We start from the raw sequence: 49,223 nt of genomic DNA on the forward strand, positions 1-49,223 counted from the left end.
ATATCTATGAATACACAAAAACACATTCAAGTGTTCTTGGCTTTTTGTTTTCACTTTTTATAAAAAAGTAAAATAAAAAGATATTTGAGTCCGGCAAAATCGAGTCTGCATCATGTTTAAATAATTGCAGACAACTTTGGTTGCTTAGTTTGTTTTCAACTTTTCAAAGTGAAAGTAAATGAGCCAATAAGACCCTTTGGGGTTGTATGGTTAAGTGACTAAGCGTACACGGTGGATGCCTTGGCAGTCAGAGGCGATGAAGGACGTATTAACTTGCGATAAGCCCAGATTAGGTAGTAAAAACCACTTGAGTCTGGGATTTCCGAATGGGGAAACCCACCTGCATAAGCAGGTATCGTTATGTGAATACATAGCATAACGAGGCGAACCGGGGGAACTGAAACATCTAAGTACCCCGAGGAAAAGAAATCAACCGAGATTCCGAAAGTAGCGGCGAGCGAAATTGGACTAGCCCTTAAGCTTTATATGCGTTAGACGAACGGTCTGGAAAGTCCGGCAATAAAGGGTGATAGCCCCGTAGTTGACAACGCACATTCAGTGAAATCGAGTAGGGCGGGACACGTGATATCCTGTCTGAATATGGGGGGACCATCCTCCAAGGCTAAATACTACTGACTGACCGATAGTGAACCAGTACCGTGAGGGAAAGGCGAAAAGAACCCCTGTGAGGGGAGTGAAATAGAACCTGAAACCGTGTACGTACAAGCAGTAGGAGCAGGCTTCGTCCTGTGACTGCGTACCTTTTGTATAATGGGTCAGCGACTTATATTCAGTGGCAAGGTTAACCATCTAGGGGAGCCGTAGGGAAACCGAGTCTTAACTGGGCGCTCAGTCTCTGGATATAGACCCGAAACCAGGTGATCTAGCCATGGGCAGGTTGAAGGTTGAGTAACATCAACTGGAGGACCGAACCGACTAATGTTGAAAAATTAGCGGATGACTTGTGGCTAGGGGTGAAAGGCCAATCAAACCTGGAGATAGCTGGTTCTCCCCGAAAGCTATTTAGGTAGCGCCTCGGACGAATACTACTGGGGGTAGAGCACTGTTAAGGCTAGGGGGTCATCCCGACTTACCAACCCTTTGCAAACTCCGAATACCAGTAAGTACTATCCGGGAGACACACGGCGGGTGCTAACGTCCGTCGTGGAGAGGGAAACAACCCAGACCGCCAGCTAAGGTCCCAAATTATAGCTAAGTGGGAAACGATGTGGGAAGGCTTAGACAGCTAGGATGTTGGCTTAGAAGCAGCCATCATTTAAAGAAAGCGTAATAGCTCACTAGTCGAGTCGGCCTGCGCGGAAGATGTAACGGGGCTAAGCTATAAACCGAAGCTGCGGCAATAACTTTTAGTTATTGGGTAGGGGAGCGTTCTGTAAGCCGTTGAAGGTGTGTTGTAAAGCATGCTGGAGGTATCAGAAGTGCGAATGCTGACATGAGTAACGATAAAGGGGGTGAAAAACCTCCTCGCCGGAAGACCAAGGGTTCCTGTCCAACGTTAATCGGGGCAGGGTAAGTCGACCCCTAAGGCGAGGCCGAAAGGCGTAGTCGATGGGAAACGGGTTAATATTCCCGTACTTCAACTTATTGCGATGGGGGGACGGAGAAGGCTAGGTGGGCCTGGCGACGGTTGTCCAGGTTCAAGTGCGTAGGCTTGAGAGTTAGGTAAATCCGGCTCTCTTTAAGGCTGAGACACGACGTCGAGCGCCCAAGGGCGTGAAGTCATTGATGCCATGCTTCCAGGAAAAGCCTCTAAGCTTCAGATAAGTTGGAATCGTACCCCAAACCGACACAGGTGGTCGGGTAGAGAATACCAAGGCGCTTGAGAGAACTCGGGTGAAGGAACTAGGCAAAATGGTACCGTAACTTCGGGAGAAGGTACGCTCTTGACGGTAAAGTCCCTCGCGGATGGAGCTATTGAGAGTCGCAGATACCAGGTGGCTGCAACTGTTTATTAAAAACACAGCACTGTGCAAAATCGTAAGATGACGTATACGGTGTGACGCCTGCCCGGTGCCGGAAGGTTAATTGATGGGGTTAGACTTCGGTCGAAGCTCTTGATCGAAGCCCCGGTAAACGGCGGCCGTAACTATAACGGTCCTAAGGTAGCGAAATTCCTTGTCGGGTAAGTTCCGACCTGCACGAATGGCGTAATGATGGCCACGCTGTCTCCACCCGAGACTCAGTGAAATTGAAATCGCTGTGAAGATGCAGTGTACCCGCGGCTAGACGGAAAGACCCCGTGAACCTTTACTACAGCTTGGCACTGAACATTGAGCCTACATGTGTAGGATAGGTGGGAGGCTTTGAAGCAGGTACGCCAGTATCTGTGGAGCCGACCTTGAAATACCACCCTTGTATGTTTGATGTTCTAACTTAGCCCCGTTATCCGGGGTGAGGACAGTGCCTGGTGGGTAGTTTGACTGGGGCGGTCTCCTCCCAAAGAGTAACGGAGGAGCACGAAGGTGGGCTAATCACGGTTGGACATCGTGAGGTTAGTGCAATGGCATAAGCCCGCTTGACTGCGAGAATGACAATTCGAGCAGGTGCGAAAGCAGGTCATAGTGATCCGGTGGTTCTGAATGGAAGGGCCATCGCTCAACGGATAAAAGGTACTCCGGGGATAACAGGCTGATACCGCCCAAGAGTTCATATCGACGGCGGTGTTTGGCACCTCGATGTCGGCTCATCACATCCTGGGGCTGAAGTCGGTCCCAAGGGTATGGCTGTTCGCCATTTAAAGTGGTACGCGAGCTGGGTTTAGAACGTCGTGAGACAGTTCGGTCCCTATCTGCCGTGGGCGTTGGAAGATTGAAGGGGGCTGCTCCTAGTACGAGAGGACCGGAGTGGACGAACCTCTGGTGTTCGGGTTGTGATGCCAATCGCATTGCCCGGTAGCTAAGTTCGGAATCGATAACCGCTGAAAGCATCTAAGCGGGAAGCGAGCCCTGAGATGAGTCTTCCCTGATACTTTAAGTATCCTTAAGGGTTGTTCGAGACTAGAACGTTGATAGGCAGGGTGTGTAAGCGCTGTGAGGCGTTGAGCTAACCTGTACTAATTGCCCGTGAGGCTTAACCATACAACACCCAAAGGGTTTTGATGGACTCAATAAAAGAACATTGAATGTGTAAGAACGTAAACAGCTTTCCGAATTAAAGAATTTGCTTGGCGACCATAGCGATTTGGACCCACCTGATTCCATGCCGAACTCAGAAGTGAAACGAATTAGCGCCGATGGTAGTGTGGGGCTTCCCCATGTGAGAGTAGGACATCGCCAGGCTTTGAACATTATCTGTTTAAAGCACGTTTTAGATAAGACTTTAAATAGACCACTGCGGAGTGGTAGTTCAGTTGGTTAGAATACCGGCCTGTCACGCCGGGGGTCGCGGGTTCGAGTCCCGTCCACTCCGCCACTTATACTAAGCCCAGTTGAAAGACTGGGCTTTTTTACGTTTAACGCTCCCGAAAGTGCTGTGCACTTTTTCGAGGGCCGGAATGCCGGACCATCGAGTTCCGTTCACTCCGCCACTTATACTAAGCCTTAGTCGAAAGACTGAGGCTTTTTTACGTTTAACGCTCCTGAAAGTGCTGGGTTCGTCTGCTCGACGGTTTTATACAGACAAGAAAAAGCCAGCACGTTGGCTGGCTTCGAAGAGAGAGCTGGCGAGATTAAAGAATAATGTCTCGCACTTCAGGATCTTTGCGTTCTAGGTAGTGTGTCGATTTAATGCGACGAATGGTGCGGCAGCGTCCACGGATCAGTAAGGTTTCTGTGGTGGCGATGTTACCTTGGCGCGTAATGCCCTCAAGCAGGTCACCTTTAGTGATGCCAGTGGCAGAAAAGACGACGTTATCGCTGCGAGCCATCTCTTCCATAGTCAGCACAACATTGGCTGTCACGCCCATTTCTTCGCAACGTTTTAGCTCAGCAGCGCCGTAGATGCGGTTTTCTTCGCTATCACCTTTAACTTCATGTCTTGGTAGCAAACGGCCATGCATATCACCATCGAGTGCACGGATCACAGCGGCAGACACCACACCTTCTGGTGCGCCGCCAATGCAGTACATCATGTCGACCTCACTGTCAGGCAGGCAGGTAAGAATGGAGGCGGCCACGTCACCATCAGGTACGGCAAAAACGCGTACACCCATTGCTTGCATCTCAGCAATCACCTTATCGTGACGCGGTTTTGCTAAGGTGATCACCACAAGTCGATCGAGCGGCTTGTTGAGCGCTTCAGCGACGTTAATAAGGTTCTCGTTGAGTGGCTTATTGAGGTCGATACAGCCTTTTGCGCCAGGCCCCACAACCAGTTTTTCCATGTACATATCTGGGGCTTTTAAGAAGCTGCCTTTTTCACCTGCGGCCAGAACAGCAAGCGCATTGGACTGACCCATAGCTGTCATGCGGGTCCCTTCAATTGGGTCAACCGCGATATCGACACAATCACCACCTGTCCCTACTTTTTCACCGATATACAGCATAGGCGCATCATCGATCTCGCCTTCACCAATGACAATCTCACCTTCGATTTCTGTTTTATTGAGCAGGGTACGCATCACTTCGACAGCGGCACCGTCGGCGGCGTTCTTATCGCCACGGCCAAGCCATTTATAACCCGCTAGGGCTGCGCCTTCGGTAACTCTTGAGAATGCCATTGCTAAATCGCGTTTCATGATGACTCCAACTGGTAGGAAAAACTGAACAAAAATAAATCGCCGCGATTTTAGCACATCACTAGGGAAACGTTTGCCTTTTTGGTTCAACTGGCTTGAACTGGATCAAACCAGGGGCAGGAAAACGGACGGAACTATTCATTCGTCTGGTCTTGTAAACTCTGAGTCAAATTGCGTTGTTTTTTTAATCGAATGACGCAGATTTGCAAATATAGGGCGTGTTTAAAGCGGCGTGGCTGAGTAGAATGGAAGGTAAATGGGTTTGTCATGTCGTATGACCCAACCATCCAGAGAATGATTAAAAAGGTAGGCAACGATGTCTTTTGAAGTACTAGAAAAACTAGAAGCAAAAATCCAAACCGCGGTTGATACTATCACTCTGCTTCAAATGGAAGTGGAAGAGCTTAAAGAAGAAAAGCAGAAGCTAGCAAACGAAGCGAACGAACTGCGTACAAGCCGTGAAGAGTTGGTCGCGCAAAATCAGCAGATGCAACAAGAACACACAGCATGGCAAGAGCGCATCCGCAGCTTGCTAGGTAAGATGGAAGACGTTGAGTAATCACCGTTTCTGTAGACTAAAAAGGGTTGGCACTGCGCCAACCCTTTTGCTTTGATGTCTGTCAGATTAGACCTGAGGACGCACGCCTAAAGTGTGGCAAAGTGCGTAGGTCATTTCGGCGCGGTTGAGAGTGTAGAAGTGGAAATCTTTCACACCTTCACGACTTAGGATACGCACCATGTCGATGGCTTGGCTCGCACCCACCAATTGGCGAGTGGTTGGGTCGTCATCCAGCCCTTCAAATTGTTTCGCCATCCAGCCAGGGACTTTGACGTTATTCTGCGCGGCAAAACGTGAAGCTTGTTTAAAGTTGGAAACAGGAAGGATGCCCGGAACAATTTCGACATCAATGCCAGCCGCAACACTGCGATCACGAAAGCGTAGGTAGCTCTCTACATCAAAAAAGAACTGAGTAATGGCGCGGTTTGCGCCTGCATCGACTTTACGCTTGAGGTTCAGCAGATCCGACTGCGCACTTTTTGCTTCAGGGTGTACCTCGGGAAAGGCTGCAACAGAGATATCAAAGTCGTGACGTGATTTAAGCAGTTCCACGAGATCGGAGGCGTACATATCCGGTTTGCCACCACCAGGAGGAATATCACCGCGCAGTGCGACGATGCTTTCAATACCATTGTTCCAGTAATCGTCAGCAATCTGAATGAGCTCGTCACGGCTGGCATCGATACAAGTTAGATGAGGTGCCGCAATTAGGCCGGTCTCGGCTTTGATCTCTTTAATGATGGAGTGAGTGCGATCACGCTCGCCGGAGTTGGCGCCGTAGGTAACAGAGACAAATTTAGGCTTAAGGGTTTTGAGGCGATGAACCGAGTTCCACAGCGTCTCTTCCATTTTTCCGCTGCTCGGAGGAAAGAACTCGAATGACACATTGATGTTGTTCGATAGCTCGGCAATATTTTGGTTTAAAGCGTCAATATGACTCGCGTGTGTGTATCCCATCTTTCTCTCTCCGTGTGGCGACCCTATCCGTAGGTAACTGCAGCCCCAACATTCAATTTGATTAAATCGACGTTTAGACGTCTATATGTCCACAGGATGTATTGAATACGTTTTAATGTCAACACTCCCACCATGAATTTTTTTCAAGTTCATAATGAGAGAATTTGAAGTGCGCGCAGAACGACGCCCGAATAAGAAAACAGGTTGCCGAAGCAACCTGTGAAACTAGAGAAAACTGGACAGTAAGTTAAGGTCTGATTGAATCGCCCCTGAGGTCACTTCTCGACCCGCCCCCGGTCCACGAATGACCAGTGGGTTGTCCTTATACCATTTGCTCTCAATCGCAAAGATGTTGTCGCATGGTAACAGGTTGGCCAAGGCGTGCTCTTTGCTGAGTGCTTCGACACCCACTCGAGCTTTTCCGTTCTTTTCCAGTCTCGCGACGTAGCGCAGCACTTTGTCTTCACGTTGCGCTTTCTCGAGCCTTTCTGCCAACTGTTCGCTGAGCTGCTGACTGTTATCGAGAAAATCATCCAGTGAGAGTTCGGCCAGTTCATCGGGCACTAAGCTCTCGACTTTGACCGATTCAGGTTCAATCTCGAGACCGGCTTCTCTGGCTAAGATGACCAGCTTGCGCATTACGTCAGAGCCATCGAGATCCTGCCTAGGGTCTGGCTCGGTTAAGCCTTGCTGCCACGCTAAATCGACTAACTCGGCAAACGGTACGCTGCCATCATATTGTTGGAACAACCAAGAGAGGGTGCCAGAGAAAATCCCTGAGACCGCATAGACGACATCGCCACTTTCACGCAAATCGCGCACAGTGTGGTTGATCGGCAAGCCTGCTCCAACGGTGGCATTGTAGAGCCAATGGCGGTTTATTTTGGCAAACGCATCTTGGACTTGGTGGTAGTAAGCACTTGAGGCAGAGCCGGCAACCTTATTGGCAGAGATAAGATGCATGCCTTGCTCGGCGATATCGAGGTAGCGCTCAGCCAACTCTTTACTCGCCGTCACGTCGAGTACGACCACATCGTCATAGCCCTGAATCGCACCGAGGCGCTGGATCCACTCGCCTTGCTGATAAGGGATAGACTCTTCATCGAAATGCTCACTGACCGCACTAGGATCGATGCCTTGGTCATTAAACCAATAGGTTTGGCTGTCGATCACCGCCACGAGCTCAAAACTCATTCCACGACGCTTTTCTAGCTCTGCTTTTTGTTCTGCAAACAGGGTTAACCAACTGGAGCCAATGTTGCCTTTGCCGCATAGGGCGATGCCGACTCGTTTTTGTGCTTGGAAAAGTTGGTTGTGAATCGCCTTAACGAGTGGTTCGGTTTCGGTGCGGCGTAAGACAGCCACCAAACTGAGACCGGAACGAGATTCAGAGATGAACTCGACAGGCGATGACTTGAGCTTCTGGTAAAAGCCGTAACAGTGGTTGGCGTTGTTGGTGACACCAGCGCCCACCGCAGCGACAAGGGCGTAGCCCTCCTTGAGTTTAATTTCTGCTGCGATGGCGGAATCTTGTAAGAAGCCTAAAGCGCCCCCTGCAATTTCCGAGGTATAAGCAAGGCGTAATGAGTGCTTATCCGCTTGGACTTCATAAGTCAAAGGTTCAAGTTGGGCGCGTTTCAAACTGCTCAGCACTTCTTTTTCCATGCGATTGAAATCATGGCCAGAGGCGAAGTTTAACTGAATCAACAAGACGTCATTGAGTGAGGAGATGATCTTGGCACCACGCCCAGACGCGAGGACGCGCTCAATGCGGCTAGAGCCAGATTCGGGGTCGTAGCTGCAGCGCAGGTGCAAGTCCATCGTACTTTGAGCGACAGGCTGCAAGGTACGGCTATGCAGCACGGGGGCGGCAAGGCGTGCCAGTTCACTTGCTTCATCAAGTCGCAATAGGGGCAGAAGACAAGCATCACTGACAAGGCGAGGGTCTGCGCTGTATACGCCAGCAACGTCGCTCCAAATCGTCACGCGACTGACCTCTGCGAGCGCGCCAATCACGGTGGCAGAGTAATCGGATCCGTTTCGGCCAAGCAGCACGGTTTGGCCTGCTTGGTTTTGCGCCATAAAGCCGGTAAACACCAGACGACGCTGTGAGTGTTGCGCCAAAATTTCCTTCAGTAGTGGGTAGGACTGACCACGATCCACTTCAGGTTGCGTGCCGGTTTCTGCCCGTAAGAAAGTGCGAGAGTCTTGCGCGATGGCTGGTAAACCCGCTTGATTCAATAGCGCGGCGAGCAGTCTTGAGGACCACATTTCACCGTGGCCAAGTACCGCAGCTTGCTCCGCCTCGCTTAACGGGGCGCTTAATTCGCCGAGGGTGGTGAACTCGTCTTTGAGCGTCGCTAGCATGTGCGCTTGTTCGTCGTCACTGTCAATCAAGGCTTCGATAAGCCCTGTTTGGAATTGTCGTACCGACTGCAACGCTTCATGGGCAAGGCGGCCATCTTTATAGAGCGCCTCGGTAAACTCAATCAAATGATTGGTGGTTTTACCGGCCGCTGAGACAACGATCAGATCATCGCTGCCAGAGTATTCCTTGAGTATGGTGACTACCCGGCGGTAGCACTCCGGATCCGCTAAGCTGCTACCACCAAATTTATGCAGTTGACGCGATGTCGTCATTACGCGGACTCCTTCACACAGTTAAAGGCTTGCTTGAGATCGTCAATCAGGTCATCGGCATCTTCAAGACCGACAGACAGACGCAGCAGTTGCTGAGAGACACCTGCCTCGGCCAACGCCTCTTCGCCCATCGCACGGTGGGTCATTGACGCTGGGTGACAAATGAGGCTTTCTACGCCGCCTAGCGATTCTGCAAGCGAGAAGAGTTTCAACTCACCGACAAACTGTTTCAGTTCTTCAAAGCTGCCAGCGAACTCGAAGCTGAGCATAGAACCAAAGCCTGATTGTTGTTTCTTGGCGATGTCATGACCAGGGTGATCCGGCAAGCTTGGGTGATAGATGCGGCCAACTAGTGACTCTGTTTTCAGAAAGTCGAGAATGTTTGCCGAGCTTTGTTCGTGCACCTTCATTCGTGCGCCCAACGTGCGGATGCCACGCAGCGTCATGTAGCTATCAAACGGCGTGCCGGTGGCCCCAATGCAGTTGCCCCACCAAGCCAGTTCTTCAGCGTGCGCTTTGGTTTTGGTGATCACCACGCCGCCAATCACATCGGAGTGACCGTTGATGTATTTGGTGGTTGAGTGAATAACGAAATCCGCACCCAGTTCGAGTGGCTTCTGGAAAATCGGGGTTAAGAAGGTATTGTCAACCGCGACCAGTGCGCCGACTTGTTTCGCTTGCTGGCAGGCTTTCTCGATATCCACCACACGCACCAAAGGATTTGATGGCGTTTCCAACAGGATAAGCTTGGGTTTCTGGTTGATGGCGGCGGTCAAGGCTGCGTCATCGGATTGGTCGACGAACAACACGTTGAAGTCGCCCTTTTGCGCGCGGGTATTGAAGAGTCGATAGGTGCCACCGTAGCAATCGTGTGGCGCGACAATCAAATCATCTGGACCGACAAACGCAGAGACCCAAAGGTTGAGCGCTGAGGTGCCACAATTGGTCACTACAGCGCCTTCTCCACCTTCTAACTCATACAGCGCCGTTTCAAGCAGGCCACGGTTCGGGTTACCAGAACGCGTGTAATCGTATTTCGGCACTTCACCAAACGCCGGAAAGCCATAATTGGTCGAGAGATAAATAGGGGGAACGACAGCGTGATGTTGGGTGTCTGACTCGATACCAGTACGTACCGCGATGGTGGCGGGTTTGCGCGTGCTCATAGCGTTTTCCTTGCGAACAGTAGTGACTTGTTTTAGGGAATGCGATATACCTGTTGCTTATCAGGTGTATCCGGCACCCAATGTGGTGTAGTGCTGCGACACACTCACAGTTTGGGCCGATTCACTCCTATCGCCAACCACTTTACTTCTCATTTTTTAAGACGTCAACACTTCTAGACGTCTATATGTCTTTGCTTGTAGCCATAAATACCGTTAAAATTGTGGTTTAAACACTCATACGCAAATATAAAGGTGCGCAATGGCAGACTGGAATGGCGAATACATTAGCCCATACGCAGAACACGGTAAGAAAAGTGAGCAAGTGAAAAAAATCACGGTCTCCATCCCACTTAAAGTCCTTAAGGTATTAACAGACGAGCGTACGCGCCGCCAGATCAACAACCTGCGTCATGCCACCAACAGTGAGTTGTTGTGTGAAGCGTTCTTGCACGCTTACACAGGTCAACCATTACCGACGGATGAAGATTTGCGTAAAGACCGTCCAGATGATATTCCCGCTGAAGTGAAAAAGCTGATGACGGAGATGGGGATTGAGTTTGAGGCGTTTGACGACTAACGCTGGCCCTGTTTTGCACCGAATTTGAATGCAAAAGCCGCTGACATCGTCAGCGGCTTTGTTGTTTTTGCTCAGCCAGAGACAAAGGTCGTGGCTGGTAGTGGGCGTCAAGGTTACTCGATATCCATGTAATGGTCAGGCAGCTCAATGCGTGCCACCCCGGATTCTACCGCGGCTAACGCGACCGCTTTGGCGACGCGGGGGAGCAGTCTTGGGTCCATCGGTTTTGGAATAATGTAGTCTGGGCCAAACGAGAGTGAATCCACACCCGCGGCGGTCAGAACATTGGCAGGGACCTCTTCCTTCGCCAGTTGACGGATCGCTGCTACGGCAGCGAGCTTCATCTCATCGTTGATCTCGCTAGCACGTACATCCAGTGCGCCACGGAAAATAAACGGGAAGCAAAGTACGTTGTTGACTTGGTTCGGGTAGTCACTGCGACCTGTACCCATAATAAGGTCATTGCGTACATCATGAGCGAGCTCAGGTTTGATCTCAGGATCTGGGTTAGAACAGGCAAACACGATGGGTTTGTCGGCCATCAATTTAAGATCATCTGGCGATAACAGGTTAGGACCAGAAACGCCAAGGAACAGATCGGCGCCTTCGATGACATCTTGCAGCGTACGTTTGTCGGTGTTGTTGGCAAACAGTTGTTTGTATTCGTTGAGATCATCACGTCGAGTGTGGATCACACCTTTGCGATCCAGCATGTAAATTTTCTCGCGCATCGCGCCGCACTTGATCAGCAGCTCCATACAAGCGATGGCAGCCGCACCGGCGCCCAGACAGACAATCACGGCGTCTTCCAGTTTTTTACCTTGCAGCTCAATGGCGTTTAGCATGCCAGCAGCCGTCACAATGGCGGTACCGTGTTGGTCATCATGGAAGACTGGCACATCACAGCGCTCAATTAATTGTTTTTCGATTTCAAAGCAGTCTGGCGCTTTGATGTCTTCTAAGTTGATGCCGCCAAAGGTATCCGCGATGTTGGCGACCGTGTCGACAAACTCATCGATGGTGCGATGTTTGACTTCGATGTCGATGGAGTCCAAACCTGCAAAGCGCTTAAACAGCAGGGCTTTGCCTTCCATCACGGGCTTTGATGCCAGTGGGCCAAGATTACCTAGGCCAAGAATCGCTGTGCCGTTGGAGATCACTGCCACCATATTGCCTTTTGCAGTGTACTTATAGACATTATCGGGGTTTTGAGCGATCTCTCGTACCGGCTCGGCCACGCCTGGGCTGTAGGCGAGCGCGAGATCTTGCGCGGTTTCTGCTTGGGTGGTCAGCTCGACAGAGATCTTGCCTGGTTTTGGAAAGGCATGGTAGTCGAGCGCTTTTTGGCGAAATTGTTCTTCAGGGGTCAGGTCTTGACGGTGGTCATCAGGCATAGAAATAGGTACTCGTTAAAATGATTCAGCACAAAGGGGGTTAATCATTTTAGAGGAACTGAGTCAAGCTGCCTAGGTCAGAATGCGAGCGAGTAGGGTAATATGTGGGAAACGACTGGAGATTAGACCAGATAGAAAGAGATATGACTGCGGGTTTTGCTGTGAATAGGTTAATTGCTCTAAATCTCTGGCAACAAAAAAGGACGCCGCAGCGTCCTTTTTCCTATCCGCGAGAAGGAATTACTTCTTACCGCTTGATAGAGCACCGAAACGCTTGTTAAAGCGATCTACACGGCCGCCTGTATCAACGATACGTTGCTTACCAGTGTAGAATGGGTGACATTTGTCACATACGTCTAGGTGGATTGATTCTTTGTCTAGAGTAGATTTGAACTCAAATGTGTTGCCACAAGAACAAGTTGCTGCTACTGCTTTGTATTCTGGGTGGATTCCAGCTTTCATGGGGTAACCTCAATATAGGCCGTGTCGCTATCCGATTCAGAGCCGGACACCACACGTAGTTAATGTAAAATGGATTTAGGACACCGCTGCCAGAGCAGCCATATCTCTAAGGCGCGATATAGTAATGAATAGTACGCCTAGGATCAACCGATTTGGGGTAGAAATCGCTACTTTTTTAGCCGCTGCAGGAGAGGGAGACACATGGATGTTATCGCGAAGTGGTGTTACCCGCGTCTCCTCATACAGACACTGAGATGCGCTGGCTTTTCTCACTCTGTCTTTTCCCTTAGACTAAACGCGTCATCGACCTGCAGTGAAAGACTGAATGAGACCCACCATCGCCCGAGTCGCGTTACCCGTACCACTAGATAAACAGTTTGACTATCAAATCCCTGGACACCTTTTTCCAGTGATTGGTGGGCGCGTGTCTGTGCCTTTTGGCCGTCAAACCTTAGTTGGTATCGTGACGGCCTTGGTGCAGCAGTCATCGCTGCCGATGGACAAAATCAAGCCGATTAAGCAGGTGCTCGACAGTCAACCTGTTTGGCCCGACTCGTTATATACCTTGTTGCACTGGTGCAGCCACTTTTACCAATATCCACTTGGCGACACCTTAGCCAATGCGATGCCCAGCGCCCTGCGTAAGGGAAAACCGGCCGACTTTACCGCCGTGGTGGAATGGCAACTGACGCCAACCGGACGCGATCAATTGATGCATGGGTTTGGCCGAGCGGTTAAGCAAGCCAAAGTGATGCAGATGCTGCAACACGGACCGACGTCACACCAACGTTTTATTGATGAAGAGGTCAGCACTAGTGTGCTGCGCGCGTTGACAGACAAAGGTTGGATTGAGTCGATTGAGCGCAAGCCTCATTTTGCTAAGTGGGGTGCTGACATTGAAGCCGATGTCGAGAAACCAAAGCTGAATGAAGAGCAAGCGATCGCCATCGCGACGGTCAACAGTTTCAGCGGTTTTGGCTGCTTTTTGCTCGAAGGGGTGACCGGTTCAGGTAAAACCGAGGTGTACCTCAACATGATTAAGCCAGTCCTCGAACGGGGTCAGCAGGCTTTGGTGTTGGTGCCGGAAATCGGCCTGACGCCGCAAACCATTAATCGCTTTCGAAAGCGTTTTAACGTGCCGATTGAGGTAGTCCATTCTGGATTGAATGACACCGAGCGCCTCAATGCCTGGTTGTGCGCGCGCGATAAAGTGGCCGGCATTGTGATTGGGACGCGATCTGCATTGCTGACGCCTTTTGCTGATCTGGGCATTATTATTGTCGATGAAGAGCACGATAGCTCTTACAAGCAGCAAGATAGCTTGCGCTACCATGCGCGCGATGTGGCGGTCATGCGCGCCAACAAAGAGCAGATCCCGATTGTGCTTGGTTCAGCAACGCCCGCGTTAGAAACGCTGCACAATGCGCTGTCTGGCAAATATCATCATCTGCATTTGTCTCGCCGAGCAGGCAGTGCGGTGCCCACCACCAATCAAGTGATTGACGTCAAAGGGCTCTATTTAGAGGGGGGCCTCTCTGCGCCACTGATCGCTCAAATGCGCAAGCACCTCAACGCAGGCAATCAGGTGATGCTGTTTTTAAATCGACGCGGCTTTTCCCCGGCTCTGATGTGTCACGAATGTGGCTGGATCGCGGAATGCAAGCGCTGCGACGCCTACTACACCTACCATCAGCACAGCAGCGAAATTCGCTGTCACCACTGTGGCTCTCAGCAGCCGACGATCCACCAGTGCCAAGGGTGTGGTTCCACTCAACTGGTCACTGTTGGGGTGGGAACCGAGCAGCTAGAGAAACAACTGCATACGCTCTTTCCAGAGCAGAAAACCATTCGTATTGACCGCGACAGCACGCGGCGCAAAGGCAGCCTAGAAGAGGCGTTAAGCGCCATTCGACGCGGTGAATATCAGATTCTGATCGGCACGCAAATGCTCGCCAAAGGGCACCATTTCCCGGATGTGACGCTGGTGGCGCTGTTGGATGTCGATGGCTCACTCTACAGCAGCGACTTTCGAGCCTCTGAGCGTTTAGCCCAGCTATTCATTCAGGTGGCAGGCCGAGCGGGGCGTGCCAGTAAACCCGGTGAAGTGTTGTTGCAAACCCACCACCCAGAGCACAGCCTATTGCAAGCACTGTTGAAAAAGAGTTATCGGGACTTCGCCGAGGTGGCCTTAGCAGAGCGAAAACTGGCGGCGTTGCCCCCGTATTCGTTTTTAACGCTGTTTCGTGCGGAGGCGAACCAATCTGAGCTGGTGGAAGAGTTCCTACGCCAAGTCCGCTTTACTTTAGAATCCCACCCTCTGTTTGATTCCGGCTGCATGGTGCTGGGCCCGACACCCGCCCCGCTTGCCAAACGTGCGGGTAAGTTCCGTTGGCAATTACTGCTGCAAACCGAGCAGCGCTCGTTAATGCAAAAGCTGCTAGCCAGTGCTAAGCCGGCTATCGAGTTGCTGCCGAGCGCGAAAAAGGTCCGTTGGTCGGTCGATATCGAGCCTCAAGACTTGAGCTAACACGCCGATTAGTTTAAATAGGGGCAGGGACGATAGGCGCTGTGAGCTGATTTCGTTCTTTTTCATTTATTTGTGATCTGGCTCTCTTTTATAGTTCGGGTTTTGTTAAATATCCCGTAACTTTCTGTTTCGAAATGAATAAACTAGTTGTTTGGAAAGGGATAGGCGAAGCGAACCTTGGCAAGAGCCAAACGATTGCTTTTCGCTGCCAATAAGAGTGGGCATCAGCCTACCATCATCATAAGCGGTGCAGGATTGACCCCGTCATCACCACACCAGACGCTATGATCAAGGCAACAAGGTTTAGGTGGCTAAAGCGCTACATCTTTAATTAAGAGGGTTAATAACTTATGGCGACAATGAAGGATGTTGCCCAGCTTGCGGGAGTGTCGACGGCGACGGTATCACGGGCGTTGATGAATCCCGAGAAAGTCTCTTCTGCGACGAGAAAACGCGTCGAAGAGGCGGTGCTTGAAGCTGGCTACTCACCCAACTCGCTGGCGCGCAATCTGCGTAGAAACGAATCAAAGACCATCATCGCGATCATCCCAGACATTTGCGATCCCTATTACACCGAAATCATTCGTGGCATTGAAGATGCGGCTATGGAGCACGGTTACATCGTATTGCTTGGGGACAGCGGCCAACAAAGAAAGCGTGAAAGCTCTTTTGTGAACTTGGTATTCACTAAGCAGGCCGATGGCATGCTGCTGCTCGGTACGGATTTACCGTTTGATGTTAGCAAGGCAGAACAAAAGAATCTGCCGCCGATGGTCATGGCGTGCGAATTTGCGCCTGAGTTAGAGTTGCCCACCGTGCATATTGATAACCTCACTTCCGCATTTGAAGCGGTCAACTACCTGACTCAGATGGGGCATCGCCGTGTCGCGCAGATTTCGGGGCCAGAGAGTGCTCTACTGTGTCAGTTCCGTCACCAGGGTTATCAACAAGCGTTGCGCCGCGCAGGCCTAACGATGAACGAACACTATTGCGCAGAAGGCAACTTCACATTTGAAGATGGTGCGAAGGCGATTCGTCAGTTGTTGGCCTTATCTGAGCCGCCGACAGCGGTTTTTTGTCACAATGATATGATGGCGATTGGCGCGATTCAGGAAGCGAAAAAGCTCGGACTTCGCGTGCCACAAGATCTATCGGTTGTGGGTTTTGATGACATTCAGTTTGCGCAATACTGCGATCCACCACTCACGACGATTTCTCAGCCGCGTTATGAAATCGGGCGTCAGGCGATGCTGATGATGCTTGAGATCCTCCGTGGCCACGACGTGCGTGCCGGCTCTCGACTGCTCGAAACAGAACTGGTGATTCGAGATAGCGCCGCGCCGCCGCGCGTCCTCTAGACGACTTGAACGGTCATTGAACCGCCGGTCGCCCTGGCTGCGCCACTTTGCGGCCAGTTTTGCTGAGCCGCTTCCAATTCCGGTCTGTCCTCACACACAAATCTGCTTTAACATAGCGAGCAGTTGTATTAAATGGTTTGATAATCAGTTGTGGCGAATAGAGATTACGTAAAGCGCGGCAGTAGCCGTAAGCCGACTAAAAAAGCCGCCCCGCGCCGCAAGAAACCGTGGCGCAGTGGTTTGTTGGCCATCGTCTTGGTCTCGGCGTTCGGTTATGGGTTGTATCTACTCAGTAGCGATCCTGAGCCGCCTGCGCCGGTGGTTCAATCCGCGAAGCCTACCCCGAAACCCAAAGTGAAAAGCAGCCAAACTCTCCCTCCTCCGCCAGAAGAGAAGTGGGACTATGTCGAGTCGTTGCCGAGTCGTGAAGTGGAAGTGACAGCCAAAGAGCTGGTGGTGTCTGAGATTCCCTACATCATGCAGTGCGGCGCGTATAAAACCGCGCAGCAAGCTGAAGCGCGTAAGCTGGATATTGCTTTCCAAGGCATCAACAGCAAAATTCGCAAAAAAGAAGACAGCAGTTGGTATCGTGTGGTGCTTGGCCCATACAAATTTAAGCGTGACGCAGAGCGTGATAAGCACAAGTTACAGCGCGCCAAAATCGAGCCTTGTGCGATTTGGAAAGAAGCACAATAAACGCCGACGTCTAATGCGTTCAAAGTAAAAACATCGCCCCGGCTTCTTGTCGGGGCGATGTCTTTTCTACCCTTGAATTCTGTTTTTCATAGCCTCATATAAAGACTAACATCCAAATGAATAAAGTATGAGGCCCCACCGTGACTACCATTGTATCCGTACGTCGTAACAACAAAGTCGTCATTGCTGGTGATGGACAAGTATCACTGGGTAACACAGTGATGAAAGGCAACGCACGTAAAGTTCGCCGTTTGTACAACAACAAGGTACTTGCGGGATTTGCCGGTGGTACTGCCGACGCGTTTACCTTGTTCGAACGTTTTGAAAGTAAGTTGCAAATGCACCAAGGTCATTTGACCAAAGCGGCGGTTGAGCTGGCCAAAGATTGGCGCAGTGACCGTGCGCTGCGCAAGCTTGAAGCTTTGTTGGCTGTTGCTGATGAGACAGCATCGTTGATCATTACCGGTAATGGTGATGTGGTGCAGCCAGAAAACGATTTGATCGCGATTGGTTCTGGGGGCAACTTTGCGCAAGCGGCAGCGACGGCGCTGCTCGAAAACACCGAACTCGACGCCCGTGACATCGCGGAAAAGTCGCTCAAAATTGCTGGTGATATCTGTGTGTTCACCAACCATCACCACACTATCGAAGAACTAGAAATCCCGCACAGCGCTGCGAAGTAAAAAGCAAGATAGTGGTCACTACATTTAAGGAATTCAATTATGTCTGAAATGACTCCTCGCGAAATCGTCCACGAACTGAATCGCCACATCATTGGCCAAGAAAACGCAAAACGCTCTGTGGCGATCGCGCTCCGTAACCGCTGGCGTCGTATGCAGCTAGAAGAAGGCTTGCGCAGCGAAGTAACACCGAAGAACATTCTGATGATAGGGCCAACGGGTGTGGGTAAAACTGAAATTGCCCGTCGCTTAGCCAAGTTAGCCAATGCGCCCTTCATCAAAGTTGAAGCCACAAAGTTCACGGAAGTGGGCTACGTGGGCAAAGAGGTGGAGACCATCATTCGTGATTTGACCGATGTCGCGGTCAAAATGACGCACCAACAGGCGATGGAGAAAGTGAAGTTCCGCGCCGAGGAGCAAGCCGAGGAGCGCATTCTTGATGCGCTATTGCCGCCAGCACGCGATGCTTGGGGCCAGAATGAGCAGCAAGACGAGAGTTCATCGAATACTCGTCAAGTGTTCCGCAAAAAACTCCGTGAAGGCAAACTTGACGATAAAGAGATTGAAATTGATGTCGCTGCGCCGCAAATGGGCGTCGAGATCATGGCGCCTCCTGGCATGGAGGAGATGACCAATCAGCTTCAAGGCATGTTCGCCAACTTAGCCGGTGATACTAAGAAGAAGCGTAAGCTGAAAATCAAAGATGCGTTCAAAGCGTTGACTGAAGAAGAAGCCGCGAAGCTGGTCAATCAAGAAGAGCTCAAAGAACAAGCGATCTTTAACGTCGAAAACAACGGCATCGTGTTTATCGATGAGATTGATAAAATCTGTAAGCGCGGCGAAAGCTCTGGTCCAGATGTATCTCGAGAAGGCGTACAGCGTGACTTACTGCCGTTGATTGAAGGCAGCACGGTCTCAACCAAACACGGTATGGTCAAAACCGATCATATTCTGTTTGTCGCATCGGGCGCATTCCAAGTGGCGAAGCCATCGGATCTGATCCCAGAGCTGCAAGGTCGTCTACCGATTCGTGTCGAGCTGGAGGCACTCTCTAGCCACGATTTCAAGCGCATCCTAACGGAGCCTAAAGCATCACTGACCGAGCAATACTGTGCGTTGATGAAAACCGAAGACGTTGACATTGAGTTCACCGAAGAGGGTATCACCCAGATTGCAGAAGCGGCATGGACGGTCAATGAAACCACCGAGAACATCGGTGCACGCCGTCTGCACACTGTGATGGAGCGCTTGATGGATGAAATCTCCTTTGAAGCGACCGACAAGGCAGGCTCTAAGCTGGTGATTGATGCGCAATACGTGAAAGCGCGCTTGGGTGAGTTTGTCGAAGACGAAGATCTCAGCCGCTTTATTCTGTAAGTGCGATAGACACTCACAAACGAGGCACAAGATAAACAAAGCCCGCTCAGTTGAGCGGGCTTTCTATTTTTAATAGACGGAGGCTTAGATCATAAAGATAAAAATCACCGCCAACGCTGAGATAAGGGCTGCGAAGAAGTAGCAGGCAATTTTGCCGACGACACCCGCGTGGATTTTAAGATCATGCATGCCGTGATGGACACGGTGCATGGCATGCCACATGGGTAGAGCCAGAGTGCCGATGATAAACAGCGCACCGATGATGCTGGTGGCAAACTCGGACACGCGCTCATAGCTCAATGCGTCTGCGCTGATGATGCCCAGCGGGGCCAGCACACCTAAGACCAAAATAGTCACAGGGGTGATCATCGCGAACCAAGTACCGCCAGCGCCAAATAGCCCCCACCATACTGGCTCATCACTGCGTTTAGGGGCTCTGTTAACGTTGAAATTTGAATTCATGATTACGGCTCCTTACACCACCACGAGGACGACGAGAGAGATAAACGCCACCGCTGCCCACTGAGTGAGAACGACGATCTTTTTATCAACGGGTTTGCCTTTTAAGCGAATCGGCATCACTTGCGGCATCATGCTAAAGAAGGTTTGGGCGTGCAGTAAACTGCCAGCCAACGCCACAATGTTGATGGCGATGACCACTGGGTTTGCCATAAAGCCAAGCCAGCTTTGCCACGCTTCTGGGCCTTTGACCAGCGAACCCAATCCGATGGTGAGGAACAGAGTAAACAGCACCAAAGGCAACACCGTTGCTTCACGCAACATGTAGAAGCGGTAAAACGGATGATCTTTCCACCAGGTGCGTTTCACTTCACGAACGTAAGGTTTACGGTTACTCATCCTTATGCCTCCTCTTTTGCAGGTGTGCCGTCAGGCTTTAACATAGCAATCACGAAGTCCATCGAGGATTCGACTTTGCCTTGGTTCACCGCCGCCGCAGGATCCACGCTCTTCGGACACACTTCTGAGCAGTAGCCGACGAAGGTACAGCCCCATGCGCCATTGTCACCGTTGATCAGCGCCATGCGCTCGGCTTTACCGTTGTCGCGGCTGTCGAGGTTATAACGATGTGCCAAGGTGAGGGCCGCAGGGCCAATGAACTCAGGGTTAAGACCAAACTGAGGGCAGGCGGCGTAGCACAAACCACAGTTGATGCAGCCAGCAAATTGCTTGTATTTGGCCATTTGCTCAGGCGTCTGTAGGTTAGTGCCGTCTTCGGGTTTGCGGTCGTTTCCTATGATGTAAGGCTTGATGGCTTCAAGACGCTCAATGAATGGCGTCATATCGACAATCAAATCTTTTTCGATAGGGAAGTTTGCCAATGGCTCGATTTTGACGCCATTTGGGTAGTCACGCAGAAAGCTCTTACATGCCAGTTTTGGCACACCATTGACCATGATGCCGCAAGAGCCACAAATCGCCATGCGGCAAGACCAGCGGTAAGAGAGCTCTTTGTCTAAGTTGTCTTTGACGTAACCAATCGCATCAAGGATGGACATGGTTTCATCAAACGGCACTTGGAAGGTTTCAAAGTGCGGTTCGTTGTCGGTTTCTGGGTCATAACGCAGAATGTCGACTTTTTGAATGCGGTTGGCTGACATTAGGCTTTCTCCTCTGCGTTTTTCTCGGCGGCTTCTTGTGCGGCGGCTTTTTCAGCGGCTTCACCGTAGAGGCGTGCTTTTGGCTGTGACTTGGTGATGGTGACATCACTGTAGTCGATGCTTGGCGCTGCATCCGCTTGATAGAAGGCGAGGGAGTGCTTAAGGAAGTTCACGTCATCGCGCTCTGTGCAGCCATCATCAAGACGCTGGTGGGCACCGCGAGACTCTGTACGCAAAATCGCCGAATGCACCATGGCTTCCGCCACTTCAAGGCCGTAACCCACTTCGATGGCGTAGAGCAGATCGGTGTTGAAGACCTTACCTTTGTCCTTGATGCCAATACGCTTGTAGCGCTGTTTGAGCTCGGTGATTTTATCTATGGTTGCTTGCATCAGATCTTCTTGACGATAGATGCCGCAGCCCGCTTCCATGGTATGGCCCATTTCCGTGCGAATATCCGCCCAGTTTTCGTCACCCTCTTGATTCATTAGGGCTTGAATACGGGCTTCCACCTCTTTGATTTGCGCGTCAATCGCGGCGTCATTCCAACCTTTGAACTCGGCGGCGCGCTGCACGGCTTGCTCGCCCGCCACACGTCCAAACACAACAAACTCAGCCAGGGAGTTTGAACCTAAGCGGTTTGCGCCATGCAGACCGACAGACGCACACTCACCGACCGCAAAGAGGCCTTTGATGCGTGTTTCACACTGGCCATTGGTTTCGATCCCGCCCATGGTGTAGTGAACCGTTGGACGAATTGGGATGGGCTCTTTAGCTGGGTCAACGTTAACGTAGGCTTTGGCCAGTTCACAGATGAACGGCAAGCGCTCTTGGAGGTACTCTTCACCTAGGTGGCGCAAATCAAGGTGGACCACATCACCGAGTGGGTGCTTGATGGTGTTGCCTTTTTGCTGCTCATGCCAGAACGCTTGGGATACTTTGTCGCGTGGCCCGAGTTCCATGTATTTGTTCTTCGGTTGACCCACCGGTGTCTCTGGTCCCATGCCGTAATCTTGCAGGTAGCGGTAACCGTTTTTATTGACGATGATCCCGCCTTCACCACGACAACCTTCGGTCATGAGGATACCGGTACCAGGTAGACCGGTTGGGTGGTATTGCACGAACTCCATATCACGCAGTGGCACACCATGACGATACGCCATCGCCATGCCATCGCCTGTCACGATACCGCCGTTGGTATTGCAGTGATAGACACGACCCGCACCGCCCGTGGCCAGTACCACAGACTTGGCTTTGATGGTGACCAGTTCCCCTTCCGACATATGAATGGCAATCAGACCTTGCACTTCACCGTCATCCACCAACAAGTCAACGACAAAATACTCATCAAAACGGTTGATGTTGTTGTATTTCATCGAGGTTTGGAACAGGGTGTGCAGCATGTGGAAGCCAGTTTTATCCGCTGCAAACCAGGTTCGCTCGACCTTCATACCGCCAAAGCGGCGCACGTTGACTTCGCCGTTTTCTTTCCGACTCCAAGGGCAACCCCATTGCTCCATCTGGATCATTTCGCGCGTGGCGTTTTCAACAAAGTACTCAACGACGTCCTGTTCACAAAGCCAGTCACCCCCACCCACGGTGTCGTTGAAGTGGTTGTCTAGGCTGTCTTCATCCTTGATAACTGCGGCTGAGCCACCTTCTGCAGCAACCGTGTGGGAACGCATAGGATAGACTTTTGAAATCAAAGCGATGTTTAAATCGGGATTTGCTTCAGCTGCTGCAATAGCAGTTCTCAGACCAGCGCCGCCGGCGCCGATGACTGCGATATCTGTGGTAATGGTTTGCACAGTTATCCTCCAGTGTGAAAGTGCGGATGATTCCGCTTGTTATTGTTGCTTTGGGAAGCCCCCAAAAGTGGTAGGGGTAGTGTAGAAGAGCCACTCTAGGGAAAAATTGATGTATTTAGGTTTTTGCTCCGGTAGTGCACATAAGAGCATAAAAAATCTAGGATATGTGATAGTTATCACGGCGACTGAGGGATGGGGATGAGTGGGCTATCAATGAGGCCGGCGATAACCTGCTTAACCCTTGTTGGGCTTTGTGATACGTTGCGCAGCAAATCACTTCAAGAGAATAGAGCTTTGAACTGGCAACCGACCACATCGATCGCAGCGCTGAAACAGCGTGCTCACGTATTACAAACCCTACGCCAATTTTTCGCTGACCGAGGCGTCATGGAGGTGGATACTCCGGCGATGAGTCAAGCGACGGTGACAGACATTCACTTGCACACCTTTCAAACTCAGTTTGTCGGTCCTGGCTATGCCGATGGGCAAGCGCTCTATTTAATGACCAGTCCTGAGTTTCACATGAAACGCTTATTGGCAGCGGGCAGTGGTTCGATTTATCAGATCAACAAGGCATTTCGTAACGAAGAGAGTGGCCGCTATCACAATCCGGAGTTCACCATGTTGGAGTGGTACCGGGTGGGTTTTGACCATCACCAACTGATGGATGAGATGGACGATTTGTTGCAGCAGGTCTTAAACGTGGCACCGGCCGAGCGAATGAGCTACCAAGACGCCTTCTTGCAAGTGCTTGGTGTGTGTCCGTTAAGCGCGAGCATGGAAGAGCTCAAAGTCGCCGCTGCCACCTTGGGGCTGGCGGATATTGCTCAGCCAGAGCAAGACAGAGATACGCTGTTGCAACTGCTATTTAGTGTCGGTGTGGAAGCCAAGATTGGTCAAACTCGTCCTGCTTTTGTGTACGACTTCCCAGCGACGCAAGCGGCGCTCGCGAAAATTAATCCGACCGATGAACGGGTTGCGGATCGTTTTGAAGTCTATTTTCGCGGCATAGAGCTCGCTAACGGATTCCACGAATTGGATAACCCCAAGGAGCAACAAGCGCGTTTTGAGCAAGACAACCAGAAACGCCAGCAGATGGGCTTGCCGGTTCAGCCGATGGACGGCCATTTAATCGCAGCGCTAGAGGCGGGTTTGCCTGAGTGTGCAGGGGTGGCGCTAGGGGTGGATCGTTTGATCATGCTAGCATTGGGCTTTGAGCATATCGAACAGGTTATCGCCTTCCCCGTGACGCGCGCATAAGGCAAGGGTCGCAATGTGGCGTGGCGATGAAGAGGCGTCTTTGTCGAGAAATGTGCAACAGATTCTTATTCTGAGCGCTTTTGACTCGCGCCGTCCCATCATCCTCGTTATACTCCCAAGCTGAATTTTAGTCGGGGGCTGTCCATCCGTTGTACAGTTCCAAAATCGAAGAGCACAGGACATGCAAGAGTACATCGCATTTTTTCAACAGAACATGATTCTCTCTTTGGTATGGGCGGGTCTATTGGTTGCCCTTATCATGAACATCGTGAAATCCACTACCGCGGCCTACAAAGAGATCACGGCAGCACAAACGACTCAATTAATGAACCGTGAAAACGGTGTGGTGGTTGATATCCGCTCAAAAGATGAGTTCCGCAAAGGCCACATCACGGATGCAGTTCACATTTTGCCATCAGACATCAAAGCGGGCAGCTTTGGCGCTCTTGAAAACCACAAATCCGACCCAATCATCGTAGTATGCAAAACAGGTCAGACGGCGCAAGAAAGCGCGAATCTTCTAGCAAAAGCGGGCTTTGAGAACGTGAATCTTCTCAAAAACGGTTTGATTGCTTGGAGTGAAGCGAACCTACCTCTGGTTAAAGGCAAAAAGTAATTCATTGAGCGCTGATTGAAAAATCGACGTTTATTCAAGAGAGATGTGAACAGAGCCACGATTTAACGTGGAAATCGAGTCAGCGTCATATCTCTCGGTTAGTCTCTTGGCAGACTATTTTCTATGAAAGGATTTGAACCATGGCTGAAGCAGCACCGCAACAAGAAGCTCAAAACTTCGCAATTCAACGTATCTTCCTAAAAGACGTATCATTTGAAGCACCGAACTCACCAACTATGTTCCAAAAAGAGTGGAACCCAGATGTTAAGCTGGATCTAGACACGCAAAGCCGTGAGCTAGGTGAAGGTGTTTACGAAGTCGTGCTTCGTCTTACGGTGACAGTGAAGAACGCAGACGACACTGCATTCCTTTGTGAAGTTCAGCAAGGTGGTATCTTCACGGCTGAGAAAATGGAAGCGGGTCAATTGGCGCACTGCCTAGGCGCATTCTGCCCGAACATCCTTTTCCCTTACGCGCGTGAAACCATCTCAAGCTTGGTTGTGAAAGGCACGTTCCCACAATTGAACCTAGCGCCAGTGAACTTTGATGCGCTGTTCATGAATTACCTTCAGCAACAAGCTCAGCAAGGTGAGGGTGAAGCTCAGGCGTAATCTTCGCTCTGACGCAACCTTAGCGAAATGCACAGAGCATCTCATCACGATGCGCTGTGCATTTTTTGTTTGAGAATCTTGTGTTCAGCGGTTGGCAAAACGAACGCTGACCACTAGATTCTAGTCACGCAGCAGGACAACTAGGCGGAACCATGACAGACACACAATCCCAAAATGCGTATGGTCGTTCAATCTCTATGACCGTACTCGGCGCAGGCTCATACGGCACGTCGCTGGCCATTTCGTTGGCACGTAACGGTGCCAATGTGGTGCTATGGGGGCACGAGCCTGAGCACATGGCGCGTCTTGAAGCCGCACGCGCCAACGAAGAATTTTTACCCGGCATCGCTTTTCCAGACAGCTTGATCATTGAGACGGACTTAGAAAAAGCCGTCAGTGCCAGTCGAGATCTCCTTGTGGTGGTGCCAAGCCACGTATTTGGTCTGGTGTTGAACAGTGTTAAACCCTATTTGCGCTCAGACACTCGCATTTGCTGGGCGACCAAAGGGCTGGAGCCTGAAACCGGTCGATTACTGAAAGATGTCGCCCACGATGTGATTGGCGATCAATACTCCCTAGCCGTGCTCTCCGGGCCGACTTTTGCGAAAGAGCTCGCGATGGGGATGCCGACGGCGATTTCTGTGGCTTCGCCAGATGCCGAGTTTGTGAAAGATCTGCAAGAGAAAATTCATTGCAGCAAAACCTTCCGAGTCTATGCCAACAGTGACTTTATCGGTATGCAGCTTGGCGGCGCGGTGAAAAATGTCATCGCGATTGGCGCAGGCATGTCCGACGGTATCGGTTTTGGTGCCAATGCGCGGACCGCGCTGATTACCCGTGGCTTAGCAGAGATGAGCCGATTGGGCGCGGCGCTCGGTGCGCAAGCCGAGACCTTTATGGGCATGGCGGGTTTAGGCGATCTGGTGTTGACCTGTACGGACAACCAATCGCGCAATCGCCGTTTTGGATTGGCACTGGGTCAAGGTAAGGATGTGGACACGGCGCAGCAAGAGATTGGCCAAGTGGTTGAGGGCTATCGCAACACCAAAGAGGTGTTCCTACTTGCTGAGCGTGTCGGTGTCGAGATGCCGATTGTTGACCAAATTTATCAAGTATTGTATCAAGGGAAGGACGCACGCTTAGCCGCGCAAGATTTGCTGGCGCGTGATAAGAAAGCCGAAGCATAAGCGTCATGAGGTGACTCATAAGGCGCGCACCTTACTCATGTAAGGCCAGGGAGAATTAGGGACGAGCAAGTAACATGAAACATTGTGAGAAACAGAAAGTCTGGCAGACCATTGTTCGAGAAGCGCGTGAGCTCTCTGAGCAAGAGCCGATGCTCGCCAGCTTCTATCATGCGACCATCATTAAGCATGACAGTTTAGCGGCGGCGCTGAGCTACATTTTGGCCAACAAACTCAATACGGCTTCAATGCCTGCCATGGCGGTGCGAGAGGTGGTTGAGGAAGCATTTAACTCCGATCCCAATATTACTGCCGCGGCGGCCTGTGACATCTGTGCGACGGTCAACCGTGACCCTGCAGTCTCTATGTACTCCATGCCACTGCTGTACTTAAAGGGTTATCACGCCCTGCAAGGCTACCGCGTTGCCAACTGGCTTTGGAAGCAAGGGCGCATGGCGCTCGCCACCTATTTGCAAAACCAAATCTCTGTTGCGTGTCAGGTCGATATTCACCCAGCAGCGAGAATCGGTCGCGGCATCATGCTCGACCATGCGACCGGTATCGTCATTGGTGAGACAGCGGTGGTCGAAGATGATGTCTCCATTTTGCAAGACGTCACCTTGGGTGGTACCGGTAAAGAGTGCGGCGATCGTCACCCGAAAATTCGTGAAGGTGTGATGATTGGCGCTGGGGCGAAAATTTTGGGTAATATCGAAGTGGGAGAAGGGGCGAAGATTGGTTCGTGTTCCGTTGTCCTTCAGCCTGTGCCGCCACACACAACGGTTGCTGGTGTGCCAGCCAAAATTGTCGGTCGACCGAAAACCGATAAGCCCTCTTTGGATATGGACCAACAGTTCAATGGTAAGTCACAAAGCTTCATTGGTGGCGATGGGATCTAAGTCGTGAGCGCTTTGATGCTATGTTTACCACGAGGCTATGTTTGCCACGATACTATGTTTACCACGATGTTATGTTTACCACTTAGCCGAGAAAAGAAAAAAGTCAGCATCACGCTGACTTTTTGTCTCTTTCAACCTAATACGGTTAGGTCAGGGCTATTACGCCATATCGTTCAACTCAGCGAGCACTTCTTCTGCCCAATCAATCCAAGTTTGACGAATCAGAAGATTACGACGCAGCGTGAGACGCTCTAGACGTTGCTGCTTGTCTAGGGTCGCAGGCGTTGAGTAGTAACCGCTCTCGATTTCTTGGTAGTGAGCGACTAGCTTGCGTGACTCATCGATAAGCTCAGCGAGCTGAGTGCGAAACGGTGCAGAGGGTTGGATAGCACACGCCATCAACTTTGCACAGAACTCATCACGTACGGTAGGGTGCGCGGTCGGTTGATCAAACCACTCACCCAGTGCAGTACGGCCGGCATCGGTAATGGAGTAAACTTTACGATCGGGTTTGCCTTCTTGAGGCTCGAGAACACAGGTCACAAGATTGTTTTGCGCCATCTTGTTCAGTTCGCGGTAGACTTGCTGGTGGCTTGCTTTCCAAAAGTAGCCGATAGTGGCAGAAAATTCTTTGGTAATATCGTAGCCCGTCGCATCACGAGTGCTCAGGACCGTTAAAATAACGTGTGGTAATGACATGTCTTCAATCCAAATGGTCAATAAACTTCAAAATACAACCGCTTAATCTTGTGTGTGCTTCTTTGGCACGAATTCTTTTGTCAAGCGGCGCCAACAATGTGTTGGCCATGTCACCTTAAAAAGCCATCTATCACCTAGGTCGATATACTATCGATACGCAAGCTAGTGTTGTTATAGTCACTTGCGATGGCTGAGTAGTATATCTAAATAATAAGCATAAAGTAGAATAGAAGGACAATGTTGTCTAAAAAACTGATAAAAGACTCAGTAGATTTTTACCTGTGGTTTTTTATTCTTAATATTGAGTTATTTTGTCCTGATTTGGAAATATTATGCCTGAAAAATTGTATTTTTGGTATTCCATACAATAATTGGCGCAGTGTTGTGGCTCATCTTCCTCGTTAGTATTTGTTTTATAATAAAAAAGGCCGATAGATGACTATCGGCCTTTTAGGTTTAATGGGGCGGTGAGCGCCCAAATTTTGTGCGCTAGGCTTAGCCGGTGTTACGCATACCTGCCGCAATGCCTGCGATGGTGAGCATTAAGGCTTCTTCAAGCTCTTCCGATGGCTCGTCAGTTTGACGCGTACGATAGAGCAGCTCTGCTTGCAGCATGTTCAATGGCTCAACATAGATATTGCGCAGGCGAATGGACTCTTGTCCCCACGGGTCGCTCTGCATCAAGTTCTCGTTGTTTTCGACATTCAGTACGGTTTTGATGTCTTTTTGTAGCTGTGCACGTAGGCGATCGCCGAGAGGCAGCAGCTCAGGATCTGCTAGGCGTTCATCGTAGTAGCGAGAAATGTCGATATTACACTTGCTGTAGACCATTTCGAGCATTCCGAGACGGGTTGAGAAGAATGGCCATTCACGACACATCTCTTCTAGTAGCGCTTGGTGCCCTTTGTCGACGGAGTATTGAATTGCTTCACCTGCGCCTAGCCATGCTGGTAGTACGAGACGGTTTTGGCTCCAAGAGAAAATCCAAGGAATCGCACGTAGGCTCTCTACACCGCCGTTCGGGTTACGCTTAGCTGGGCGAGAGCCCAGTGGTAGTTTACCAAGCTCCAGCTCTGGCGTTGCTTGACGGAAGTAAGGCACGAAGTCTGGCTCGCCGCGTACAATGCCACGATAGGCTTCACAGCTCACTTCAGACAGCACATTCATCAGATCGCGCCACTCTTGTTTCGGCTCTGGTGGTGGCAGCAGGTTTGCCTCGAGAATTGCACTCGCGTAGAGGTTGAAACTGTTGACCGCCACTTCAGGTAAACCGAGTTTAAAGCGAATCATCTCACCTTGCTCTGTTACGCGTAGGCCGCCTTTCAAGCTCTTTGGTGGCTGAGACAGCAGCGCTGCATGTGCAGGTGCACCGCCACGGCCAATCGTGCCGCCGCGACCGTGGAAGAGGGTCAACTCTACGCCCTCCTCTTCCGCCACTTTGACCAAGGACTCCATTGCGTGGTACTGGGCCCAACCGGCCGACATGACGCCGGCGTCTTTGGCGGAATCCGAGTAGCCGATCATCACCATTTGGTGGTTTTGAATGAATCCGCGGTACAAGTCGATGCTCATCAGCTGTTTGATGACCGCTTCGGCGTTATTGAGGTCGTCGAGCGTTTCAAACAGCGGGCAAACATCCATACGGTACGGACAGCCCGACTCTTGCAGCAGCAAGTGCACCGCGAGAACATCAGAGGCGGTACGTGCCATAGAGATCACGTATGCGCCAAATGCTTCGCGAGGCTGAGCGGCAATGATCTTACAGGTGTCGAGTACCTCTTTGACAGGTTCAGAGGGTTCCCAATCGCGTGGCAGAAGTGGGCGCTTGGACGCCAGCTCATTGGTCAGGAACGCAATCTTATCTTGCTCGCTCCATTGGTCGTAATCGCCAATGCCCAGGTAGCGCGTCAGCTCTGACAGGACATCCGAATGACGGGTGCTCTCTTGACGAATATCCAAACGTACCAAGTGCACGCCGAAGGCTTTGATGCGGCGTAAGGTGTCGAGCAGTGAACCATCTGCAATCTTGCCCATGCCACACTCATGCAATGACTGGTAGCAAGCGTAGAGGGGATCCCACAGCTGTGCGATGCGTTGCAGTGGCGCTTTGACTGCCAGTTTCTGACCATGGATCTTAGCATCAAGGATGTCTTTGGTGTCGGTCAGCAGTTCACGCAGCTCTTTGAGCACGGCACGGTAAGGTTCATGCTCATCCTCTCCAGCGAGTGCTCTCACCGCGTCGTTGCAGCGCGTCATGGACAATTCACTGACCAACTCGTTGACATCGCTGAGATAGAGATCCGCGGCTTTCCAGCGAGAAAGCAACATGACTTCACGGGTGATGGTGTGGGTGACAAACGGGTTGCCGTCGCGATCGCCGCCCATCCAAGATGAAAAATGAACAGGGCGAGCATCGATAGGCAGCCCTTCACCAAGGTAATCGGTGAGTTTGTCGTCAAGCTCACGCAAGAAGTCAGGCACGGCTTCCCACAGTGAGTTTTCAACCACAGCAAAGCCCCATTTCGCTTCATCGAGCGGAGTTGGGCGCTGCTTACGAATGGTGTCAGAATGCCAGCTCTGGGCAATCAGCTGCTCAAGGCGGCGTTCGGTCTTTTGGCGCTCTTTGGCGGACAGATCGCCAAGCTCAAGCTTGGACAAGCATTTGTTGATTTTAACCAGCTTGTTGATCATGGTGCGGCGGGTGATTTCCGTCGGGTGCGCCGTGAGCACCAATTCGATGTTCAGATCGCGCACAGCCTGAGCGGTGTCTAGTTTGCTGATCTCGTTATTGCTCAGTTTGGCAAACAAGCTGTTGATGGCGTCCGGCTCACACACGTGCTCATCACAATGGCGTGAAATCGTATGGTACTGCTCCGCCATGTTGGTGAGGTTGAGGAACTGGTTGAACGCGTGCGCAACGGGAGTTAACTGCTCGTTTGGCAGGTTTTTGATCTCTTCAATCAAGCTCTCGCGGTCTTCTTTGTTGCCTGCGAGGGCAGATTTAGAAAGCTTACGAATTGTTTCTACTTTATCGAGCAGTGCTTCACCATGAGCATCCTTAATGGTGTTGCCGAGCAAGTGCCCGAGCATGCTTACGTTGCTTCGAAGAGCAGAGTATTTCTCATTCATTGTCGTCCTGCCTTGTAAAAAAATTACATCCATTGTTCTTTTGATAAGCCAACAATCTAGCGAAAAATGTCGCTTAGAGTCAATTATCACATGCAAAGTTTGCAAATATTATGCAATCGATATCAATGGGCAAAAAGCATCCAACCCCAGAGAAAATGGGTGAAATTTTATTACATTTGAAGTGGCTAACGACGAAAGATTGCTCTGCTCGAGAGGAAAGTCACCGAGCAGAGCGACGTGTCTGTTTTTAGAAACAGTATTTGTAAATGGCTTTTGACAGTACATCGATGGTCGGATCGATAAAATCGAAGGCGAGGAATTCATCGGGCTGGTGGGCTTGGTCAATCGAGCCGGGGCCAAGCACCAAGGTCGGACATAACTGCTGCAAAAACGGCGCTTCGGTGCAGTAGTTGACCGTTTCAGCGTCCATGCCACAAATGGACTCCATACCACCAATAAACGGGTGATCATGTTGACACTCATAACCCGGGATCGGCTCATGCAGCGGCGTGATTTCAATTCGGCCGGGCCATTTGGCTTCGACGTCTTTCAGTGCGCCGCGCAGCATGTTGTCGAGGCCATCCAAACTGATACCGGGCAGCGGTCTCACGTCATAATGCAGCTCGCAGCAGCCACAGATGCGATTGGCGCTGTCGCCGCCGTGGATGTGACCCAAATTGAGAGTCGGGCTCGGAATCGCAAACCCTGGGTGATGATACTCTTTGATCAGTTTGTCGCGCAGTTGCATTAGCGCGTACAACACTTCATGCATGATCTCGATGGCGTTGACACCAAGCGCAGGGTCGGAAGAGTGGCCCGATTTACCGGTCACGCGCACGGCATTGGCGACGTGCCCTTTGTGGCCACGAATAGGCACTAAACTGGTTGGCTCGCCAATGATGCAGTAGTCCGGTTTAAACGGGGCGTGTTCAGTGAAATGACGAGCGCCGAGCATGGTCGTCTCTTCATCGCATGTGGCTAAGATGTAGAGCGGTTTGCTTTGTTTGCTCCAGTCGACCTTTTTTACCGCTTCAATAATAAAGGCAAAAAAGCCTTTCATATCGGCTGTACCTAAGCCGTAGAAACGGTTGTTGTCTTCTGTTAGGGCGTGAGGGTTGTAGTTCCAGCGTCCTTCATCAAATGGCACCGTATCGCTGTGTCCGGCCAGCAATAAGCCGCCTTCTCCTGAGCCTTTCTTTGCCATCAGGTTGAACTTGCCCGGTTCGACTTGCGTGACTTCGACCTGAAAGCCGATGTCTTTGAGCCAGTCTGCGAGCTTTTCAATGACTTGCTGATTGCCTTCATCCCAGCGTGGGTCAGTCGAGCTGATGGATGAGGTAGAAATAAGGCCGCGGTAGACCTCGATAAAGCTAGGTAATTGCATATTTAGTTCGCATTCCCTGTTGACATAATTCTATTAAGAAGGTAAAACACATAATAAATCACTTTTAATGAATAAAAAACCGTTAAAAGCTAAAGTTTGTAAATTTATAGTCACTCTTTGGGTGGCGTTTTTAACCCAATTATGGATGTCGAGATGCTAAAAACCACAATCATCGGTGCCAGCGGCTACACAGGCGCAGAATTGGCGCTCATGGTGCAAAAACACCCAGAGCTTACGCTAGCAGGTTTATATGTGTCCGCCAATAGCGTCGATGCAGGTAAGAGCATTGCGACACTGCACCCCAAGTTACAAGGTTTAGTGACCGAGCCAGTGCAGCCGCTCGTTGACGTGGCAAAGGTTGGCAAAGAGAGCGACGTGGTTTTTCTTGCGACTGCCCATGAAGTCAGCCACGATTTAGCCGCGCCATTGCTTGAGCAAGGCTGCCAGGTGTTTGATCTCTCGGGCGCTTTTCGGGTCAAAAAAGAGGGCTTCTACAGTGAGTTCTATGGTTTTGAGCACCAGTTCGAACAGCTGCTAGAAAATGCCACCTATGGTCTTGCCGAGTGGAATGAGCCAGGCATTAAACAGAGCCAGCTTATTGCGGTGCCGGGTTGTTATCCCACTGCGTCACAACTTGCCATCAAGCCACTATTGCAATCTGGGTTAGTTGATACAACTCAGTGGCCAGTCATCAATGCGACAAGTGGTGTGTCGGGCGCGGGGCGCAAAGCCTCACTGACGAACAGCTTTTGTGAAGTGAGTCTTCAGCCTTATGGCGTGTTTACTCACCGCCACCAACCGGAAATTGCCACGCATCTGGGGTGCGATGTGATCTTCACCCCTCACCTGGGCAATTTTAAACGTGGGATTTTGGCGACCATCACTATGAAGCTAGCGTCTGGTGTGACGGCTGAGCAAGTAGCACAAGCGTTTACTAACGCCTATCAGAACAAACCGGCCGTTCGTCTGCACACGACGACACTGCCTTCGATTCAGAACGTCGAAAACACGCCTTTCTGCGATATTGGCTGGAAGGTTCAGGGCGAGCACATCATTGTCGTATCGGCGATTGATAACTTGCTCAAAGGCGCATCGAGTCAAGCGATGCAATGTTTAAACATCCACTACGGATATCCCGAGTTAACTGCCCTTGTATAGTCTCAATCGTCAAGGTTGAAACTGAGTCATCAAGCGGTAGAGGTAAGAGTAATGACAGAGAACAATCAAACGCCATTAGTGATCAAATTAGGCGGTGCGGCACTTTCTTGCACCGAGACGCTCAGCCAAGTGTTTGGCGCCATCGCTAATTACCAAACTCAGGCGCAGCGACGAATTGTGATCGTCCACGGCGGCGGATACTTAGTGGACGATCTTATGGCCAAGCTCAATCTTGAAACGGTCAAAAAACAGGGTCTACGTGTGACGCCTTATGACCAAATTCCTGTCATTGCGGGTGCATTGGCTGGTACGGCCAACAAGCTACTGCAAGGGCAAGCGATTAAAGATGGCCTGAATGCAGTAGGGTTGAGCTTAGCCGATGGCGGTTTGTGTCAGGTTCAAGAGTTGGATCCGGAACTCGGCGCGGTAGGCAAAGCATCACCTGGCGATTCTACCGTGTTGCAAGCGATTTTGGCGACGGGCGCACTGCCGATCATTAGCTCGATTGGCTTGACGCAAGACGGCCAGTTGATGAACGTGAATGCCGACCAAGCGGCGGTCGCAGTGGCTGGCGCACTGGATGCAGAATTGGTGTTGTTGTCGGATGTGAGTGGTGTACTGGATGGTAAAGGCCACCTCATCAAAAGCTTAGATGAAGAGAAAGCACAAAGCCTGATCAAAGGCCAAGTGATCACCGATGGCATGATCGTGAAAGTCAACGCAGCGTTGGAAGCGGCGAATGACTTAGGCCGTCCGATTGAAGTAGCGACATGGCGCTACCCAGAAAAGCTCGTTGAGCTGTTCGCTGGGCAAAGCATCGGCACTCAGTTTTTACCTAAGCCATAAACACACAAAGAGATTTATGCAGTGACTTGTGGTCACTGCCAAACAAACACAGGGTGTCCGCTTGATTTGATGCAGGGCACCAAAGCAGTTTAATCACCCAGCGCTAGGGCCATACGCCGCGCTGGATGTTGGAGAGAATAAAATGAGCAAAGTACAAGTAAACAAAGTCGTCGTCGCCTACTCTGGTGGTCTTGATACCTCAGTGATCATCCCGTGGCTAAAAGAGAACTACGACTGTGAAGTGGTCGCGTTTGTCGCTGATGTCGGCCAAGGTGAAGAAGAGTTGGTTGGCATCGAAGAAAAAGCGAAAGCATCCGGTGCGTCTGAGTGTTACGTGGTCGATCTCAAAGAAGAGATGGTGGCAGAGTACATCTACCCAACGCTGAAAACCGGCGCATACTACGAAGGCAAGTACTTGCTCGGCACCTCAATGGCTCGTCCTATCATTGCCAAAGCGCAAGTTGAGATTGCACGTAAAGTCGGTGCAGATGCCTTGTGTCACGGCTGTACCGGTAAAGGTAACGACCAAGTGCGTTTCGAAGGCGCGTTTGCTGCGCTCGCCCCTGACTTGCAAGTGATTGCGCCGTGGCGTGAGTGGGACTTGGTCAGCCGTGAAGAGTGTCTGGATTACCTAGCTGAGCGCAACATCCCTTGTAGTGCGTCGCTGACTAAAATCTACTCGCGTGATGCTAACGCTTGGCACATCTCAACCGAAGGTGGTGTGCTAGAAGATACTTGGAATGCACCAAACGAAGATTGCTGGGTATGGACCGTTGACCCTGAGCAAGCGCCTAACGAAGCGGAATACGTCACCCTCAAAGTAGAAAAGGGCGAAGTGGTGGCGGTTGATGGTGAAACCATGACGCCATACAACGCACTGGTTTACCTCAATGAAAAAGGTGCGAAGCACGGTGTGGGTCGTATCGACATCGTTGAGAACCGTTTGGTTGGCATGAAGTCTCGCGGCTGTTACGAAACTCCGGGAGGCACCATCATGATGGAAGCGCTGCGCGCGGTTGAGCAACTGGTGTTGGATAAAGCGTCATTTGAGTTCCGCGAAGAGCTGGGCCTAAAAGCGTCACACCTTGTGTACGATGGTCGCTGGTTCACACCACTGTGTAAGTCTATCCTAGCGGCGTCTGAAGAGTTGGCGCAGGATGTCAATGGCGAGGTGGTTGTGAAGCTGTACAAAGGTCAAGCAACGGTAACGCAGAAGCGTTCGGACAACAGCCTCTACAGCGAAGAGTTTGCGACCTTTGGTGAAGATGAAGTGTACGACCAAAGCCACGCAGGCGGATTCATTCGTCTCTACTCACTATCGAGCCGTATCCGCGCTTTGAACAGTCAGAAAAAATCGTAATCGATCTTCCTGAACTGTCTTGTTATCTTACTCAAGCCCATCTGAAAAGATGGGCTTGTTTCGTTACAGGCGACAGAAAATAGTCATGAATAAATATGTAAAAATAATGAATTAATACTTTATTTTTGTCTGAATTTGCCGTAACGTTGACCCATCAAAAAAATACTGAATTCCATTCAGAGATTGTTTTAGCAAACGCGCTGTCAAACGCACAGTGAGCACTGGTAATCAGGAGAAACGCAATGGCATTATGGGGCGGAAGATTTACCCAAGCAGCAGATACAAGATTCAAAGAATTCAACGATTCATTGCGTTTTGATTACCGATTGGCAGAGCAAGATATCGTCGGCTCTATCGCGTGGTCGAAAGCGCTGCTTTCTGTCAATGTGTTGAGTGAAGAAGAGCAGCAGAAATTAGAGCTGGCGTTAAACGAGCTTAAGCTTGAAGTGATGGAAGACCCGCACCAAATCTTGCGTTCAGATGCGGAAGATATCCACTCTTGGGTAGAGCAGCAGCTGATCAGCAAAGTCGGCGATCTGGGTAAAAAACTGCACACGGGCCGTTCACGTAACGACCAAGTCGCCACTGACCTCAAACTCTGGTGTCGTCAGCAAGGCCAGCAACTGCTAATGGCGCTGGATCGTCTGCAAGCGCAAATGGTCTCTGTCGCCAAACAACATCAAGCCACCGTATTGCCGGGTTACACGCACCTGCAACGTGCGCAACCTGTCACATTTGCCCACTGGTGTTTAGCCTACGTGGAGATGTTTGAGCGCGACTACTCACGTCTGCATGATGCGATTGAACGTCTTGATACTTGCCCGCTGGGCTCCGGTGCGTTGGCGGGAACGGCTTACCCGATTGATCGTGAAGTGTTGGCGCATAATTTGGGCTTTCGCCGTGCCACGCGTAACTCCCTCGACTCAGTGTCTGACCGCGATCATGTGATGGAGCTGATGTCTGTCGCTTCTATTTCCATGCTGCACTTGTCGCGTCTGGCAGAAGATATGATTTTCTACAACTCAGGTGAATCCAATTTCATCGAGTTGGCTGATACCGTCACCTCCGGCTCATCTTTGATGCCGCAGAAGAAAAACCCTGATGCACTCGAATTGATTCGTGGCAAAACAGGGCGCGTCTATGGCTCGCTAGCCGGGATGATGATGACCGTCAAAGCCTTGCCTCTGGCTTACAACAAAGACATGCAAGAAGACAAAGAAGGTCTGTTTGATGCACTCGACACCTGGAACGATTGCATGGAAATGGCCGCACTCTGTTTTGATGGCATCAAAGTCAATGGTGAGCGTACCTTGGAAGCGGCGAAGCAAGGGTATGCAAACGCCACCGAATTGGCCGACTACTTGGTTGCCAAAGGCATTCCATTCCGTGAAGCGCACCACATTGTTGGCGTTGCTGTAGTGGGCGCGATTGAGAAAGGCTGCGCCCTTGAAGAGCTATCATTAGACGAGCTCAAAGCGTTCTCTGCGGTGATTGAGAACGATGTGTATGACATTCTCACCATCGAATCGTGTCTAGAGAAACGCAGTGCGCTTGGCGGTGTGTCACCGAAGCAAGTAGCGTACGCCGTTGAGCAGGCGGAAGGCCGTTTAATTAAGCGCGACAACAACACCGTTAATGTGCGCCCTGCCCGTTTGACTGACATTGAAGCGCTAGAAGGCATGGTGACCTACTGGGCGAACATGGGTGAAAACTTACCGCGCTCACGTAATGAACTGGTGAGAGACATCGGCTCGTTCGCGGTGGCGGAACATCATGGAGAAGTGACTGGCTGCGCCTCACTCTACGTCTACGATTCTGGTTTGGCCGAGATTCGCTCATTAGGGGTGGAAGCGGGCTGGCAAGGTCAGGGACAGGGCAGTGCGATTGTTCAGTACCTGGTAGAGAAAGCGCGCCAAATGGCAATCAAGAAAGTCTTTGTGCTGACGCGTACCCCAGAGTTCTTCATGAAGCAGAGCTTCTTGCCGACCTCGAAATCACTGTTACCAGAGAAAGTGCTCAAAGATTGCGAGCAGTGCCCGCGTCAGCATGCCTGTGATGAGGTCGCTCTAGAGGTGAATTTGGTCGAGCAGCCGATTGCCCGTGTCAACGTTGCGTAACTTATGTCTCTCAATCAAGAGGGCTCAATATAGACAACTTGATGGATGGCAGCTAAGCAAGGCGATATAAGCGGTTGAAACCCAAGGCGATAAAAAAGATCAAAAAAGATCGTTATCGTATGGGAACTTCTAAGAGAAAGTCCGGTCTATTAAAGTACCACTGCTTTTTCTTAGAAGAATCTAAGAGAGCCCCAAGACTAAGATTGGTTTTGGGGCTTTTTTCTATCTAGCCCCCGCGCAGCCGGGCTGCGAGCTATCCATGACTCTCTTGATGAATGTCGCTAAGAGTGTATCGAAGAATACGTTCATGCCCAAAGTATCAAGATCAACGCTCCCACTGGATGTTCGCTATTTTTTATGGCGTTTCTGCCACGGGATAACAATGAACTTTACCCAAATATGAAGCGCTAATAAGCCATTAAAGGCAAACCCCGCCACCAGTAACGCGATGGATTCAATACTCTTCGGTTGCTCACGAAACAAGAACCACCACGCAACCCAACAGGCGACAGACAACACCGTGAGTTGATCCATGCAGCGCTGGCATCGGCCGATCTTTTTCCAAAACCAATGTTGATTGCAATAGGGGCAGGCCATCTGGGTCGCTCGAGCAGCAAGAGAAGCCAGATAATAAAAAAGCACCGGCCGTTTGGCTAGTGCTTTAGTGATAGTAAGTGAGTGAGAGGAAGTGATCCCCCGACCCACGTCTGGGCCGGGAGATCGAGGGCTCAGTGAATGATCAAGACTCTAAAGTGGCTAAGTAGTGATCCAACTCTTCGCTACCGCCGATGTGTTTACCGCCGATAAAAATTTGTGGCACTGTGGTTCGTCCAGTAATCGCGCGCAAGCTCACAGTGGTGGCGTCTTTGCCCAAGATCACCTCTTCGTATTGCAGATCATGGTCGATCAAAGCTTGTTTGGCTTTGACGCAAAACGGACAGCCGGGTTTGGTAAATACCGTGATGGACTCTTGCGTCTTATAGCTTGGCGCAACGTATTTAAGCATAGTGTCTGCGTCAGAGACTTTGAACGGGTCACCTGGCTCGTCTGGCTCGATGAACATTTTGTCAATCACGCCATCTTTGACCAACATGCTGTAGCGCCAAGAACGGTGACCAAAGCCAAGCTCTGATTTGTTGACCAACATGCCCATGCCTTGGGTGAATTCGCCGTTACCGTCTGGAATAAAGGTGATGTTGTCTGCCTCTTGGTCGTTTTTCCACGCGTTCATTACAAAGGTGTCGTTGACAGACAAGCAGACAATCTCATCGACGCCATGCTCTTGGAATACCGAGAACAGCTCGTTGTAGCGTGGCAGGTGACTTGAAGAACACGTTGGCGTAAAAGCGCCTGGCAAGCTAAACACAATCACGGTTTTATTGTGAAATAGTTCGTCAGTGGTGACGTTGACCCAGGTGTCGCCCTGACGGGTAGGAAACGTAACGTTTGGAACAGTCTGACCTTCTTTTGATACCAACATAGATGCCCTCTAATAATGTGGTTAGCAAGCCCATTCGGCTTGGTGTTCTCAATTTGTGGGTCCAGTATCGTAAAACTCCTTTGATAGCTCCAATCGTTTGATATAATTGTATCAATAGTTAAAATCTATAAAAAACTCATAGGAGAATCCCTGCGCATGAATATTCGAGATTTTGAGTATGTTGTTGCCTTGGCGGAACATAAACATTTTCGAAAAGCCGCCGAAGCGTGTTTTGTCAGTCAGCCGACCTTAAGTGGGCAGATCCGTAAGCTTGAAGATGAACTCGGCACTGTGTTGCTCGAGCGCAGCAGTCGCCGCGTGTTGTTTACCGATTCTGGCTTACAATTGGTCGAGCAAGCCAAGCGGATTCTCAGTGAAGTGAAAACCTTCAAGGATATGGCCAGCGGGCAAAGCGGCGCCATGACAGGTCCAATGCACATCGGTTTTATTCCCACCGTCGGCCCTTACATCTTGCCGAAAATCGTTCCGACGCTGAAAGAGCGTTTCCCTGAGCTTGAGCTGTTTCTTCATGAGGCACAAACTCAGCAGTTAGTGCGTCAGTTAGAAGAGGGCAAGTTGGACTGCTTGGTTTTGGCGTCAGTGGCAGAAACCGCACCGTTCAAAGAGATCCCCGTGTATGAAGAGCCGCTCAGTGTGGCGGTGCCGTGTGACCATGAGTGGGCAAAGCTGGAAGAGTTGGACATGTTGGAGCTCAATGGCAAGACGGTATTAGCGCTCGGTGATGGTCACTGTTTGCGTGACCAAGCACTCGGCTTTTGTTTCGCGGCCGGAGCCAAAGATGACGAGCGTTTTAAAGCCACCAGCCTCGAAACCCTGAGAAACATGGTGGCAGCCGGAGCCGGTATCACCTTACTGCCGCAGTTGTCTATTCCGCACGAAAAGCAAAAGGATGGCGTGTGTTACGTCAAGGCGGTCAATCCTGTGCCGTCACGGACGATAGTGGTGGCCTATCGCCCAGGCTCGCCACTAAGAGAGCGGTTTGAGCTGCTGGCGAAAACCATCAAAGAGAAGTTAGTCATCGACTAACACTCAGTACAAACTGAAAAGGGATGGCGCGCGCCATCCCTTTCTCTTCCTCTCTATCAAACCGATTAGAACAGCTCTTCTCCTTCACTGTTCGATGAGTAGATAGAGGGACCTAAATCTTCACTGACGTATTTGGTCGGCTCGGTTCCTTCGAGGAAATACTCGAACATCGCACTGGCATCAAAACGATTGGTCAGCAGACCAGAATCCCGGTCAATTCGCACACGCACAATGCTCTCAGGGATCGTTTTGTCCTGCTCTGGTACGCCATTCAATGCCACTTTCATAAAGTCCACCCATGCTGGCTGCGCGGTTTTCGCGCCTGACTCTGCGCCTGAGATCGGATTTTGCGCTAAGTTGGCGTTCGGCGTTGTGCGGCCGAGTGTACGGTTGTGGTCATCAAATCCAACCCAAGCAATCGCCACCATGCCCGGACCGTAGCCGTTATACCAGGTGTCTTTTGAGTCGTTGGTGGTACCGGTTTTGCCGCCCACATCGCGGCGCTCAAGTTGCTGGGCACGCCAACCGGTACCGTTCCAGCCGGTGCCTTCGCGCCAGTTACCGCCGCCCCAGATGTTGCTGTACATCATCTCGCGCATTAAAAATGCCGTCTGTTCGGAGATCACTTGCGGTGCGTATTGCACCGCATCGCTAATTGGCAACTCAACATCTTGCTCGTTGAAGTCGTTGATTGTCGCAGTGTTTGAATCAGTTTGAGGCGATGTACTCAGGGCCTCGCTATCACAGTCTGCACGGCAGACGATTTTCGGATTGGCGGCAAACTCGGGTTCACCAAACGGACCTTCTACCTTACTGATGTAGAAAGGTTCCACATAGTAACCACCGTTGGCAAACACGGAATAACCTTGAGCCATCTTAACCGGAGTTAAACTGCCGGCACCCAAGGCAATGGTTTCAGAGCGAGGCAGTTGATCGATATCAAAGCCAAAACGGGTCAAGTACTCGCGGGTCTCATCAAGACCGACTTCACGCAGCACGCGCACCGCCATTACGTTTTTCGATTGCGCCAGACCGATACGTAGGCGTGTCGGGCCGGTGTAGGTCGGCGGTGAGTTTTTCGGACGCCACGCCGTGCCTTGGCTGCGATCCCACTGGTTGATGGGGGCATCGTTGATCAAGCTGGCTAAGGTTAAGCCTTTGTCGATCGCCGCGGAATAGATGAAAGGTTTGATACTTGAGCCAACCTGACGAACCGACTGGGTCGCACGGTTAAACTTGTTATGGACGAAGTTAAAGCCACCGACCAGTGATAGGACTGCGCCGTTTTCAGGGTTCATGGCCACAAAGGCGGTATTGGCGTTAGGGACTTGGCTGAGCTGCCACATCGCGCTGTCATCGTCGACGGCGACCTGACGGACCCAAATTTGTTCGCCGATAGTCACGACATCACCGGCTTTACTCGGCGCGGGACCTTGACGCTCATCGGTCAAAAAGCGGCGTGCCCATTTAAGGCCGTCCCAGTTTAAGGTCTGCTCACCGCTGCCTTTCACCCATACGGTGGCTTGCTTCGCCGCCACATCCAATACCACGGCGGGAGTTAATTGGCCGTAGGTCGGCACCTTGTTTAATGCCTCTTCGATAGCTTGAGTGGACAATGGCGCCGCGCTGGGTTTCCACAACACGGTTTCTGCCCCGCGGTAACCGTGACGCTCGTCATAAGCGAGTAGGTTATTGATGGCCGAGTCATTGGCGGCGGCTTGCAGTTTAGAATCTACGGTTGTGTAGACATTCATCCCCGAGGTGTAGGCGTCTTCACCGTAGCGAGCCACCATCCAGGCGCGCGCCAGTTCCGCCACATACGGAGCGCTCAATTCGATATCGGCGCTGTGGTAGCGTGCCACGATCGGCTCTTCTCTCGCTTGGTCGTACTCTTGCTGCGTAATGTAGTTTTCGCTCAGCATACGGCCAAGAACCACGTTACGACGATTCGTCGCACGTTCAAGAGAGTAGATAGGGTTCATCGTCGATGGGGCTTTAGGCATCCCCGCCAACGTCGCGAGCTCGCTCAGCGTGAGCTGCTGAAGATCTTTGCCAAAATAGACCTGCGCTGCGGCGCCAAAGCCGTAAGAGCGGTAGCCCAAGAAGATCTTATTGACATAGAGCTCCATGATCTCTTGTTTGGATAGCAGCTGCTCGATGTGAATCGCGATAAAAATCTCTTTGATTTTACGCATGATCTTCTTCTCATTAGAGAGGAAGAAGTTACGCGCCAACTGCTGAGTAATGGTACTCGCCCCTTGTTTGGCCGAACCAGACATGGCCACCACGACCGCCGCTCGGGTAATACCGATCGGGTCGATACCTGGGTGATCGTAAAAGCGACTGTCTTCAGTGGCGATCAGTGCCTCAATCAAATGTTGAGGGATGTCGTCATAGCTGACCGGAATGCGGCGCTTCTCACCGAACTGAGAAATCAGTTTGCCGTCTTGGCTGAACACCTGCATCGGTGTTTGCAGTTCCACATCTCGAAGAGTGGCGACGTCGGGGAGGTCCGGTTTGACATAAAAATAGAAACCGAAAATTGTACCGACTCCAAGAATCATGCAAACCAATGTAAAAATGAATAATCGCTTTATGAACTTCACCGGAGAATTCCTGAAATTATAGGTCGCTAATATGCAAACCCTTGTACTGTAAGCTGAAACTTTAGCTCATGCTTTTTCTTAGTGCTTATTAAACCATCAATTCAGTAAGCGCGCGAGCTAAGCATTTCAATAGGGAGCAACGCGGTATGGGTAGAACATTGGTTACAGGCATAGACATCGGCCGTTACAGCATTAAAGCCGTGGTGCTCAAGCCTGTTAAAGACACATTCGCTTTGGTGGGTTATCACGAGATCCCCATTGAGGCGGACATATTCTCTGATAATCACCTGCTCAATTATCAGAAAATTGTAAAGAAACTCAAAGAACTAAGAAAGGGGTTGCCACTATTTAGTCGCAAGGCCGCTTTGTGTGTGCCCGACAACGCAGTAATTAGCAAGGTATTACAAATAGATAGCGAACTTTCCGGTTCTGAAAGAGAGTTCGCCATCTTTCAGGCCTTTTCTCATCAATCGCCATTTCCAGTCGAAGAGCTGAATTTAGACTTTGTTGCGATAAACCCGCAAGCTCAGCGCCATGCCACCGCCAGTTACCAAGTGTTTGCGACCCGCAAAGAGTTGGTCGATAGCCGTGTTGACGCCACCAGCAAAGCAGGCTTTGAGCCGGTGCTACTTGATGTGCAAGCCTACGGTTTGACGCAAATATGGCACGAGGCTGCGCGTATTCAGCAGCGCAAAAACTGGCTGCTGCTCGATGTCGGTTTTACTCAGGCCTCAGTGTGCATTGATGTATGGGACAAACCGCCCTTGTGCAAAGAGTTCCCTGTTGGCACACAAAGTGTGATTCATCACCCGAGCGAGTCCCTTGAAAGCGGTGAGCAACGTTTTGTCCGAGAGGTAATGGATAAGTTGCAGCGCCACATTCAACTGGTCTCGTCGATGAGCAATCGGGAGATTGAGGGCGTCTGGCTTACCGGTGGTGCGGCGTGCGACCCTCAATTGCAGGTGCTGTTGCAAGATGCGGTGGTAAACCGTTTACAGCTCAAGTTTGAATCGCTCGATCCTTTGGCGTTATTTCAAGGCGCGAGCAAAGTTCAAGGCGCGAGCAAAGGCAACAAGAAGCCGGGCTTTGCCTTTGCCACCGCTGCGGGACTGGCACTAAGAGGCCTTCAGTGGATGGAGAATCGCCATGCTGCATAGTCTCAATTTGTTGCCTTGGCGAGAGGCGCTCAAGGCGCGTCATCGACGCCGATTTTTCTCGCTGGTTGTGCTCGGCGTGCTTCTCGCTAGCGGTGTCCAATGGGGCGCGGGGGCGTATCTCGACTATCAAAAAGGGTTGCAGCAGCAGAGGTTGGATTACCTCAATCGCTACATTGCGAGCCTCGACAAGCAAATTGACAACCTAAAACAAGTGGAAAAAGAGCACTCAGCGTTATTGACCCGACTTTCGGTGGTTGAGGAGTTGCAACAGCAGCGCAATAAAACCACCGATTTCATGAACCTCATCCCTGCGATGATCCCGCAAGGTGTGTATGTCGACAAGATCAAGATGAATGGTCAGCAACTAGAGGTGTCAGGCATCAGTGATACCACCTCGCGACTGGCGACCATGCTCGATAATTTAGAAAAGTCTTCTCAACTCAGTAACGTGGAAATGCACTCGATTGTGCTGGGTAAACAACGCTTTGGTAAACAGTTTCAGACTTTTCACGTCTCGTTTTCTCTGCTCAATCAAGATGACGCGAATCGACAAGGAGCGCAGTGATGGCCAGTTACACCGATTTGGATTTTGAAGAGTTACCCGAATGGCCGTTGTTGCCGCAATTGGGCGTCATTGCAGTCTTGATTTTGTTGCTGCAGGGAGTGGGGTACTGGTTTTACTTGAAACCGAGTAACGAGCAGTTGCAACGGCAAATCGACAAGGAGCAAGTGCTCAAAACCACGGCCACCATCAAGGCGAACAAAGTGGCGGCGCTGCCGCAGTTAAAAGCGCAGTTGGATGAGCTTTCACAGCGCTACGACTATTTATCACGCCAACTGCCGGTACAGAAAGAGCTGGCGAGCATGTTGGCTGCCGTCAATGAGCAAGGGTTGAAGCACTCACTCACCTTTACTCGCATCGATTGGGGTGAAAAGCAAAACAAAGAGTTTCTCTACCGCTTGCCGCTCAATATCGAACTGACGGGCGATTACCACAATATTGGCCAGTTCTCACAGGCGATCGCGCAGTTACCGCGCATCATCAACTTTGATGATGTCGATTGGCAGCGGGTCAGCCAAGAGAGCAGTACGCTGCACTTTCGTGTGCGTGCCTACACCTACCAATTTAAACCGGAGGTGAAAGATGAGCAATAATCGCCGTCTCTCATACTCGTCATGGGGAGCGCTGTTGGGCTGCGTTTTGTTACTCGTCGGATGTAAAGCCAATCAAGCGCCGTTGGATCAATTTCGTCAGCAGATCGAGTCAAGCGCGCGTCATCAAGTGGCCTCGCTGGCACCGGTACTTGAGTTCAAGGCCAGTGCCTATCAAGCGCACGATCTGAGAGAGCCTTTTGTCCTGCCTAAAGTGGCCATTGCGATGAACCAACCCGTCGCCAAGGTGGATTGTTGGCAGCCCGATCCTCGGCGCAAAAGTGGTCGTTTGGAGCGTTACCCCATTAGCAAACTGCGTCTGACCGGTGTGATGAGCAGTCAAGGCGCGATTTCTGCGCTGATTCAGGTGCCGACGGGCGAAGTGATTAAAGCGACGCGCGGCCAATACATTGGCGTCAACAACGGAAAAATAACCAAAGTAACCCAGAGTTACCTAACGATAAATGAGACTTTGCCAGATGGCTTAGGTTGCTGGAATACCCGCAACGTCAAACTGGCGCTTAAATAGATGTTAATAATTGAGATGAAATCATGGTGAAAGGATTCCTCCCCCCAAGAAAACACACGCGGGTTACCTGTGGCTTAATGGCCTTATGGTTGCTTGTCTTTAGCAGCGCCGTATTGGCGACGAGCAATGAACCCAACCGTCTGGTGGACATCGACTTTCGAGTGGATAAACAGCAACACGCCAAAATCATTGTGCAGTTGCAAAGCCCTAAGGTCGCGGTGGATTTACAAAAAGCGCAAGAGGGGCTGAGCATTGAGCTGCTCAATACCCAGGTGCCTGATGACAAGCTGTATGTACTCGATGTCAAAGACTTTTCCACCCAGGTGAAGTCAATCGAAGTGTTTCGTAAACAGCCAAGCACGCTATTGATTGCCGATATCGAAGGTGAGTACAGCTACGACTACAGCCTCAATGGCAGTTACCTTGAGGTCTTAGTCAAAAAAGTGAGCAAAGAGGAGGCGGCAAAACCGGTCAACATCATGGAAAAGGAAGGCAAAACCATTTCGATTAACTTCCAAGATATTCCGGTGCGCAACGTTTTGCAGCTCATTGCCGATTACAACCAGTTCAACTTGGTGGTGTCCGACTCCGTCAAAGGTAACTTAACTTTGCGCCTTGATGGTGTACCTTGGCAGCAGGTGCTCGACATCATCTTACAAGTGAAAGGGCTCGATAAGCGCGTGGATGGCAATGTGGTGCTGGTGGCGCCTAAAGCCGAGTTAGATATGCGGGAAAAAGAGGCGTTAGAAAAAGCGCGCTTAGAGGCGGAGCTTGGCGAACTTAGCTCGGAGATCATCAAAGTGAAGTTTGCCAAAGCGTCGGACATTGCCGATATGATTGGCGGCGAGAGTGCAATGAGCATGCTCTCAGAGCGAGGTTCACTCAGTATTGATGAGCGAACTAACGCCTTACTGATCCGTGATTTAAAAGAGAACATCGATGTGGTGCGAGAAATAGTGGAATCGCTCGATGTGCCCGTCAAGCAAGTGCAAATTGAAGCGCGGATTGTGACCGTTAACGAGGGTAACCTGGATGAGCTTGGCGTGCGTTGGGGCTTTACCTCGACCAATGGCAATAATACCGTGGGTGGAAGCATTGAGAGCAACTTGTACCAGCGAGGCTTGCTTGATCAAGATACGCTGCCCGTGGATGACTTTTTGAACGTCAACTTAGGGGCAACGGCGGCCAATGCCTCGTCAATCGCGTTTCAAGTCGCCAAATTGGGCTCAGGAACGCTGCTCGATCTCGAGTTATCTGCCATGCAGAGTGAATCGAAAGCGGAGGTGATCTCCAGCCCTCGTTTGATCACCACCAATAAAAAGCCCGCCTATATCGAGCAAGGAACGGAAATTCCCTATCTTGAGTCTTCTTCGAGTGGTGCCACCAGTGTGACCTTCAAAAAGGCGGTACTAAGTTTGAAAGTCACGCCACAAATTACGCCAGACAACCGCTTGGTGTTGGATTTGAGTGTCACGCAAGATAGGCCGGGTCAAGTGGTGAAAACCGGCACGGGTGAGGCAGTGGCGATCGATACGCAGCGCATCGGTACACAAGTGCTGGTGGAGAACGGCGAAACGGTCGTGCTGGGCGGCATTTTTCAACATAGTGTGACGGATTCTGTCGATAAGGTGCCGTTATTGGGGGATTTACCTCTACTTGGGGCGCTATTTAAGCGAAGTTACCAGAAAATGGGCAAAAGTGAGCTGCTGATCTTTGTCACGCCTAAGGTCGTCTTGCAATAAGATGAGGCGTTATTATTAAGCTTAAGTAAAAATAGTTTGCATTAGTGGCACCAGATCTAGATAATTTCGGGTCTTATCACGAATTATCTGTGAGGAATCGGTGCCACAAGCACTTTCTTGGCAAGTTTTATACTGGCCTCTCTTGTGGCGATGTCATTGAATTAACGTTGTAAATTACTGCTAAACATGGCTGAAAAACGCAATATTTTCCTTGTTGGCCCAATGGGCGCCGGCAAAAGCACCATTGGTCGTCATCTCGCTCAACAACTTCATATGGAGTTTGTTGATTCTGACACTGAAATTGAAGAGCGCACTGGCGCAGATATCGCATGGGTATTTGACGTTGAAGGTGAAGACGGTTTCCGAGCGCGCGAAGAAAAAGTGATCGAAGACCTAACTCAAGAACAAGGTATTGTTCTGGCAACCGGTGGTGGCTCAATTAAGAGCAAAGAAAACCGTAATCGTCTCTCTGCACGTGGCATTGTTGTTTACCTAGAAACAACGATCGAAAAACAGCTTGCCCGTACAAACCGTGACAAAAAACGTCCGCTGCTTCAAACGGACAAACCACGTGAAGTTCTTGAAGCTTTGGCCGCGGAACGTAACCCACTTTATGAAGAAATTGCGGATTACACGGTCCGTACTGACGATCAAAGTGCAAAAGTGGTAGCCAACCAGATCGTAAAAATGCTAGAAGAAGGTTAACAGCCACTCTTTATTCGCATTTGGAGATTCCCATGGAACGGATTACGGTCAGCTTAGGCGAACGTAGCTATCCCATTTCGATTGGTGCCGGATTGTTTCGCGATCCGGCCCAACTTTCCCTTCTTAAAGCTAAGCAAAAAGTCGTGGTGATTACGAATGTCACCGTTGAACCTCTTTATGCTGAGACTCTCTTAGTCCAACTGGCCGAGCTCGATTGCGACGCGTCAGTGTTGGCACTGCCTGATGGCGAACAATACAAATCGCTAGAGACATTCAACACCGTCATGACCTACCTACTGGAAGGCAACACTGCGCGCGATGTGGTGCTCATTGCCCTCGGCGGCGGGGTGATCGGTGATTTGGTTGGCTTTGTGGCGGCCTGTTATCAGCGCGGGGTGGATTTCATTCAGATCCCGACAACCTTGCTTTCTCAAGTCGACTCATCGGTGGGCGGAAAAACCGCCGTTAACCACAAGCTTGGCAAGAATATGATCGGCGCATTCTACCAGCCTAAAGCGGTGATCATTGACACCGACTGTTTGGCATCCTTGCCCGAGCGAGAGTTTGCCGCGGGTATGGCGGAAGTGATCAAATACGGCATCATCTACGATCACGATTTCTTTGTCTGGTTGGAAGATAACCTCGATGCGTTGTACGCGTTAGATAAACAAGCACTCACTTACGCCATTGCGCGTTGCTGCCAAATCAAAGCGGAAGTGGTGGCGCAAGATGAGAAAGAATCTGGAATTCGCGCGTTGTTGAATCTAGGTCATACATTTGGTCATGCGATTGAGGCTGAGTTAGGGTATGGTAATTGGCTCCACGGTGAAGCGGTCTCTTCGGGTACCGTGATGGCTGCAAAAACCGCTCAGCTTCAAGGGCTTATTGATGAGCAGCAAGTGAAGAGAATTGTCTCTATACTAAAAAGAGCCAAGCTGCCAATCCACACACCAGACAGCATGTCATTTGATGACTTTATCAAACACATGATGCGCGATAAGAAAGTGCTTTCTGGTGAATTGAGAT

The 49,223-nt window shown here is 50.8% G+C and carries 40 protein-coding genes, 1 tRNA gene and 2 rRNA genes; 27 read left to right on the plus strand and 16 right to left on the minus strand.

Annotation, left to right across the window (positions count from 1 at the left end; genetic code table 11):
• The first annotated feature begins 208 nt into the window (after window positions 1-208).
• The 3 genes from AC6R0R_RS13360 (at window position 209) to AC6R0R_RS13370 (ending at window position 3,432) form a co-directional block, all read left to right on the plus strand.
• A 23S ribosomal RNA gene (locus tag AC6R0R_RS13360) occupies window positions 209-3,098 on the plus strand.
• Window positions 3,099-3,183: 85 nt separating this feature from the next.
• Window positions 3,184-3,299: ribosomal RNA gene (gene rrf, locus AC6R0R_RS13365) — 5S ribosomal RNA — on the plus strand.
• Window positions 3,300-3,355: 56 nt separating this feature from the next.
• Window positions 3,356-3,432 (plus strand) — tRNA-Asp (locus AC6R0R_RS13370).
• 256 nt (window positions 3,433-3,688) lie between these two features.
• Here the strand turns inward: AC6R0R_RS13370 and glpX are convergent.
• A complete protein-coding gene (gene glpX, locus AC6R0R_RS13375; protein ID WP_500627043.1) occupies window positions 3,689-4,696 on the minus strand; it encodes a class II fructose-bisphosphatase in 1,008 nt (335 codons plus the stop codon).
• Between the two features lie 316 nt (window positions 4,697-5,012).
• Between glpX and zapB the strand changes: the two genes are divergently transcribed.
• Window positions 5,013-5,255, plus strand: a complete 243-nt coding sequence (gene zapB / locus AC6R0R_RS13380) for a cell division protein ZapB (protein ID WP_334555687.1) — start codon at window positions 5,013-5,015, stop codon at window positions 5,253-5,255.
• Between the two features lie 66 nt (window positions 5,256-5,321).
• Here the strand turns inward: zapB and metF are convergent, their stop codons facing one another.
• From metF to AC6R0R_RS13395, 3 genes are all read right to left on the minus strand, one after another.
• Window positions 5,322-6,212, minus strand: coding sequence for a methylenetetrahydrofolate reductase (metF, locus tag AC6R0R_RS13385; RefSeq protein WP_500627044.1), 891 nt, complete (start codon window positions 6,210-6,212; stop codon window positions 5,322-5,324).
• 225 nt (window positions 6,213-6,437) lie between these two features.
• Window positions 6,438-8,852, minus strand: a complete 2,415-nt coding sequence (locus tag AC6R0R_RS13390; protein WP_500627045.1) for a bifunctional aspartate kinase/homoserine dehydrogenase II — start codon at window positions 8,850-8,852, stop codon at window positions 6,438-6,440.
• Window positions 8,852-10,018, minus strand: a complete 1,167-nt coding sequence (locus tag AC6R0R_RS13395) for an O-succinylhomoserine (thiol)-lyase (protein ID WP_500627046.1) — start codon at window positions 10,016-10,018, stop codon at window positions 8,852-8,854. The genes AC6R0R_RS13390 and AC6R0R_RS13395 overlap by 1 nt, the downstream gene beginning before the upstream one ends.
• Before the next feature lie 259 nt (window positions 10,019-10,277).
• Between AC6R0R_RS13395 and metJ the strand changes: the two genes are divergently transcribed.
• Complete coding sequence (gene metJ, locus AC6R0R_RS13400) at window positions 10,278-10,595, plus strand: met regulon transcriptional regulator MetJ (RefSeq protein WP_334555683.1); 318 nt, start codon at window positions 10,278-10,280, stop codon at window positions 10,593-10,595.
• Window positions 10,596-10,708: 113 nt separating this feature from the next.
• Here metJ and AC6R0R_RS13405 read toward each other — a convergent pair whose 3' ends face one another.
• Entirely contained in the window at window positions 10,709-11,989 is a 1,281-nt protein-coding gene (locus AC6R0R_RS13405) for a malic enzyme-like NAD(P)-binding protein (protein WP_487902566.1), read from the minus strand.
• 240 nt (window positions 11,990-12,229) lie between these two features.
• On the minus strand, window positions 12,230-12,451 hold the full coding sequence (gene rpmE, locus AC6R0R_RS13410) for a 50S ribosomal protein L31 (protein WP_334555681.1): 222 nt from the start codon (window positions 12,449-12,451) through the stop codon (window positions 12,230-12,232).
• 325 nt (window positions 12,452-12,776) lie between these two features.
• Here rpmE and priA point away from each other — a divergent pair, with 325 nt between their 5' ends.
• The 5 genes from priA to hslU all read left to right on the plus strand — a co-directional run bounded on the left by priA (window position 12,777) and on the right by hslU (window position 19,089).
• The gene (gene priA / locus AC6R0R_RS13415) at window positions 12,777-14,978 is read left to right on the plus strand and encodes a primosomal protein N' (protein ID WP_487902567.1); all 2,202 of its coding nucleotides are present in this window, start codon (window positions 12,777-12,779) and stop codon (window positions 14,976-14,978) included.
• A gap of 350 nt (window positions 14,979-15,328) precedes the next feature.
• Window positions 15,329-16,336, plus strand: a complete 1,008-nt coding sequence (gene cytR, locus AC6R0R_RS13420) for a DNA-binding transcriptional regulator CytR (RefSeq protein ID WP_500627047.1) — start codon at window positions 15,329-15,331, stop codon at window positions 16,334-16,336.
• Window positions 16,337-16,486: 150 nt separating this feature from the next.
• Entirely contained in the window at window positions 16,487-17,032 is a 546-nt protein-coding gene (locus AC6R0R_RS13425) for an SPOR domain-containing protein (RefSeq protein ID WP_500627048.1), read from the plus strand.
• 140 nt (window positions 17,033-17,172) lie between these two features.
• Window positions 17,173-17,715, plus strand: a complete 543-nt coding sequence (gene hslV, locus AC6R0R_RS13430) for an ATP-dependent protease subunit HslV (protein WP_487902569.1) — start codon at window positions 17,173-17,175, stop codon at window positions 17,713-17,715.
• Window positions 17,716-17,754: 39 nt separating this feature from the next.
• A complete protein-coding gene (gene hslU / locus AC6R0R_RS13435; RefSeq protein ID WP_334555675.1) occupies window positions 17,755-19,089 on the plus strand; it encodes an ATP-dependent protease ATPase subunit HslU in 1,335 nt (444 codons plus the stop codon).
• A gap of 84 nt (window positions 19,090-19,173) precedes the next feature.
• On the opposite strand, the gene frdD is transcribed toward hslU, so the two are convergent.
• Genes frdD through frdA form a run of 4 tightly spaced genes read right to left on the minus strand, consistent with a single transcriptional unit; the run spans window position 19,174 to window position 22,516 of the window.
• On the minus strand, window positions 19,174-19,551 hold the full coding sequence (gene frdD, locus AC6R0R_RS13440) for a fumarate reductase subunit FrdD (protein WP_334555674.1): 378 nt from the start codon (window positions 19,549-19,551) through the stop codon (window positions 19,174-19,176).
• Between the two features lie 12 nt (window positions 19,552-19,563).
• Window positions 19,564-19,947: a fumarate reductase subunit FrdC gene (gene frdC, locus AC6R0R_RS13445; protein ID WP_487902571.1), complete on the minus strand. Its 384-nt coding sequence runs from the start codon at window positions 19,945-19,947 to the stop codon at window positions 19,564-19,566.
• Between the two features lie 2 nt (window positions 19,948-19,949).
• On the minus strand, window positions 19,950-20,708 hold the full coding sequence (locus AC6R0R_RS13450) for a succinate dehydrogenase/fumarate reductase iron-sulfur subunit (RefSeq protein ID WP_334555672.1): 759 nt from the start codon (window positions 20,706-20,708) through the stop codon (window positions 19,950-19,952).
• Window positions 20,708-22,516 carry a fumarate reductase (quinol) flavoprotein subunit gene (gene frdA, locus AC6R0R_RS13455; RefSeq protein ID WP_500627049.1) on the minus strand — a complete coding sequence of 603 codons (1,809 nt, stop codon included), beginning with the start codon at window positions 22,514-22,516 and terminating at the stop codon, window positions 20,708-20,710. The genes AC6R0R_RS13450 and frdA overlap by 1 nt, the downstream gene beginning before the upstream one ends.
• A gap of 213 nt (window positions 22,517-22,729) precedes the next feature.
• Here frdA and epmA point away from each other — a divergent pair, with 213 nt between their 5' ends.
• The 5 genes from epmA to cysE all read left to right on the plus strand — a co-directional run bounded on the left by epmA (window position 22,730) and on the right by cysE (window position 27,086).
• On the plus strand, window positions 22,730-23,776 hold the full coding sequence (epmA, locus tag AC6R0R_RS13460) for an elongation factor P--(R)-beta-lysine ligase (protein WP_500627060.1): 1,047 nt from the start codon (window positions 22,730-22,732) through the stop codon (window positions 23,774-23,776).
• A gap of 181 nt (window positions 23,777-23,957) precedes the next feature.
• A complete protein-coding gene (locus AC6R0R_RS13465) occupies window positions 23,958-24,392 on the plus strand; it encodes a rhodanese-like domain-containing protein (protein WP_334555668.1) in 435 nt (144 codons plus the stop codon).
• Window positions 24,393-24,532: 140 nt separating this feature from the next.
• Complete coding sequence (gene secB, locus AC6R0R_RS13470) at window positions 24,533-25,003, plus strand: protein-export chaperone SecB (protein WP_334555667.1); 471 nt, start codon at window positions 24,533-24,535, stop codon at window positions 25,001-25,003.
• Window positions 25,004-25,155: 152 nt separating this feature from the next.
• Entirely contained in the window at window positions 25,156-26,190 is a 1,035-nt protein-coding gene (gene gpsA / locus AC6R0R_RS13475) for an NAD(P)H-dependent glycerol-3-phosphate dehydrogenase (protein WP_487902573.1), read from the plus strand.
• 74 nt (window positions 26,191-26,264) lie between these two features.
• Entirely contained in the window at window positions 26,265-27,086 is an 822-nt protein-coding gene (gene cysE, locus AC6R0R_RS13480; RefSeq protein ID WP_487902574.1) for a serine O-acetyltransferase, read from the plus strand.
• A 159-nt stretch (window positions 27,087-27,245) separates the two neighbouring features.
• On the opposite strand, the gene AC6R0R_RS13485 is transcribed toward cysE, so the two are convergent.
• From AC6R0R_RS13485 to argE, 3 genes are all read right to left on the minus strand, one after another.
• Entirely contained in the window at window positions 27,246-27,785 is a 540-nt protein-coding gene (locus AC6R0R_RS13485) for a PadR family transcriptional regulator (RefSeq protein WP_334555664.1), read from the minus strand.
• 495 nt (window positions 27,786-28,280) lie between these two features.
• Window positions 28,281-30,914: a phosphoenolpyruvate carboxylase gene (gene ppc / locus AC6R0R_RS13490; protein ID WP_334555663.1), complete on the minus strand. Its 2,634-nt coding sequence runs from the start codon at window positions 30,912-30,914 to the stop codon at window positions 28,281-28,283.
• Window positions 30,915-31,161: 247 nt separating this feature from the next.
• Entirely contained in the window at window positions 31,162-32,298 is a 1,137-nt protein-coding gene (gene argE, locus AC6R0R_RS13495; protein WP_500627050.1) for an acetylornithine deacetylase, read from the minus strand.
• A gap of 153 nt (window positions 32,299-32,451) precedes the next feature.
• Here argE and argC point away from each other — a divergent pair, with 153 nt between their 5' ends.
• From argC to argH, 4 genes are all read left to right on the plus strand, one after another.
• Entirely contained in the window at window positions 32,452-33,456 is a 1,005-nt protein-coding gene (argC, locus tag AC6R0R_RS13500; protein ID WP_487902576.1) for an N-acetyl-gamma-glutamyl-phosphate reductase, read from the plus strand.
• A 51-nt stretch (window positions 33,457-33,507) separates the two neighbouring features.
• Window positions 33,508-34,302, plus strand: coding sequence for an acetylglutamate kinase (gene argB, locus AC6R0R_RS13505; RefSeq protein ID WP_334555660.1), 795 nt, complete (start codon window positions 33,508-33,510; stop codon window positions 34,300-34,302).
• A 142-nt stretch (window positions 34,303-34,444) separates the two neighbouring features.
• The gene (locus AC6R0R_RS13510) at window positions 34,445-35,662 is read left to right on the plus strand and encodes an argininosuccinate synthase (RefSeq protein WP_334555659.1); all 1,218 of its coding nucleotides are present in this window, start codon (window positions 34,445-34,447) and stop codon (window positions 35,660-35,662) included.
• Window positions 35,663-35,904: 242 nt separating this feature from the next.
• The gene (gene argH / locus AC6R0R_RS13515) at window positions 35,905-37,779 is read left to right on the plus strand and encodes an argininosuccinate lyase (RefSeq protein ID WP_500627051.1); all 1,875 of its coding nucleotides are present in this window, start codon (window positions 35,905-35,907) and stop codon (window positions 37,777-37,779) included.
• 348 nt (window positions 37,780-38,127) lie between these two features.
• On the opposite strand, the gene AC6R0R_RS13520 is transcribed toward argH, so the two are convergent.
• Together AC6R0R_RS13520 and AC6R0R_RS13525 are read right to left on the minus strand one after the other, a co-directional pair.
• On the minus strand, window positions 38,128-38,376 hold the full coding sequence (locus AC6R0R_RS13520) for a DUF3624 domain-containing protein (protein ID WP_500627052.1): 249 nt from the start codon (window positions 38,374-38,376) through the stop codon (window positions 38,128-38,130).
• 142 nt (window positions 38,377-38,518) lie between these two features.
• Window positions 38,519-39,259, minus strand: coding sequence for a glutathione peroxidase (locus tag AC6R0R_RS13525; RefSeq protein WP_500627053.1), 741 nt, complete (start codon window positions 39,257-39,259; stop codon window positions 38,519-38,521).
• Window positions 39,260-39,415: 156 nt separating this feature from the next.
• Here AC6R0R_RS13525 and oxyR point away from each other — a divergent pair, with 156 nt between their 5' ends.
• Window positions 39,416-40,306 carry a DNA-binding transcriptional regulator OxyR gene (gene oxyR, locus AC6R0R_RS13530; RefSeq protein WP_334555655.1) on the plus strand — a complete coding sequence of 297 codons (891 nt, stop codon included), beginning with the start codon at window positions 39,416-39,418 and terminating at the stop codon, window positions 40,304-40,306.
• Between the two features lie 65 nt (window positions 40,307-40,371).
• On the opposite strand, the gene AC6R0R_RS13535 is transcribed toward oxyR, so the two are convergent.
• The gene (locus tag AC6R0R_RS13535; protein ID WP_500627054.1) at window positions 40,372-42,912 is read right to left on the minus strand and encodes a penicillin-binding protein 1A; all 2,541 of its coding nucleotides are present in this window, start codon (window positions 42,910-42,912) and stop codon (window positions 40,372-40,374) included.
• Between the two features lie 146 nt (window positions 42,913-43,058).
• Here AC6R0R_RS13535 and pilM point away from each other — a divergent pair, with 146 nt between their 5' ends.
• The 7 genes from pilM to aroB all read left to right on the plus strand — a co-directional run.
• Window positions 43,059-44,069, plus strand: a complete 1,011-nt coding sequence (gene pilM, locus AC6R0R_RS13540) for a type IV pilus assembly protein PilM (protein WP_500627055.1) — start codon at window positions 43,059-43,061, stop codon at window positions 44,067-44,069.
• Window positions 44,059-44,634 (plus strand): PilN domain-containing protein, encoded by a 576-nt coding sequence (locus AC6R0R_RS13545; protein ID WP_500627056.1) that lies wholly within the window; start codon window positions 44,059-44,061, stop codon window positions 44,632-44,634. Before pilM ends, AC6R0R_RS13545 begins: the two co-directional genes overlap by 11 nt.
• A complete protein-coding gene (locus tag AC6R0R_RS13550) occupies window positions 44,634-45,224 on the plus strand; it encodes a type IV pilus inner membrane component PilO (protein ID WP_334555651.1) in 591 nt (196 codons plus the stop codon). Before AC6R0R_RS13545 ends, AC6R0R_RS13550 begins: the two co-directional genes overlap by 1 nt.
• Entirely contained in the window at window positions 45,214-45,750 is a 537-nt protein-coding gene (locus tag AC6R0R_RS13555; RefSeq protein ID WP_500627057.1) for a pilus assembly protein PilP, read from the plus strand. The genes AC6R0R_RS13550 and AC6R0R_RS13555 overlap by 11 nt, the downstream gene beginning before the upstream one ends.
• A gap of 77 nt (window positions 45,751-45,827) precedes the next feature.
• Window positions 45,828-47,492, plus strand: coding sequence for a type IV pilus secretin PilQ (locus AC6R0R_RS13560; RefSeq protein WP_500627058.1), 1,665 nt, complete (start codon window positions 45,828-45,830; stop codon window positions 47,490-47,492).
• Window positions 47,493-47,678: 186 nt separating this feature from the next.
• Entirely contained in the window at window positions 47,679-48,197 is a 519-nt protein-coding gene (gene aroK / locus AC6R0R_RS13565) for a shikimate kinase AroK (protein ID WP_334555649.1), read from the plus strand.
• 32 nt (window positions 48,198-48,229) lie between these two features.
• The coding region (aroB, locus tag AC6R0R_RS13570) for a 3-dehydroquinate synthase (protein ID WP_500627059.1) at window positions 48,230-49,223 on the plus strand (994 nt) is incomplete at its 3' end.

The organism is Vibrio sp. R12-SW3-ISO1 (assembly GCF_059834005.1).

Coding starts and splice junctions, on each gene's coding strand:
- aroK (WP_334555649.1), top strand. CDS start 47,679: ATGGCTGAAAAACGCAATATTTTCCTTGTTGGCCCAATGGGCGCCGGC.
- secB (WP_334555667.1), top strand. CDS start 24,533: ATGGCTGAAGCAGCACCGCAACAAGAAGCTCAAAACTTCGCAATTCAA.
- AC6R0R_RS13525 (WP_500627053.1), bottom strand. CDS start 39,259: ATGTTGGTATCAAAAGAAGGTCAGACTGTTCCAAACGTTACGTTTCCT.
- AC6R0R_RS13555 (WP_500627057.1), top strand. CDS start 45,214: ATGAGCAATAATCGCCGTCTCTCATACTCGTCATGGGGAGCGCTGTTG.
- zapB (WP_334555687.1), top strand. CDS start 5,013: ATGTCTTTTGAAGTACTAGAAAAACTAGAAGCAAAAATCCAAACCGCG.
- metJ (WP_334555683.1), top strand. CDS start 10,278: ATGGCAGACTGGAATGGCGAATACATTAGCCCATACGCAGAACACGGT.
- metF (WP_500627044.1), bottom strand. CDS start 6,212: ATGGGATACACACACGCGAGTCATATTGACGCTTTAAACCAAAATATT.
- argC (WP_487902576.1), top strand. CDS start 32,452: ATGCTAAAAACCACAATCATCGGTGCCAGCGGCTACACAGGCGCAGAA.
- AC6R0R_RS13465 (WP_334555668.1), top strand. CDS start 23,958: ATGCAAGAGTACATCGCATTTTTTCAACAGAACATGATTCTCTCTTTG.
- oxyR (WP_334555655.1), top strand. CDS start 39,416: ATGAATATTCGAGATTTTGAGTATGTTGTTGCCTTGGCGGAACATAAA.
- frdD (WP_334555674.1), bottom strand. CDS start 19,551: ATGAATTCAAATTTCAACGTTAACAGAGCCCCTAAACGCAGTGATGAG.
- AC6R0R_RS13560 (WP_500627058.1), top strand. CDS start 45,828: ATGGCCTTATGGTTGCTTGTCTTTAGCAGCGCCGTATTGGCGACGAGC.
- AC6R0R_RS13395 (WP_500627046.1), bottom strand. CDS start 10,018: ATGAGCACGCGCAAACCCGCCACCATCGCGGTACGTACTGGTATCGAG.
- AC6R0R_RS13550 (WP_334555651.1), top strand. CDS start 44,634: ATGGCCAGTTACACCGATTTGGATTTTGAAGAGTTACCCGAATGGCCG.
- cytR (WP_500627047.1), top strand. CDS start 15,329: ATGGCGACAATGAAGGATGTTGCCCAGCTTGCGGGAGTGTCGACGGCG.
- AC6R0R_RS13390 (WP_500627045.1), bottom strand. CDS start 8,852: ATGACGACATCGCGTCAACTGCATAAATTTGGTGGTAGCAGCTTAGCG.
- argH (WP_500627051.1), top strand. CDS start 35,905: ATGGCATTATGGGGCGGAAGATTTACCCAAGCAGCAGATACAAGATTC.
- AC6R0R_RS13485 (WP_334555664.1), bottom strand. CDS start 27,785: ATGTCATTACCACACGTTATTTTAACGGTCCTGAGCACTCGTGATGCG.
- ppc (WP_334555663.1), bottom strand. CDS start 30,914: ATGAATGAGAAATACTCTGCTCTTCGAAGCAACGTAAGCATGCTCGGG.
- hslU (WP_334555675.1), top strand. CDS start 17,755: ATGTCTGAAATGACTCCTCGCGAAATCGTCCACGAACTGAATCGCCAC.
- rpmE (WP_334555681.1), bottom strand. CDS start 12,451: ATGAAAGCTGGAATCCACCCAGAATACAAAGCAGTAGCAGCAACTTGT.
- AC6R0R_RS13510 (WP_334555659.1), top strand. CDS start 34,445: ATGAGCAAAGTACAAGTAAACAAAGTCGTCGTCGCCTACTCTGGTGGT.
- priA (WP_487902567.1), top strand. CDS start 12,777: ATGAGACCCACCATCGCCCGAGTCGCGTTACCCGTACCACTAGATAAA.
- argB (WP_334555660.1), top strand. CDS start 33,508: ATGACAGAGAACAATCAAACGCCATTAGTGATCAAATTAGGCGGTGCG.
- cysE (WP_487902574.1), top strand. CDS start 26,265: ATGAAACATTGTGAGAAACAGAAAGTCTGGCAGACCATTGTTCGAGAA.
- gpsA (WP_487902573.1), top strand. CDS start 25,156: ATGACAGACACACAATCCCAAAATGCGTATGGTCGTTCAATCTCTATG.
- pilM (WP_500627055.1), top strand. CDS start 43,059: ATGGGTAGAACATTGGTTACAGGCATAGACATCGGCCGTTACAGCATT.
- AC6R0R_RS13520 (WP_500627052.1), bottom strand. CDS start 38,376: ATGGCCTGCCCCTATTGCAATCAACATTGGTTTTGGAAAAAGATCGGC.
- frdC (WP_487902571.1), bottom strand. CDS start 19,947: ATGAGTAACCGTAAACCTTACGTTCGTGAAGTGAAACGCACCTGGTGG.
- AC6R0R_RS13450 (WP_334555672.1), bottom strand. CDS start 20,708: ATGTCAGCCAACCGCATTCAAAAAGTCGACATTCTGCGTTATGACCCA.
- glpX (WP_500627043.1), bottom strand. CDS start 4,696: ATGAAACGCGATTTAGCAATGGCATTCTCAAGAGTTACCGAAGGCGCA.
- AC6R0R_RS13545 (WP_500627056.1), top strand. CDS start 44,059: ATGCTGCATAGTCTCAATTTGTTGCCTTGGCGAGAGGCGCTCAAGGCG.
- epmA (WP_500627060.1), top strand. CDS start 22,730: ATGAGGCCGGCGATAACCTGCTTAACCCTTGTTGGGCTTTGTGATACG.
- argE (WP_500627050.1), bottom strand. CDS start 32,298: ATGCAATTACCTAGCTTTATCGAGGTCTACCGCGGCCTTATTTCTACC.
- AC6R0R_RS13405 (WP_487902566.1), bottom strand. CDS start 11,989: ATGCCTGATGACCACCGTCAAGACCTGACCCCTGAAGAACAATTTCGC.